61 protein-coding genes and 1 tRNA gene (2 of these 62 cut by a window edge) are annotated in these 57,671 nt (G+C 30.3%); 35 read left to right on the top strand and 27 right to left on the bottom strand.

The genetic code is table 11. The features are described 5' to 3' along the window. From CSUB8523_RS03055 to folD, 5 genes are all read right to left on the bottom strand, one after another. On the bottom strand, positions 1–138 hold the 5' portion of the coding sequence (locus CSUB8523_RS03055; protein ID WP_043019564.1) for a hypothetical protein. Its footprint begins 96 nt before the window's first position; only the first 138 of its 234 coding nucleotides appear in the window; its start codon is at positions 136–138; its stop codon lies beyond the left edge, outside the window. Next, a complete protein-coding gene (gene tgt, locus CSUB8523_RS03050; protein WP_043019563.1) occupies positions 132–1,253 on the bottom strand; it encodes a tRNA guanosine(34) transglycosylase Tgt in 1,122 nt (373 codons plus the stop codon). The genes CSUB8523_RS03055 and tgt overlap by 7 nt, the downstream gene beginning before the upstream one ends. A gap of 89 nt (positions 1,254–1,342) precedes the next feature. After that, positions 1,343–2,509 carry a pyridoxal phosphate-dependent aminotransferase gene (locus tag CSUB8523_RS03045; RefSeq protein WP_043019562.1) on the bottom strand — a complete coding sequence of 389 codons (1,167 nt, stop codon included), beginning with the start codon at positions 2,507–2,509 and terminating at the stop codon, positions 1,343–1,345. Positions 2,510–2,669: 160 nt separating this feature from the next. After that, entirely contained in the window at positions 2,670–3,518 is an 849-nt protein-coding gene (lepB, locus tag CSUB8523_RS03040) for a signal peptidase I (RefSeq protein ID WP_039663291.1), read from the bottom strand. Further along, positions 3,515–4,363 (bottom strand): bifunctional methylenetetrahydrofolate dehydrogenase/methenyltetrahydrofolate cyclohydrolase FolD, encoded by an 849-nt coding sequence (gene folD / locus CSUB8523_RS03035; RefSeq protein ID WP_043019561.1) that lies wholly within the window; start codon positions 4,361–4,363, stop codon positions 3,515–3,517. Before folD ends, lepB begins: the two co-directional genes overlap by 4 nt. An 81-nt stretch (positions 4,364–4,444) precedes the next feature. Here folD and CSUB8523_RS03030 point away from each other — a divergent pair, with 81 nt between their 5' ends. The 7 genes from CSUB8523_RS03030 to CSUB8523_RS03000 are packed head-to-tail and all read left to right on the top strand — an operon-like array spanning position 4,445 to position 10,289. Next, a complete protein-coding gene (locus CSUB8523_RS03030) occupies positions 4,445–4,789 on the top strand; it encodes a c-type cytochrome (RefSeq protein ID WP_039663286.1) in 345 nt (114 codons plus the stop codon). After that, the gene (gene hemL / locus CSUB8523_RS03025) at positions 4,786–6,063 is read left to right on the top strand and encodes a glutamate-1-semialdehyde 2,1-aminomutase (protein ID WP_043019560.1); all 1,278 of its coding nucleotides are present in this window, start codon (positions 4,786–4,788) and stop codon (positions 6,061–6,063) included. The genes CSUB8523_RS03030 and hemL overlap by 4 nt, the downstream gene beginning before the upstream one ends. Then, positions 6,060–6,338 carry an AtpZ/AtpI family protein gene (locus CSUB8523_RS03020; protein WP_043019559.1) on the top strand — a complete coding sequence of 93 codons (279 nt, stop codon included), beginning with the start codon at positions 6,060–6,062 and terminating at the stop codon, positions 6,336–6,338. The genes hemL and CSUB8523_RS03020 overlap by 4 nt, the downstream gene beginning before the upstream one ends. Continuing rightward, positions 6,322–6,807, top strand: coding sequence for a hypothetical protein (locus tag CSUB8523_RS03015; protein ID WP_052243654.1), 486 nt, complete (start codon positions 6,322–6,324; stop codon positions 6,805–6,807). Before CSUB8523_RS03020 ends, CSUB8523_RS03015 begins: the two co-directional genes overlap by 17 nt. Further along, positions 6,801–7,997: an MFS transporter gene (locus CSUB8523_RS03010; protein ID WP_039663280.1), complete on the top strand. Its 1,197-nt coding sequence runs from the start codon at positions 6,801–6,803 to the stop codon at positions 7,995–7,997. The genes CSUB8523_RS03015 and CSUB8523_RS03010 overlap by 7 nt, the downstream gene beginning before the upstream one ends. After that, a complete protein-coding gene (locus CSUB8523_RS03005; RefSeq protein ID WP_043019558.1) occupies positions 7,987–9,996 on the top strand; it encodes a flagellar hook-length control protein FliK in 2,010 nt (669 codons plus the stop codon). Before CSUB8523_RS03010 ends, CSUB8523_RS03005 begins: the two co-directional genes overlap by 11 nt. Positions 9,997–9,998: 2 nt before the next feature. Beyond that, positions 9,999–10,289, top strand: a complete 291-nt coding sequence (locus CSUB8523_RS03000; RefSeq protein WP_043019557.1) for a FlhB-like flagellar biosynthesis protein — start codon at positions 9,999–10,001, stop codon at positions 10,287–10,289. On the opposite strand, the gene CSUB8523_RS02995 is transcribed toward CSUB8523_RS03000, so the two are convergent. Together CSUB8523_RS02995 and CSUB8523_RS02990 are read right to left on the bottom strand one after the other, a co-directional pair. Beyond that, positions 10,264–11,073, bottom strand: a complete 810-nt coding sequence (locus tag CSUB8523_RS02995; RefSeq protein ID WP_043019556.1) for a phosphatidylserine decarboxylase — start codon at positions 11,071–11,073, stop codon at positions 10,264–10,266. The two genes, CSUB8523_RS03000 and CSUB8523_RS02995, sit on opposite strands and share 26 nt — an antisense overlap. Continuing rightward, positions 11,074–12,198, bottom strand: coding sequence for a metallophosphoesterase (locus tag CSUB8523_RS02990; RefSeq protein WP_158336821.1), 1,125 nt, complete (start codon positions 12,196–12,198; stop codon positions 11,074–11,076). 77 nt (positions 12,199–12,275) lie between these two features. Between CSUB8523_RS02990 and abc-f the strand changes: the two genes are divergently transcribed. From abc-f to CSUB8523_RS02945, 9 genes are all read left to right on the top strand, one after another. Next, on the top strand, positions 12,276–14,207 hold the full coding sequence (gene abc-f, locus CSUB8523_RS02985; RefSeq protein ID WP_039663271.1) for a ribosomal protection-like ABC-F family protein: 1,932 nt from the start codon (positions 12,276–12,278) through the stop codon (positions 14,205–14,207). 266 nt (positions 14,208–14,473) lie between these two features. Continuing rightward, on the top strand, positions 14,474–15,535 hold the full coding sequence (locus CSUB8523_RS02980; RefSeq protein WP_043019555.1) for a hypothetical protein: 1,062 nt from the start codon (positions 14,474–14,476) through the stop codon (positions 15,533–15,535). A 122-nt stretch (positions 15,536–15,657) separates the two neighbouring features. Continuing rightward, entirely contained in the window at positions 15,658–16,608 is a 951-nt protein-coding gene (locus CSUB8523_RS02975) for an autotransporter outer membrane beta-barrel domain-containing protein (RefSeq protein ID WP_052242978.1), read from the top strand. Between the two features lie 98 nt (positions 16,609–16,706). Then, complete coding sequence (locus tag CSUB8523_RS02970) at positions 16,707–17,894, top strand: M48 family metallopeptidase (protein ID WP_039663266.1); 1,188 nt, start codon at positions 16,707–16,709, stop codon at positions 17,892–17,894. Beyond that, entirely contained in the window at positions 17,894–18,694 is an 801-nt protein-coding gene (locus CSUB8523_RS02965) for a HemK/PrmC family methyltransferase (protein WP_043020347.1), read from the top strand. The genes CSUB8523_RS02970 and CSUB8523_RS02965 overlap by 1 nt, the downstream gene beginning before the upstream one ends. Positions 18,695–18,724: 30 nt before the next feature. Continuing rightward, positions 18,725–19,192 carry a DUF4149 domain-containing protein gene (locus CSUB8523_RS02960; protein ID WP_043019554.1) on the top strand — a complete coding sequence of 156 codons (468 nt, stop codon included), beginning with the start codon at positions 18,725–18,727 and terminating at the stop codon, positions 19,190–19,192. 32 nt (positions 19,193–19,224) lie between these two features. Continuing rightward, the gene (locus CSUB8523_RS02955) at positions 19,225–19,974 is read left to right on the top strand and encodes a flagellin (RefSeq protein WP_039663262.1); all 750 of its coding nucleotides are present in this window, start codon (positions 19,225–19,227) and stop codon (positions 19,972–19,974) included. A gap of 37 nt (positions 19,975–20,011) precedes the next feature. Further along, complete coding sequence (cmoB, locus tag CSUB8523_RS02950) at positions 20,012–20,887, top strand: tRNA 5-methoxyuridine(34)/uridine 5-oxyacetic acid(34) synthase CmoB (RefSeq protein ID WP_039663259.1); 876 nt, start codon at positions 20,012–20,014, stop codon at positions 20,885–20,887. 2 nt (positions 20,888–20,889) lie between these two features. Continuing rightward, positions 20,890–21,453, top strand: a complete 564-nt coding sequence (locus tag CSUB8523_RS02945; protein ID WP_039663257.1) for a hypothetical protein — start codon at positions 20,890–20,892, stop codon at positions 21,451–21,453. On the opposite strand, the gene CSUB8523_RS02940 is transcribed toward CSUB8523_RS02945, so the two are convergent. Together CSUB8523_RS02940 and CSUB8523_RS02935 are read right to left on the bottom strand one after the other, a co-directional pair. Further along, positions 21,433–21,618, bottom strand: a complete 186-nt coding sequence (locus CSUB8523_RS02940; protein ID WP_039663254.1) for a hypothetical protein — start codon at positions 21,616–21,618, stop codon at positions 21,433–21,435. The two genes, CSUB8523_RS02945 and CSUB8523_RS02940, sit on opposite strands and share 21 nt — an antisense overlap. Positions 21,619–21,626: 8 nt before the next feature. Then, positions 21,627–22,151: a thermonuclease family protein gene (locus CSUB8523_RS02935; RefSeq protein ID WP_039663252.1), complete on the bottom strand. Its 525-nt coding sequence runs from the start codon at positions 22,149–22,151 to the stop codon at positions 21,627–21,629. 52 nt (positions 22,152–22,203) lie between these two features. On the opposite strand from CSUB8523_RS02935, the gene CSUB8523_RS02930 reads away from it, so the two are divergent. After that, positions 22,204–23,472 (top strand): M20/M25/M40 family metallo-hydrolase, encoded by a 1,269-nt coding sequence (locus tag CSUB8523_RS02930; RefSeq protein ID WP_039663250.1) that lies wholly within the window; start codon positions 22,204–22,206, stop codon positions 23,470–23,472. Between the two features lie 133 nt (positions 23,473–23,605). Further along, positions 23,606–25,000: an anaerobic C4-dicarboxylate transporter gene (locus CSUB8523_RS02925; RefSeq protein WP_039663248.1), complete on the top strand. Its 1,395-nt coding sequence runs from the start codon at positions 23,606–23,608 to the stop codon at positions 24,998–25,000. A gap of 29 nt (positions 25,001–25,029) precedes the next feature. Here CSUB8523_RS02925 and CSUB8523_RS02920 read toward each other — a convergent pair whose 3' ends face one another. The 4 genes from CSUB8523_RS02920 to CSUB8523_RS02905 all read right to left on the bottom strand — a co-directional run bounded on the left by CSUB8523_RS02920 (position 25,030) and on the right by CSUB8523_RS02905 (position 29,169). Beyond that, entirely contained in the window at positions 25,030–26,886 is a 1,857-nt protein-coding gene (locus CSUB8523_RS02920; RefSeq protein WP_039663245.1) for an aryl-sulfate sulfotransferase, read from the bottom strand. Between the two features lie 22 nt (positions 26,887–26,908). Next, complete coding sequence (gene dsbI, locus CSUB8523_RS02915) at positions 26,909–27,646, bottom strand: protein-disulfide oxidoreductase DsbI (RefSeq protein WP_052242977.1); 738 nt, start codon at positions 27,644–27,646, stop codon at positions 26,909–26,911. A gap of 13 nt (positions 27,647–27,659) precedes the next feature. Then, positions 27,660–28,322 (bottom strand): thiol:disulfide interchange protein DsbA/DsbL, encoded by a 663-nt coding sequence (locus tag CSUB8523_RS02910; RefSeq protein ID WP_039663243.1) that lies wholly within the window; start codon positions 28,320–28,322, stop codon positions 27,660–27,662. A 196-nt stretch (positions 28,323–28,518) separates the two neighbouring features. Next, on the bottom strand, positions 28,519–29,169 hold the full coding sequence (locus CSUB8523_RS02905) for a thiol:disulfide interchange protein DsbA/DsbL (protein ID WP_043019553.1): 651 nt from the start codon (positions 29,167–29,169) through the stop codon (positions 28,519–28,521). A 169-nt stretch (positions 29,170–29,338) separates the two neighbouring features. On the opposite strand from CSUB8523_RS02905, the gene CSUB8523_RS02900 reads away from it, so the two are divergent. Beyond that, positions 29,339–29,719 (top strand): YbgC/FadM family acyl-CoA thioesterase, encoded by a 381-nt coding sequence (locus CSUB8523_RS02900; protein WP_039663239.1) that lies wholly within the window; start codon positions 29,339–29,341, stop codon positions 29,717–29,719. Here the strand turns inward: CSUB8523_RS02900 and CSUB8523_RS02895 are convergent. The 3 genes from CSUB8523_RS02895 to CSUB8523_RS02885 are packed head-to-tail and all read right to left on the bottom strand — an operon-like array spanning position 29,697 to position 31,992. Then, entirely contained in the window at positions 29,697–30,914 is a 1,218-nt protein-coding gene (locus CSUB8523_RS02895) for a hypothetical protein (protein WP_043019552.1), read from the bottom strand. The genes CSUB8523_RS02900 and CSUB8523_RS02895 overlap by 23 nt on opposite strands. After that, on the bottom strand, positions 30,911–31,522 hold the full coding sequence (locus CSUB8523_RS02890) for a uracil-DNA glycosylase family protein (RefSeq protein ID WP_039663235.1): 612 nt from the start codon (positions 31,520–31,522) through the stop codon (positions 30,911–30,913). The genes CSUB8523_RS02895 and CSUB8523_RS02890 overlap by 4 nt, the downstream gene beginning before the upstream one ends. After that, a complete protein-coding gene (locus tag CSUB8523_RS02885) occupies positions 31,522–31,992 on the bottom strand; it encodes a GNAT family N-acetyltransferase (protein ID WP_043019551.1) in 471 nt (156 codons plus the stop codon). The genes CSUB8523_RS02890 and CSUB8523_RS02885 overlap by 1 nt, the downstream gene beginning before the upstream one ends. A gap of 141 nt (positions 31,993–32,133) precedes the next feature. Here CSUB8523_RS02885 and rpmH point away from each other — a divergent pair, with 141 nt between their 5' ends. Genes rpmH through CSUB8523_RS02830 form a run of 11 tightly spaced genes read left to right on the top strand, consistent with a single transcriptional unit; the run spans position 32,134 to position 43,189 of the window. Further along, on the top strand, positions 32,134–32,268 hold the full coding sequence (gene rpmH / locus CSUB8523_RS02880) for a 50S ribosomal protein L34 (RefSeq protein WP_012661270.1): 135 nt from the start codon (positions 32,134–32,136) through the stop codon (positions 32,266–32,268). Next, complete coding sequence (gene rnpA / locus CSUB8523_RS02875; protein ID WP_043019550.1) at positions 32,265–32,591, top strand: ribonuclease P protein component; 327 nt, start codon at positions 32,265–32,267, stop codon at positions 32,589–32,591. The genes rpmH and rnpA overlap by 4 nt, the downstream gene beginning before the upstream one ends. Further along, the gene (gene yidD, locus CSUB8523_RS02870) at positions 32,579–32,962 is read left to right on the top strand and encodes a membrane protein insertion efficiency factor YidD (protein ID WP_039628166.1); all 384 of its coding nucleotides are present in this window, start codon (positions 32,579–32,581) and stop codon (positions 32,960–32,962) included. Before rnpA ends, yidD begins: the two co-directional genes overlap by 13 nt. Then, positions 32,926–34,506 carry a membrane protein insertase YidC gene (gene yidC / locus CSUB8523_RS02865; RefSeq protein WP_043019549.1) on the top strand — a complete coding sequence of 527 codons (1,581 nt, stop codon included), beginning with the start codon at positions 32,926–32,928 and terminating at the stop codon, positions 34,504–34,506. Before yidD ends, yidC begins: the two co-directional genes overlap by 37 nt. Continuing rightward, positions 34,490–35,335, top strand: coding sequence for a Jag N-terminal domain-containing protein (locus CSUB8523_RS02860; protein ID WP_043019548.1), 846 nt, complete (start codon positions 34,490–34,492; stop codon positions 35,333–35,335). Before yidC ends, CSUB8523_RS02860 begins: the two co-directional genes overlap by 17 nt. Then, complete coding sequence (gene mnmE, locus CSUB8523_RS02855; protein WP_043019547.1) at positions 35,332–36,660, top strand: tRNA uridine-5-carboxymethylaminomethyl(34) synthesis GTPase MnmE; 1,329 nt, start codon at positions 35,332–35,334, stop codon at positions 36,658–36,660. Before CSUB8523_RS02860 ends, mnmE begins: the two co-directional genes overlap by 4 nt. 12 nt (positions 36,661–36,672) lie before the next feature. Continuing rightward, positions 36,673–38,850 carry a phosphoribosylformylglycinamidine synthase subunit PurL gene (gene purL / locus CSUB8523_RS02850; RefSeq protein ID WP_043019546.1) on the top strand — a complete coding sequence of 726 codons (2,178 nt, stop codon included), beginning with the start codon at positions 36,673–36,675 and terminating at the stop codon, positions 38,848–38,850. Between the two features lie 2 nt (positions 38,851–38,852). Beyond that, complete coding sequence (locus CSUB8523_RS02845; protein ID WP_043019545.1) at positions 38,853–39,620, top strand: Dna-J like membrane chaperone protein; 768 nt, start codon at positions 38,853–38,855, stop codon at positions 39,618–39,620. Continuing rightward, positions 39,621–41,153 (top strand): bifunctional phosphoribosylaminoimidazolecarboxamide formyltransferase/IMP cyclohydrolase, encoded by a 1,533-nt coding sequence (purH, locus tag CSUB8523_RS02840; RefSeq protein WP_039663219.1) that lies wholly within the window; start codon positions 39,621–39,623, stop codon positions 41,151–41,153. 15 nt (positions 41,154–41,168) lie between these two features. Beyond that, positions 41,169–42,761, top strand: a complete 1,593-nt coding sequence (locus CSUB8523_RS02835) for an MCP-domain signal transduction protein (RefSeq protein ID WP_043019544.1) — start codon at positions 41,169–41,171, stop codon at positions 42,759–42,761. Positions 42,762–42,778: 17 nt separating this feature from the next. Continuing rightward, positions 42,779–43,189 carry an META domain-containing protein gene (locus tag CSUB8523_RS02830; RefSeq protein WP_043019543.1) on the top strand — a complete coding sequence of 137 codons (411 nt, stop codon included), beginning with the start codon at positions 42,779–42,781 and terminating at the stop codon, positions 43,187–43,189. Between the two features lie 12 nt (positions 43,190–43,201). Here CSUB8523_RS02830 and pyrF read toward each other — a convergent pair whose 3' ends face one another. The 6 genes from pyrF to CSUB8523_RS02800 are packed head-to-tail and all read right to left on the bottom strand — an operon-like array spanning position 43,202 to position 47,869. Continuing rightward, positions 43,202–43,885: an orotidine-5'-phosphate decarboxylase gene (pyrF, locus tag CSUB8523_RS02825; RefSeq protein ID WP_043019542.1), complete on the bottom strand. Its 684-nt coding sequence runs from the start codon at positions 43,883–43,885 to the stop codon at positions 43,202–43,204. After that, entirely contained in the window at positions 43,882–44,280 is a 399-nt protein-coding gene (nusB, locus tag CSUB8523_RS02820; protein ID WP_043019541.1) for a transcription antitermination factor NusB, read from the bottom strand. Before nusB ends, pyrF begins: the two co-directional genes overlap by 4 nt. Position 44,281: 1 nt before the next feature. Continuing rightward, on the bottom strand, positions 44,282–44,752 hold the full coding sequence (gene ribH, locus CSUB8523_RS02815) for a 6,7-dimethyl-8-ribityllumazine synthase (RefSeq protein WP_043019540.1): 471 nt from the start codon (positions 44,750–44,752) through the stop codon (positions 44,282–44,284). A gap of 11 nt (positions 44,753–44,763) precedes the next feature. Continuing rightward, on the bottom strand, positions 44,764–45,567 hold the full coding sequence (gene kdsA / locus CSUB8523_RS02810) for a 3-deoxy-8-phosphooctulonate synthase (protein ID WP_043019539.1): 804 nt from the start codon (positions 45,565–45,567) through the stop codon (positions 44,764–44,766). 18 nt (positions 45,568–45,585) lie between these two features. Further along, positions 45,586–46,947, bottom strand: coding sequence for a uracil-xanthine permease family protein (locus tag CSUB8523_RS02805; RefSeq protein WP_043019538.1), 1,362 nt, complete (start codon positions 46,945–46,947; stop codon positions 45,586–45,588). Further along, a complete protein-coding gene (locus CSUB8523_RS02800) occupies positions 46,937–47,869 on the bottom strand; it encodes a DMT family transporter (RefSeq protein WP_043019537.1) in 933 nt (310 codons plus the stop codon). Before CSUB8523_RS02800 ends, CSUB8523_RS02805 begins: the two co-directional genes overlap by 11 nt. Before the next feature lie 99 nt (positions 47,870–47,968). On the opposite strand from CSUB8523_RS02800, the gene der reads away from it, so the two are divergent. The 5 genes from der to CSUB8523_RS02775 are packed head-to-tail and all read left to right on the top strand — an operon-like array spanning position 47,969 to position 54,447. Continuing rightward, a complete protein-coding gene (der, locus tag CSUB8523_RS02795) occupies positions 47,969–49,354 on the top strand; it encodes a ribosome biogenesis GTPase Der (RefSeq protein ID WP_043019536.1) in 1,386 nt (461 codons plus the stop codon). Continuing rightward, on the top strand, positions 49,338–49,835 hold the full coding sequence (locus tag CSUB8523_RS02790) for a shikimate kinase (RefSeq protein ID WP_043019535.1): 498 nt from the start codon (positions 49,338–49,340) through the stop codon (positions 49,833–49,835). The genes der and CSUB8523_RS02790 overlap by 17 nt, the downstream gene beginning before the upstream one ends. Next, the gene (gene trpS, locus CSUB8523_RS02785; protein WP_043019534.1) at positions 49,832–50,791 is read left to right on the top strand and encodes a tryptophan--tRNA ligase; all 960 of its coding nucleotides are present in this window, start codon (positions 49,832–49,834) and stop codon (positions 50,789–50,791) included. The genes CSUB8523_RS02790 and trpS overlap by 4 nt, the downstream gene beginning before the upstream one ends. A 12-nt stretch (positions 50,792–50,803) precedes the next feature. Beyond that, positions 50,804–52,039 (top strand): serine--tRNA ligase, encoded by a 1,236-nt coding sequence (gene serS, locus CSUB8523_RS02780; RefSeq protein ID WP_043019533.1) that lies wholly within the window; start codon positions 50,804–50,806, stop codon positions 52,037–52,039. 8 nt (positions 52,040–52,047) lie between these two features. Then, positions 52,048–54,447: a tetratricopeptide repeat protein gene (locus CSUB8523_RS02775; protein WP_043019532.1), complete on the top strand. Its 2,400-nt coding sequence runs from the start codon at positions 52,048–52,050 to the stop codon at positions 54,445–54,447. Between the two features lie 87 nt (positions 54,448–54,534). Here CSUB8523_RS02775 and CSUB8523_RS02770 read toward each other — a convergent pair. From CSUB8523_RS02770 to CSUB8523_RS02750, 5 genes are all read right to left on the bottom strand, one after another. After that, positions 54,535–54,609 (bottom strand) — tRNA-Asn (locus CSUB8523_RS02770). Between the two features lie 68 nt (positions 54,610–54,677). Further along, on the bottom strand, positions 54,678–55,586 hold the full coding sequence (locus CSUB8523_RS02765) for a radical SAM protein (RefSeq protein ID WP_082018421.1): 909 nt from the start codon (positions 55,584–55,586) through the stop codon (positions 54,678–54,680). Further along, positions 55,583–56,605 (bottom strand): uroporphyrinogen decarboxylase, encoded by a 1,023-nt coding sequence (hemE, locus tag CSUB8523_RS02760; RefSeq protein ID WP_043019531.1) that lies wholly within the window; start codon positions 56,603–56,605, stop codon positions 55,583–55,585. The genes CSUB8523_RS02765 and hemE overlap by 4 nt, the downstream gene beginning before the upstream one ends. A 14-nt stretch (positions 56,606–56,619) precedes the next feature. Further along, entirely contained in the window at positions 56,620–57,126 is a 507-nt protein-coding gene (locus CSUB8523_RS02755; protein WP_039663187.1) for a YqhA family protein, read from the bottom strand. 12 nt (positions 57,127–57,138) lie between these two features. Then, positions 57,139–57,671 carry the 3' portion of an aspartate-semialdehyde dehydrogenase gene (locus tag CSUB8523_RS02750; RefSeq protein WP_039663185.1) on the bottom strand. Its footprint extends 487 nt past the window's final position, so only the last 533 of its 1,020 coding nucleotides appear in the window; its start codon lies beyond the right edge, outside the window — the gene reads right to left on this strand; the stop codon is at positions 57,139–57,141.

The raw sequence follows: 57,671 nt of genomic DNA, 5'->3' as shown, positions 1-57,671 counted from the left end.
TTGATTGTCTTTAAATACAAAAATATTTCTAGAAATTTTAGCAATATCTAACATAAATATATCAAATTCATCTAATTCATAGTAAGCATTTGAAATATTAATATTGTTTGTTATTTGCTCTAAAGTGCTACTTAGCATGTTCTTAGTCTATAAAATTCTTTTCTAAAATTTTCAAATTCATCTTTAATGATGGCCTCACGCATTTGTTTTACTAAATCCAAATAATAATGTAAATTATGAATACTCGCAAGTCTAAAAAAAGTTAATTCTTTAGCTTTAAACAGATGGTTTAAATACGCTCTTGAAAAATTCCTACATGTATAGCAAGAACATTTGCTGTCTATAGGAGCATGATCGGTGATAAATTCTGCTTTTTTTATATTAAATTTACCAAAACTTGTAAATAAAGTTCCATTTCTTGCATTTCTTGTTGGCATCACACAATCAAACATATCCACGCCCCTTGCAACATTTTCAACCAAATCTTCAGGTGTACCAACTCCCATTAAGTATCTAGGGCGGTTGCTATCAACATAAGGCATCATAGCTTCAACCGTATCATACATAGCCTGATTCTCTTCTCCTACGCTTAAACCGCCTATAGCCAAACCATCAAAATCCATCTCACAAAGCGCTTGAGAACAAATTTTTCTAGCTTCAAAATCAGTTCCACCTTGGATAATACCAAAAATATTCTGCCCTACTCCCACACCTTGACTTTGCTTTAGCTTGTGATAATCAATAGCTTCTTTTGCCCATTTTATAGTGCGCTTTAAAGAAAGTTCTATCCTTTCTTTGCTTGCAGGCAATGCCACTAAATCATCTAAGATCATCATAATATCTGAATTAAAATCATATTGTGCATCTAAAACACTTTGCGGAGTAAAATAATGCAAACTTCCATCAATATGGCTTTTAAATTGAATTCCTTTTTCATCAGGCTTTGAGTTTTTACTTAAAGAAAAAGCCTGAAACCCTCCACTATCTGTCAAAAAAGATCCGCCAAATTGACTAAAACCGTGCAAACCACCCATTTGCTTAATCACTTTAGAACCAGGCTTTAAATACAAATGATAAGTATTTGCTAAAATAATTCTTGCATCTAAAATTTCACTCATATCAATAGCATCTAAACTTTTAATCGCAGCCAAAGTTCCAATGGGCATAAAAATAGGTGTTAAAATTTCACTATGTGTAGTTTTTATACGACAAGCTCTAGCATTTGCACTTTTATATTGAACTTCAAATTCCATTGATTTTCCTATATTTTTTGTATAATCATACCAAAGTCTTGCTTATAAGTTTTTTTTGAAAGAAAGCCTGTTTTTAACAGGCTTAAAAATTAATAGTTTTTTACAAATTCAACGATTTTTTCACAACCTTCAATAATATCTTTTTCATTAGTTGCATAAGAGAGCCTAAAATACCCTTCCATGCCAAAACCAATACCTGGCACCAAAGCTACTTTTTGCTCTTCTAGCAATCTTTTACAAAATCTCATAGAATCATTATCAACTTCTTTGCAAGATATAAATAAATAAAAAGCTCCTTGTGGAATTTGTTCTAATTTCAATTTATCGCTTTTGGCTAAAATTTCACAAGCTAATTCTCTACGCTTTAAAAAGGCTTGTCTCATCATTTCAATATCTTCATTTGCTTTTCCAAGTAAGGCTGGCAAAGCTGCATGCTGAATGATTGAACAAATATTTGAAGTGCTTTGCCCTTGTAGTTTTTTAACAGCATTGTTAAACTCATTCATTTTGCTTGCCATATAGCCAAAACGCCACCCTGGCATAGCACCACATTTACTAAGACCATTAATACTTACAGTTCTATTTAAAGCATCCTCACTAACTTGTGCAAAAGCACAAAATTCTCCATCATAAACTAATTTTTCGTAAATTTCATCACTTAAAACTACTATTTTAGTTCCTTCTAAAACCTTAGCTAAAGCAGTAATTTCTTCTTTAGAATAAATAGCACCCGTAGGATTTGATGGAGAATTAAACATCAAAACCTTTGTTTTTGGAGTAATAGCTTGTTTTAATTGCTCAGGAGTAATTTTAAAGCCATTTTTTGCTTCACCTTCTATAAATACAGGAGTTGCGCCTGCAAATTTTACCATTTCAGGATAACTCACCCAATAAGGACTTGGAATGATAACCTCATCACCTTCTTCAACTAAACACTCAATCGCCATAAACAAAGAATGTTTAGCACCAACATTGGTAATGATTTCACTTGTTTTATAATCTAAATTATTATCATTTTTAAATTTATATTGTATAGCCTCTATAACTTCTTTTATACCCACAACTGGCGTATAAGCTCCACAACCTTTTTCAATAACTTCAATTGCCGCTTTTTTAATGATTTCTGGAGTATCAAAATCAGGCTCACCTGCCGAAAAACTAATAACTTTCTCACCATTTGCTTTTAAAGTTTTGGCTATATCAGTCATTACTAAAGTTAAGGATTCTCCTAAATTTTGAGATCTCTGGCTTAGCATTTTCTATCCTTTTATCTTATACTAATTTTAATTTTTGTAATTGTTACAACTTGGAGCTTAAAAAAATCTACGAATAAAATTAAGAGTGTATATTTTTACAAATTTGTGTAGAAACTACACATTTTCTACACAAACTATTTTTATTTGTTTCTTTGGGTAATTATTCTAAAGCTTCTATGTCGCTTTCATTATGATGAATAAAGCGTTCATCTTTTTCTATAGTTTCAACTAAACGCCCTACTCTTTCCCATCTAACTTTTTTATTTTCATCCCATGAAAAATAAATAAACCAAGGTTGTCCAACTATATATTTATAATCTACACTTCCCCAAAATCGACTATCGCTAGAATGATCACGGTTATCGCCCATCATAAAATATTCATTTTCAGGTACTTTATAATAATAAGCATTAAAACCATAAATATTATTAGCACCTAATTCATCAAAAGAAGCAGGCTTCATAGCAAATTGTCCCAAATTTAAATAGCGAAAAAACACACTGTCTATATCCACTCTAGAATCATAATGTATTCCTTTTTCCACAAAAGGCTCTTTTACAAAAAGTCTTCCGCCTATGATTTTTGTTTTATTAGGGTAATAATCTTTCATATATTCATCACCCTCAACCATACGCACATACAAGGTTTTATTTGCAAAAACTATTTCATCACCACCTTTAGCTACACACCTTTTAACGTAGTGAATTTTTGGCTCATGAGGATATCTAAATACCACAATATCCCCTCTTTTAGGACCTTCACCACTGATTAAATGTCCATTTTTATTAAAATCAGGCAAAACAGGAATTTCCACCCAAGGAATATGCGGGGTTGGAATACCATAAGAAAATTTTTTTACAAATAAAAAATCCCCTACTAATAAAGTATTTTTCATAGAACCACTCGGTATAGTAAAAGCTTGTATAAAGAAAAATATAATCAATAAAACAACTACTAAAGTTCCCGTCCAAGACTGAGTGAATTTATAAATTTTCTTCAAAAATTTCATTTTTTTATCCTATTTTTCGCTGATTTTATAGTATTTTCTAAAAGCATAGCAATAGTCATAGGTCCTACTCCACCTGGTACAGGAGTGATATAGCTAGCTTTTTTACTAACATTTTCAAAATCGACATCGCCTACTATTCTTCCATCAACTCTATTAATCCCCACATCAATTACCACCACACCTTCTTTGATCATATCTTCTTTTAAAAGATTTGGACAACCAGCAGCTACGATGATAATATCAGCATTTTTTGTATAAGCTTTTAAATCTTTCGTATAAATATGACAAATACTCACACTAGCATTAGCATTTAATAAAAGCGTCGCCATAGGACGGCCTACTATATTTGAAGCTCCTATTACAACTACACTAGCTCCTTGTAATTTTATATCATAATGTTCTAAAATTTTCATAACACCTAAAGGTGTACATGGCAAAAAACCACCTTTTAAATTAAGATTTAAATTCCCGACATTAAAGGGGTGAAAGCCGTCTACATCTTTATAAAAATTAATACTTTCTAAGATTATATCTTTATTAATGTGTATTGGCAATGGAAGTTGAACTAAAATTCCATCTATACTATCATCATGATTTAAAGTGTTAATCAAAGCCAAAAGCTCATTTTGAGTTGTATTTACATCAAGTTTATAAACTAAAGACTTAATTTCACATTGCTCACAAGCTTTTGCTTTAGAACCCACATAAGTAGCACTAGCAGAATCTTCACCCACCAAAATCACCGCTAAACAAGGTTCTACACTTTGAGCTTTAAGTTCTAATACTTCTTGTTTTAAATTTTCTTTTATTTTATCACTTAGCTTTTTACCCTCTAAAAGTATCATTTCTTTCCTTAAATTTTATAGCTTTTTTTAACTTAAAAAATTGTATCATAACAAAACTTCTTTTTTTGTTAAAGGCAATGAATGAAAATTATATTATTTTTATTTTTTATAATTTATGGTGCTTGGGCTGAAGATTTTATCTCCCCTAAAGAATACCAAGAATCCCTTTACAAAAACCCAAGAGGCATAAGTTGTGCAAAATGCCATGGCGATGGAGGTCAACAAATACTAGGTTATTACACTAAAAATGGAGAAAAAATTCCTTTTATTGTTCCTAGTATTAAAAATACTCCTTATGCGCGTTTTAGAGAAATTTTAGTCCAACCTCAAGAGGCTAAAAGTATTATGCCAACTTATTCTCTCACTGATGATGAGATCAAATCACTTTATAGATATATTACTAACAACAAAAGGAGTAAACAATGAAAAACAATAAAAAAGCTTTTGAAGAAGCTTGTGAGTATATAGCAGGTGGGGTAGATTCCCCAGTGCGTGCCTTTGCAAGCGTAGGCAGCAATCCTTTGTTTATCAAACAAGGAAAAGGTGCTTATATTAGCGATATAGAAGAAAATATTTATATAGATTATGTACAAAGCTGGGGACCTTTGCTTTTTGGTCATTGTGATGAAGATATTGAAAAAGCTTGCAAAAAAGCATTGGAGCATGGATCAAGCTTTGGCGCACCAACTTTAGCAGAAACCAAACTAGCTAAATTGATTTTAAAAGATTGGCCTCATTTAGACAAAATTCGCTTTGTAAGCAGCGGCACTGAAGCTACTATGAGTGCTATTCGTCTTGCAAGAGGATTTACTAAAAAAGATAAAATCATCAAATTTGAAGGGTGTTATCATGGACACTCTGATTCTTTATTAGTAAGTGCAGGAAGTGGCGCAGCTACTTTTAATACCCCAAGCTCACTAGGAGTTTTAACTGATGTAGCTAAAAATACTCTAGTAGCTATTTATAATGATATTGATAGTGTTAAAAACTTAATCAATAATGATGATAATATAGCTTGCATCATCATAGAGCCAATTGCAGGAAATATGGGCTTAGTACCCGCTAAAACAGAATTTTTACAAGAATTGAGAAAACTATGCAATGAGCATCAAATTCTTTTAATCTTTGATGAAGTTATGAGTGGCTTTAGAGCTTCTTATTTAGGTTCTTTTGGAATCAACCACATACAAGCTGATATAGTAACTTTTGGTAAAGTTATAGGCGGTGGCATGCCTGCGGCTGCTTTTGCTGCAAGAGCTGAGATCATGGACTTACTAAGTCCTTTAGGCGGAGTATATCAAGCAGGAACACTAAGTGGCAATCCGCTTGCAATGGCTGCAGGCTATGCTAGCTTAAAAAAAGCAAGAAACTATGAAGGTTTATACGAAAAATTAGAAAAACTAGGCAAAAGACTTACCCAAGGTTTTCAAGAAGCGGCAAATGAATGCAATATCCCTTTACAAGTAAACTGCGTTGGCTCTATGTTTGGATTTTTCTTTTGTGAAAATCCTGTTAATAATTATCAAGATGCCTTAAAATCTGATACAAAATTATTTGCTAAATTTCACGCGCAAATGCTTAGCAAGGGCATATATTTAGCACCTTCTCAATTTGAAACAGGTTTTATTTGCGAATGCATGGATAAAAAAATCATCGATAAAACTATACAAGCAGCACAAGAAAGTTTTAAAGCCCTATGAATAAAAGACAAAAAATCATTCGTAAAAGCATAGAAGCTGCAGATGGACTAAGCCTTGGTATATCCATGGTGGTAGCTGTTTTAATCGGGGTTGGTATAGGATATTTTTTAAAAAATTTAACCGGCATAAACTGGCTTTTTTGGCTTGGAGTTTTTATAGGGGTTGCAGCAGCAATTTTAAATGTTTATAAAGCTTATAAGGCACAAGTGCAAAGCTATGAAGAATTTAAAGATGAAAATCGCTACAAAGATTTAAAAAATGATCCTAAAACCTAAAATCTTAATCAAACTCTTGCTAGGACTTAATCTACTTTTCTTAGCAGGAATTTTTTTTTACAAAGAATTAAGCTTTAAAACCTTTATAAGCTTTGAATTTGGCTTTTTAGCTCAAAATTTAATCATTCTAATATCTTTTTTAAATTATAAAAATTTTATTTTTAAAGCAGCTAAAAATTATGATTTTACGCAAAGACCTTTGCAAATTTTTGCTAAAAAACAATATTCTTTGCCAAAAATTATAAAATTTATCCATACAGATGACGATTTAAAACCAAAATTTAAAAGTATTTTTAAAAACGCGTTAGCTTTTTTTTCTTTGTTTAAAATTTTTGCTTATGTGTTTTTAATAGCAGGATTTTTATTTTTAGAGTTTCAAGGTTTAATGAGTATTTTTGCCTTGTTTTGTGCAATGTTTGTCACACCCATAACGGTATTAATATATAATTTTTTAATAAGAAAATGTTAAGCTCAAAAAGAACGATTAGATCACTAACAGCATTATTTCTTGGTATGATTTTTGTTTTCATAGGAAGTGCTTTAACAGTAAATTCCATAGCTATTATTTTAAAGTATAATAATGTTAGCAATTTTTATATAGGAGTAATAGGAAGTTGTTATTTTCTTGGTGCTATGGTAAGTACAATTAGTGCCCATAGAATAGTTTCTAAAGTAGGACATATAAGATCATTTGGAATTTTTGCCATCATTTTTGGTATAGCCACCATGCTTCATAGTTTAAATTCTAATCTTTATTTTTGGATGTTTTTAAGATTTTTGCTAGGTTTTTGCTATTATGCGCTTTTAATGGTAATAGAATCATGGCTTAATGAAAAAGCAAAAAATACTATTCGCTCAAGAGTGATAGCCTTTTATGAGGTTGTATTTTACTCATCATCAGGCTTTGGAATTTTGCTTATGTCATTTGAATTCCCAAGCAATACAGTGTTTATTTTAAGTGCTAGTTTTATTATGTTTGCTTCCATTCCTTTATTTTTAATCCGCATTAAAGAACCTATTTTGCCACAAAAAACAAAAATTTCCATTCCTAAGGTTTTTGATATAGTGCCTTTAGCCTTAGTAACAAGTTTTATAGCAGGTATGCTTTTGAATGGCTTTTTTTCCATGGCTTCTTTATTTGTACTTATACAAGGATTTGGTGCAAAAGAAGCTTCGATTTTTATTTTCTCTACTATGGTAGGTGGCTTTATTTCGCAACTTTATATTGGAACTCTTTCTGATAAAATTAGCAGGAAATTTGCTATTATATTGTGTGCTTTTATTGCTTTAAGTGCTATGCTTTGCATACTAATTTTAGAATATAATATTTATCTAAAATACTTTTTTGGATTTTTGCTAGGCATGGGTATGTGTTGTTTATATGCTCTTTCTTTAGCGAGAGCAAATGATATGCTTGATAATCCTAGCAAAAGAGTTGAACTTGGCAGAGCAGTTCTTTTTACCTATTCTTTTGGTGCTTTATTTGCACCTGCAGTTTTGGGAACTTTGATGTATTATTTTCAAGCTTATGGTTTTATGTATTTTTATATAGTTTTATTAAGTATTTTGATACTATTTGCCATAGATAAACCAAAATTTAAAAAACTTACCAAATTTAAAAGAAAACCTGGTAATATGGTAATGCTAGATGATAACTAATATCTCTAATAATCAAAATCAGTTTGCAAAAAATGAAACAAATAAAGAAAATAAAAGTGAAAAGTCAGACAAAAAAACCTCACTCAATGAAGCGTTAAAAAATCCTTTATTTTCCAAAAGCGATTCTGAAGTTAAATTACCCAAAGATTATGTTAACAAAATTGATCAAAGACTACAAGAATTGCTTAATAAACTTTTAGATCAAGTCAAAACTAACAAAGATCCTGATTTAGCCATTTTTAAAAATCACAAAGATTTAAATTTTGCACCTAATTTTGTCAATGAAGTAAAAAAACTCCAAACAGAGCTTTCAAAAAATCCTGAATTTGAAAAACTGCTTAAAATTTTAGAAGATTTAGTCAAGCCTGCTAAAGATATTAATAATAAAAATCTTTCATCTTTAGTGAAAAATTCAGGCATATTTTTAGAAGCAAAACTCAATCATTCTTTAAAAGAACAAAATTTACCACAGAGTTTTTTTAATCTTTTAAGCACTATAAAAGGTGCTACTAGTGAAAATTTAAAACGCGATATAAGTAATTTAGATCTTAAAAATCTTGATACTACAAGCACCTTAAAAGAACTTATTTACATCTTACAAAACCATAAAAAAGATAATAAAATTTCTTTAGAAAATACAAACTACAAAACACTTTTTAAGCTATTTGATAAAATAGAAAATTTTAAAAATTATATCAATAAAAATCCAAGTTCTATTAGTCAAGAAAAACTCCAAAATATTGCGGATAATTTTATCAAAAATCTTAATAAAAATTTAGCACTTATCAACAAAGAACTAGCTAAACCCGAAAACATAAAAATTCAAAACACTCATATACTAAAAGAGCTTAGTCAAAACATCAAAGATCTTATAACACTTTTAAAAGATATAAAAAATCACAAAAACAAATCTGAAGCAATACAAGAAAATTTAAACGAAACTCCAAAAACTAAAGACATCAAAGAAGAGTTAAAAGGGGAAATAAAAACTCCACAAAAAAACACAGAGGATAAAAAAGAAACTCAAAACAAACAAGAAAACTTAGTAAGAGATAAAGAAATTCAAAACACAAAAGAAGAAAAAATACCACAAAGTAAAGATATCAAAGAAAATCCCAAAGAAGAGCCAAAAACACCGCAAAAAAATACTGAAGATTTAAACAAAAATGATAGTAAAAGTCAAAATTTACAAACAAATAATACTAAATTAGAAGATATATTTAAAATCACCTCGGGTAAAATTTTACTAGAAGATATATTTAAACAAAATGTAAGCAAAAATCTTAATTTTAGCCAAAATTTACAAGAAGAGCTTTTCAATAATCTAAACAAAGAACTAGGCTTAATAGGAAGAAAACTCAATGAAGTTTTAAAGACTTTAGATCCTAAAAATTATGAGGCAAAAAATTCTTTAGATGATATAAAAAATATAGAAAAAAAACTAGAACATTCTATAAAAGATCTTGGAAAAATCACCCAAAAAGACTCTACAGAAATTTTTTCGGAATTACAAAAGGATATCAAATCAACTCTTTTACAAGTTTCTAATCTAGCTAAAAATTTAGACAATGAAAATATATTAAATCAAGCAAATCGCCTCATAGCTCAAATTGAATTTAACCAGCTTTTATCTTTAGCTAATAATAGTATTCATACTTTTTTGCCTTTCTTTTGGGATGATTTAGAAAAATCTAATGTAGTTTTTAAACGTGGCAAGAAAGATAAATTTTATGCGCAAATTAATCTTGAATTTGAAAAACTAGGAAAAATAAATGTATTTTTATCGCTCAGTAATGACAAATACATTGATATAAATATGATGGTAGAAAATATCGATTTTAGAAAAAAACTCTATGAAAGAGCGCATGAACTAAAAAAAGCCTTAGTAAAAGTAGGACTTCTAAGCTCTAATTTTTTCATCAGTGATATAGTTAAAAGTAAATTTAACAATCAAGAAGAATACAATGACTTTAATATGGGTTTTGATACAAGGGCTTAAAAATGGCTAAAAAAACAAAAAAAGCCGTTGCGCTAGGTTATAATAAAAAAGATCAAAATGCTCCAAAAATTCTAGCTAATGCTAAAGGAGAAAACGCTGCTAAAATCATCTCTTTGGCCAAAGAAAATGGCATCCCTATAAAAGAAAACAAAGACTTAGTAGAAGTACTTAGCAAGCTTGATCTAGGCGATGAAATCCCACCTAATATGTATAAAGCAGTAGCTGAAATTTTTGCCTTTTTGTATAAAGTTGCCAATGAGGATAAGACTAAACAAGATCCGCGATCTTCTTAGAAAATTCAACCTGCTCATAAGCATGTTTACTAAATTTCAAAAGTCCTTTTTGAGCGATTAAAACTATAGTTGAACCTAGCTCAAAATTTCCAAGCCTTTGACCTTTTTTTACAAAAAAATCCTCATAAGTATGAGTAAAATCAAAATTTGCAGCATTAGTTTGTATACTAGTGTCAAATGTAAAATGCATTTTACCTACATTTAGCGCACCCACAAATACCATCCAAAGTATAAATTTTCCATCTACCAAACACTTTAAAACTACTCTTTCATTTTTGGTATAAAGATTTATAATCTTTGCTAACTTTGCCTCACTCACACTAAATAAAGCCCCACTCATATAAGTAGCACTTAAAATTTGCATATTACAAGGTGCATGATAATGATGATAATCTTTTGGAGATAAATAAATATTTGTATAATCTATGCCATTTTTTAATTCTTCTTTGCTGGCTGAATTTTTCAAAAGTTCTTCTATGCTATAACTTGAACCTTTAATACTCAAAGCTAAATTTTCTTTTAAATCATTTTGAAAACTACTTCCAAGTTCTAAAATTTTACCATCACTTGGACTTATAAATCCATCTTCTAACTCTCGCTCGTTTAACAAAGTTCTTGTAAATAAAGCATTTAAACTCTCATATTCTTCTAAAGGTTTAAATTCACTCATATTAATATTAAAAGCATTTACATAAGCTTTATTAATATTTTTTTGTATAATTTTTGGAAATTTATATTTTGCTATGATTCCAAACATTTTTGAAGCACCATTACTAAATCCCACTCATTCTCCTTTTAATCTAATCAAAGCTATCTCACTAGGAGCTAAAAATCTCACAGCAGGCCCCCAAAATCCAGCTCCACTACTTACATAAAGCAAGCTATCTTTGCTTAATTTATAAAGCCCGTACACAAAGCCTTGCTCTAAATATACTAGTAAAGAAAAAGGGAAAATTTGTCCTGCATGAGTATGTCCTGATAAAATCAAATCAAACCCATTCACATCATAAGTTTTTACATATTTTGGTTGATGCGTAATTAAAATATTAATTTTATCTTGATTGATTTGTGTTTTGATTTTTTCTATATCGCTTTCTTTAAAGCCCAATCGTTTAGCGCTTAAATCCAAAGTACCACTTAAGGTAAATTCTCCAAAATCAATACTTTCATCTTCTAAAACTTTAAAATTTTTAAGCATTTTAAGCCTTTTGCTTATTGCATTTATATCATTATAATACTCATGATTTCCATAGACATAGTAAGTGCCATATTTAGATTTAAAATTTTCTAACAAATTTACATAAGATATACTAGCAATATCTGCATCGATTAAATCTCCAGCTATGACAACCATATCCACATTTAAAGCATTAACCTTATCAATCAATGCTTTTAGAAAATCTTCACCTAAATTTTTACCCAAATGCACATCTGTCAATAAAGCTATATTTAAATCCTCGTTTAAATTTTTAATCTTAATATCTATTTCTTTTATTTTTGGGATACCAATAGCATTTACAAAACCCTTAAATACCATGCTAACACTAAGTATAATAAGCCAAGAATCAAAAATTAATTTTAAAAATTTTCTTCTTTGTGCACTAAAAATTTGCTCTTTTTTATTTTCATTCAAAAAAATCCAAGAGCCAAATTCAAAAACCATTCCAAAAAGCAAGAAAAAACAAGTAATAGTGGGAAAAACAGCCAAAATATAATAAAGCTTTTCATGCAAAAAATCCCCACGCATATTTACAAAAAAGATCAATTCGCATACAAAAACTATTAAAACAAAAGCTAATACAAATTTCTTATAAGGCTTTAAAAAATCAACTCCACTTAAAAATCTTTTGTAAATATACCAATTTGCCAATGTAAAAAATAAAATCAATAAAGTAAAAAAAATAAACACTCTCATCTTGTAATTGTATTTAAGCAAAATTAATACTTTTTAAAGTAAAATCGCAAAAAAACATTTGGGAAAGAAATTTGGCTTTAATAGATTTAATCGATGCAAATAAAAAATTTAATACAAAAATAGTTTTAGAAAATGCAAGTTTTAGTGCAAATTTAGGAGAAAAAATCGCCATTATAGGTAAAAACGGTGAAGGAAAATCAAGCTTTTTAAAAGCCCTTATGGGAAGTTTAAAACTAGATAGTGGTAGAGTGATTAAGCAAAACAATATTAGCATAGGCATGCTAAATCAACAAGTAAGTTTTCAAAGCTCATTAAGTGTAAATGAAGCCATAAAAAAAGAGCTTGAAGAAATTTATAAAGCCTTACAAGAGTATGAAAACTATAATGAAAAATTAGCCCTTGATCCAGAAAATAAAGAACATCTAAAAAAAGTAGATGAGTTAAGTTTATTTATAGACTCAAAAGATGCTTGGAATTTAGACCAAAAAATTCAAAGAATATTAGAAGAGTTTAAACTACTAGAGTATAAAGACAGAACACTTTGCTCTTTAAGCGGGGGTGAGATAAGACGTGTAGGGCTTTGCACACTTTTGCTCAAAAATCCTGATATTTTATTGCTTGATGAACCAACCAACCATCTAGATGTCTATATGAGTAGCTTTTTGGAAGAAAGATTAAAAGCTTCTAAAATGTGTGTTATTTTCATCTCTCATGATAGGTATTTTATCGATGCTATAGCACAAAAATGCGTGGAAATAGAAGCAGGAAAACTAAGCGTTTTTGAAGGCGGATACACACAGTATTTAGAAAAAAAAGCAGCTATTTTAGCTTCCTTAGCAAAAAGTCATGAAACTCTACTAAAACAACTAAAAAGCGAAGAAGAATGGCTAAGAAGAGGAGTTAAGGCTAGACTTAAACGTAACGAGGGGCGTAAAGAGCGAATTTTTAAAATGCGTGAAGAAGCCAAGAAAAATCCAGGAGCTATCAAACGCTTACAGCTTGAAATCAAAAGAGCAAGTAAAAACTTCAACCAAACCCAAAGTCAAAACCGCAAAAAAATGCTTTTTGAACTTAAAAATATCTCAAAATCTATAGCAGATAAAACACTTTTTAAAGACTTTAATGCACGAATTTTACAAGGTGAGCGTATAGCCATAGTAGGTAAAAATGGCTGTGGAAAATCTACTTTTTTAAAAATTTTACTTGATCAAATTCCACTAGATAGCGGAGAGATTAAAAGAGGTGAAGTTAAAATAGGCTATTTTGATCAAAGTAGAAGCTTACTCAATACCGATAAAAAGCTTTTAGAAATTTTTTGCCCAAATGGTGGCGATCATATTCAAGTGCGTGGTAAAAATATGCATGTTTATGGATACTTAAAACAATTTTTATTTCCAAAAGAATTTTTAGAACAAAGTGTGAGTGTATTAAGTGGAGGTGAAAAAAACAGAGTTGCTCTAGCTTTGCTTTTTACTAAAGAATACGATGTATTAATTTTAGATGAACCAACAAATGATTTAGACATAGCTACGATAAATATCTTAGAAGAATATTTACTTTCTTTTGAAGGTGCGATTTTGCTTGTCTCACATGATAGATATTTTGTGGATAAAATCGCAACCAAACTTTATGCCTTTGAAGATAATGCAAATATTAATATAGAAGTTCTTTCTTATAGTGAATATTTAGAAAATGAAAAAGAATACAAAGATTTTGAAGAATTTTCTAAAAACCTAGAAACAAACACTACTACAAATACAAAAATAAAGGAAAAATCCACTAAAAAGTTAAGTTATAAAGAAAATGAAATTTTAAACTCATATCCTGATAAAATTCACAAATTAGAAGAAGAAATTAAAACACTTAAAAATTCATTATCAAAACCTGAAATTTATCAAAAAATAGGTATCAACACACTCTATGATGAATTAAAAGAAAAACAAGAACTATTAGCTATTTTAGAAGAAAAGTATTTTAATACTCTTGAAAAAATTGAAGAATAGAAAATATTTACAATATTGGTTAATCTTAACTTAATAAAAATTTATTGATTATGTTTTTTTATATAATAATTTTCCAACTAAAAACAAAAATATATTTAATATTTTAAAACACCTATACAACATCACTTTAATAATCTTGAATATATATTTTTTCACATTAAAGAAATCGTTTTTTTTGATTTTTTTGCTAATTTTTATTGACTTTTAAATTATCTTAATGATAAAATCACAATTCAATTTTAAATATTTTGTAAATGAGTTAGAAAATGAAAAATTCGAGAAAATTTTTTTTATCAGCTTGCGTTGCTACCATGGTAGCTAGTTCAGCTCATGCTGTTACAAAAAAAAAAGGGGGGGGGGGATCGTTCTCTGACACTAATTTAAAAGATATAAATAAAAACGGAAACTACAGTTTTGTAGTAGAAAAAGATACAGGTTCTATCTACAATATCTCTTCTGTCATTGGAGAAAGCTTCGATGGTGAAAATAACAAACATATCAAACACTTAAATATAGATGCAGCTAAAAGCACACTTAAGGTTGGCGCTAATGATCAAGATGCAAAAATCGGTCATTATCACGATGGAAAAAAAGATAAATTTTACTCTTTTGATATAAAAGCAAAAGAAATAATTTTTGATGGTATAAATAGTGCTTTAGAAGTAGGCAACACAGGTGTTATAGAAGGAAATCTACACATTATAAACGGTGCGAATCTTTCCGTTAGTAATGGAACCTTAGGAAGTCAAAGTGCATATGGCTCTTTGCTTGTAAAAGGTGATTTTGCAGCTGAAGATGCAAAATTTGATTTCTATGGAAATCACAACTTTCATGTAACAGGAAAAGCAAATATAATAAATTCAACATTTAAAACTAGCAACGCACCAGTAAGTGAAAATGGTATCTTTTTACTAAGCGCTAATGGTGGTTTTAATAAAAATATTACAACCTCAAATACAGCGGGTGTTTACAAAGAATTTTATCTAGATAAAGATGAAAATATATTTATTAGCATATTAACAGGAAAAACTCCAGGTTACATTGCAGCAGAGGGTTTAGTTCCTTCTGAAGGCACAATCGAGATTGAAATCGAAGGTCTTAACTATAAACTAGCAACTATTGGAAATTCTTTATATCTTCAAGCAGATACATCAGCTTGGAAAGACTACAAACCAAGTGAAATCAGTAAAAATTTAATTATTGCAAAAAAAGAGGTGTTGACACAACTAAATAATTATTTAAGAACAGAAGCTAGATTACCAATACCACTAAATCAAAATCAACAAGAAGATCCTAATGCCGAACTTAAAAAAATCATAAAAAAATAGATGCTGAAATAGATAGATTAAACAAATCAAACACAGCATTTAATAGTCAAATTGATGCTGTTTTAGCTTCTTTATTAAGATCAAACAGAGAGCAAGCAGCAGGTAGCGCTCTAACTGATGCTATGGTAGGTAATGCTCAACAGGCCAAAAACGTAGTAAATTCAGCTAGAGAAAGTGCAAACAACTCTAATCGCCAGGGTGCTATCCAAGTTATCAACCTAGCTAATGAAATGGCTATTTCAACTAGAATGCTACAAGATAGAAACCAATGTGAAAACAGCGTTTGGTCTAATGCATTTGGTGGGGCAAATATGATAGGTAGTGAAAATGATTTTGTATATGGTATCACACTAGGTATCGATAGACAATTCACTGATGCTGTTTTCTTTGGTGCATATTTAACTTATGCTGACTCTAAATTAAATTACAATTCTATCAGTCAAGATGCAGATAATTTACAATTTGGTGCATATTCAAGAATAGCCAATGGGCAACATGAATTTGATATCAAAACATATGCACAATTTAGCTGGACTGATCAAGAAAGATTTTTAAATGGAACTAGCAATAAATCTGATTACACTCAAACTTTCTTAGGTGCAAGCGGTGCATATGGTTATGTATTTGACTTTAGTGATAACTTCTCGATTAAACCACTAATTGGATTAAATCTTTACTATGGAAAAACTCCAGATTATACAGAAAGTGGTGTTTGGGCTCAAAAAGTTTATTCAATGGATAGTTTTGCAGCAAGTGCAGAACTTGGTGCAGAATTTAGAAAATTCTTTAACGATGGTAGCTATTTCTATATCACTCCAAAAATCGAACAATTCTTTGCTATGAGTGGAAACAACTTTAAAGCTCGCTTTACAGGAAGTGATATGAATTATCATGTAGCTGGAGCCGAAAAAGATAAAACTTTTGGTAAAATTCTTATTGGAAGTAATATTGGTATAACAGATAAATTCACTATTGATCTAAGTGTAGGTGCTAAACAAATCTTAGGCAATAAAGATGACAATACCGATGAAACTTATCTAACTGGTAACATTGGTCTTAAATACTCATTTTAATTAATCTAAATAGAATTCTTCTTATACAGCATAGGTAGTTTTACCTATGCTTATTTACTTTCTTATTGCATACTTTCAAAAAAAATATGGAAAAAACTATGATTTTAATAATGATTTTATGTATTTATACAGCTTTTTTAATTTTTATATCTTATATGCAAATTGCATTTTTAAAAAAAGAAAGAGAAAAACAAGCGATCATTTTAAACGAACACGATTATAAAAATGCTGCAGATATTGCCATAGAAAATGAAAAATATAAAATCTTTTCTAATCTTTATAATTTAATGATTAATATTTCTTGGATTACTTTTGGTTTTTTGTATTTGAAAGAATTTTTCATAAAAGAAAACTCTACCTTGGAAAATACTTTATTTTTACTTGCATTTTTATTAATTATTAGTATTTTAAATTTACCACTTAGTTATTATGAAAGCTTTATAAAAGACAAAAAACACGGCTTTTCAAATATGACTTTGACGCTTTTTATTAAAGATAGCATCAAGTCCCTTGTGCTTATGCTTATTTTTGGCTTTTTAATCATCTATACCTTGGTGTTTTGTTTTGAATTTTTTAGCATATATTGGTGGGTAGTAGCTTTTGCACTAAGCTTTATAATCATACTTATTATAAACCTCATCTACCCTACTCTTATTGCACCAATATTTAATAAAATGAAAAAACTTGAAGATGAAAATTTACTTGAAAAAATCACTAATTTAATGCAAAAATGTGGTTTTAGCACAAATGGAATTTATGTGATTGATGCAAGCAAAAGAGATAAAAGATTGAATGCTTATTTTGGTGGTTTATTTAAAAGCAAAAGAGTGGTGTTATTTGATACACTTTTAAATGCTTTAAAAGAAAAAGAACTTATTGCTGTTTTAGGACATGAGCTAGGACATTTTGTACATAAAGATTTGTTAAAAATATTATTTGCTAGTGCTTTGATGCTTTTTGCTTTATTTTTTATCTTTGCTCATTTACCAAGCTTTTTTTACACTGAAAGTCATTTAGATGGAGTAAGTGCTGGAGTTTTTGCACTTTTATTGATTTTTGGGAATATTTTTACTTTTATTATTTCCCCTGTGCTTAATAAAATGAGTCAAAAAAACGAATTTAATGCCGATTTACATGGAGCAAAACTAAGCTCTAAAGAAGATATGAAAGATGCTCTCATAGCTTTAGCAAAAGAAAATAAAGCCTTTATTAAAACAAGTAAAATTTATACTTTCTTTCATCTAAGTCACCCTTGCATTTACGATAGGATTAAAGCTTTGCAATGATTTCAATCAAACAAGCTTTAAAGCAAGCTTATGCAAAAGATTCTACTTACAAAGAATATATACTTTTTATTCTTTGTGAGTTTTTACAAAAAGATAGAGCTTGGATTTTTTTAAATCCTGAATTTCAAATTGATGAAAAAGTTTTTTTAGAATATGTAGATAAATTTTTAAATGGCGAGCCTTTTGAATATTTATTTAAAAAAACACAATTTTATGGTTTAGATTTTTTTATAGAAAAAGGAGTTTTAATACCACGTTTTGATAGTGAAATATTACTTGAAAAATGCTTAGAAAATTTAACTCAACATTCTTTTAAAAATATACTTGAAATTGGTTTTGGAAGTGGAATTTTAAGCATTTGTCTAGTAAAGTTGAAACAAATTTTTATACAAGCTTGCGATATAAATCCAAAAGCACTAGAACTTGCTAAAAAAAATGCAGATTTCCACAAAGTTTCAAATTTGATTAACTTTCAACTTTGTGATTTTAAAAATATACAAGGAAATTTTGATTTTATTTTTTCTAATCCTCCTTACATTAAAAATGATTATCCTTTAGATAAATGGGTGCAAAATGAACCACATAATGCTTTATTTGGCGGGGATAAAGGCTGGGAAATTTTATACGAAATTATCCTTTTTGCCAAAAATCAAAACACAAAAGTTTTAGCATGTGAGTTTGGATATGATCAAAAAGCAATTTTAAATGAAATTTTAGAAGAAAATGGCTTTAAAGCTACTTTTTATCAAGATTATAATGGTTTTGATAGAGCTTTTGTTGCATGGAATTTAAAAAATTAGACTATAATTATCTTTATTATAGGAGAAAATATGAAATCAATATATTTATTTTTATTAGCAAGTTTAATTGGAATTGAAATTAGCATAGGTGTGTTTTTAGCTCCGACTATATTTTATCCTGCTAAATTTATAGGTGAAGGGGTTTTAAACCATTTTCAAAGTGGGCTTTTAATGACACATATTTTTGTGCAATTTGGCTATGTTTTACTAGGTGTGAGTGCTTTGTCTATCTTAATGGAAATTTTTTCATTTAAAGATAAAAATTTAACTTTTAAAATAAATTTTTCAAAATTTATGATTTCTTTGATCAATTTGGCACTAAGTTTGCTTTTTGTATTTTACTTCACTGCTTATGTTTTAGAAGCACAAAACCTAGGAGAAGAAGCAACTAAAACTCAAGAATTTATAAAAATTCATAGTGCAAGTGAAGTTGTGATGAAAATTATCATGTTATCACAAGTAATTTTGTTTTTCTTAAATTTTAGAACAAAAAAATGATATAATAAAATAAGTCTTTAAAAGGAGCAAAGATGAAAATAGGTGATATAGGAATAACACAACAAAATCACTACTTAAACCAAGCTCAAAAAAGCCAAGAAAAGGCTTTAGAAAACATAGCTGCAATGCGTGCTATAAATGGAACTGATGGATCTAATCTAGCCATAGCTGATTCTCTAAGAAGTCAATATAGCACCATAGATCAAGGTATTTTAAATGCTTATGATTCAGTGGGTATTTTACAAATTGCTGATTCAACACTAAATAATATCTCAACCACTGCAGATAAACTCAATGAGCTTTCAGTACGCTCAAACAATGCTGCCTTGAATGATAGACAAAAAAATATACTAAATACTGAAGCAAACAAGCTTGTAAGTTCAATTAATAGTGCATTTTCAAATGCGACTTTTAATGGTAAAAATGTATTTCAAAGCATGGATTTTGTTGTTGGCATTGGAGTTGAAAGTATCAATTTAAATCAGCCAAGTACAGCAAATTTAAGTCTTGAAAATCAAGATGGAATTCGTGATTTTCAAGATCAAGTAAGTTCTTTACGTGCAGATATTGGTGTTGGAATTAACGCTATCCATTCTAATATCAACTCATCTTTGCAAACTAGCATTAACACTAAAGAAGCTGAAAGCAAATTACAAAATAATGACTTAGCTCAAAATATCAATGATTTTAATACAAATTACCTAAAAGAAAATGCATTTTTATTTGCAAATGCTCATTCAAATGTAATGTTACAAACTAAACTAGCAGGCTTACTTCAATAAACAAAAACTCCTAAATAGGAGTTTTTCAAGGAAAAATATGCAAAATAATGCTTTAAATAAGCAAGTTTTAAAACATCCATTATATGAAAAAATTCAAAAACTTAGCACAAAAGTTCAAAATTCAAATTACCTTATCAATGAAAGTTTTGATATTTTTTGTGATAAAAGCTTAGATGATGAGATTCAAAGCATTGCATTAGAGTTAAAACCTTGGCGTAAAGGACCTTTTAAAATTAATGATTTATTTATAGATACAGAATGGCGAAGTTTTATTAAATTTAATATTTTAAAACCTTATATGCAAGAAATAAAAGGCAAAATAGTAGCAGATATTGGCTGTAATAATGGTTATTATATGTTTAAAATGCTTGAATTTAACCCTTTGAAACTCATAGGTTTTGATCCTTCTATTAAGTATTATTTACAATTTTTACTTTTAAACTCTATTGCAAAAACTCAAATACAATATGAGCTTTTAGGCGTGGCTGATGTGCCAAATTATAGTATAAAATTTGATGTGATTTTTTGTCTTGGAGTGATCTATCATCGTAGTGATCCTATAGCCATGCTAAAACAACTCAAGCAATCTTTAAATAAAGATGGTATAGTCTTTTTAGACACTATGTATATAGAAGATGAAAGAGAAATAGCACTTATTCCTCAAAAAACTTACTCAAAAATACCAAATATTTTTTTCATTCCGTCGATATTAGGTTTAAGAAATTGGTGTTATAGAGCTGGATTTAGTGAATTTGAAATTATAACAACTAAACAAACCGATCTTTTAGAACAAAGAAAAACACAATGGATTGACTCTTATTCTTTAGATCAATTTTTAGATAAAAATGATTCAAATTTAACTTACGAAGGCTATGAAGCACCAAAAAGAGTTTATGTTAAATTAAAGGTGTAAAAATGGCAAGAACAGTAAGTGCTGTTACTATAGAAGAATTAATAGACCCAGAAGAGTTAAATCGTATCAAATCAGAACTTATCACTTGTCCAGGGATAAACAATGCTTTAGCAGGAAGTATTTCTCATATAGAAAGAAATTTCGCCAAAGGTATTTTAATCACAACTCATGATATGGCAGTAGATGAACTAGGATTGGTACATAGTGGTTTTGTTTTTAATGCAGCAAATTACATAGCACAAGCTGCAATCAATAAAGAATTTAGTGTCTTAATAGGCTCAAGAAGCTTTTTCTATGCTCCTTTAAAAGTAGGAGATATTTTAAATCTTGAAGCAAGCGCTTTGTTTAGCGATGACTCAAGAAAAAGAGAGGTTAAAGTAGCTGGTTTTGTAAATGGGATCAAAATTTTTGACGCATCTTTTCAGGTTATTACTACGGATGATCATATATTCAAACTTAAACAAAATCAAGCTGCTACAAATAACAATCAAAACCAACAAGAATCAACCAAGCAAGATGCTACTCCAGAGGAACTAAATGCTGTTTTAAAAGGAATCGGGGGTTAAAGGTAAATCTACCCAATTCTTTGGACATTCTTTATGGTAAGTTCCGCTTGCATCATAGTATTCTTTACAATCATCATAAAATCGATTTGAAATTCCTCTTTCATTTACAAAACAACCACCAAAAAATAATGCTAAAAACCCAACGAAAAATATTTTTTTAAACATCTCTTTTCCTATTTTAATCTTATTTGTTTACGCCATTTATAAGGTTCTATAGGATTTTCATCTACCCACAACCCTTTTTTATTTTCTTTGGCATAATTTTGCTCATTTACATACAAATCACTATAATATTCATAAGCCCAAGCAAAGCCATTTTTAACCATAACTTGATTAATATCTTTATCATTTAAATACATAATAGCTAAAATTCTACCATATTTATCCTCATCTTTTATATTCAAAACCACTTCTTTATTCAACACAATTGCATTTAAAAATTGCGTAGCCATCTTCCCATAAGCTTGATCACTCTCAGGTGCATCTATACCAAAAAGTCTAATTTTAAGCTTTTCATTTTCAAATTTAGCCTCAATAGTATCTCCATCTACTACATGACTTACTTTAGCGTTAATATAAGAATTATCATCATAGTTTAAAACATAAGCAAAAGCAAACAAAAAAAGAATAATTAACAATTTCTTTGGATCTTTTATTAAGTTTATCAATATTTTAATTTGTTTTATAGAAATTTTCATTTAAACCTTACCTATATAATAATATGCCATAATTACAAAAAAAGGAGATTTTATGCAAGAAATTATACAAAATTTTAAACAAATTACTCAAATACCTCATTGTAGTTTCCATACTGAAGAATTAAAAAATTTTCTTATTAATTTTGCTAAAAGTCAAAGTTGCCAAGTAAATGTTGATGAAGCAGGTAATATCCACGCATATAAAGGAAAACCAAAAATTTGTTTACAAAGTCATTATGATATGGTTTGCATGGGAAAGGCTCCAAATATACAAATGTATGAAGAAAATGGATATTTAAAGGCCAAGAACTCGAGTTTGGGTGCAGATAATGGCATAGGAGTATCATTAATGATGCAAGCTTTAAAAGAATTTGAAAATATCGAATGTCTTTTTACTAATGATGAAGAAGTTGGACTTTGCGGAGCAAATAATCTTGCTCACACTTTAATTTCAAACAAACTTTTAAATTTAGATCATGAAAGTGATAATGAAGTTGTTATAGGTTGTGCTGGCGGAGTGGATATTTTTGCTAGTTTAAATTTGGAAATAGATGAAAAAAAAGAAGACTGTTATGAGTTAGAAGCGATTAATTTTAAAGGTGGTCACTCAGGAATTGATATTATAAAAAATATCAAATCATCTATAAAAGAAGCAAGTTACTTTATCACTCAAAATCAAGGAGAGCTTTGTGAATTTAAAGCAGGTGAAAGAATAAATTCTATACCAAAACATGCTAAAATCATGGTATTTTTTAAAAATCCTCCAAAAGAAAATGATCATTTTAAAATAAATTATCTAGGTAAAATCAAAAGAACATATTATAAAAATTCTCAAGCTATTTTAAATCTCATCAATGCCTTTGCACAAGGAGTTAGAACTTTTAATCATCAATTAAATTTAGTTCAAACAAGTATCAATCTTTCATTAGCTTATGAAAAAGATAGTAAATTTTATTTTGAACTTTTTGCAAGATCTAATGATTTGCAAGAGCTTAAAACTATAGAATTTGAAACCTTAACTTATTTTAAGATGCAAAATTGTGAAGTTTCAAGTGCAAATTTTTACCCACCTTGGGCTAATAAAGATACTAATTTTGGAGAAGAAATTCTAAGTTATTTTAAAAAAGAAAATCCAAATGCCAAGCTTTACACTATACATGCTGGTTTAGAATGTGGTATTATAAGTGAAAAACAACCTCTAGAATGTTGTTCTATAGGACCAAATATATATAGTCCTCACTCAACAGATGAAAAATGCGAAATAGCTTCTATTGATAAAATCAGTAAAATTCTTTATACAATCTTAAAATATTATCAATAAATGTACAATAACCAATATTTTGATAAACAAATTCAAAATATTGGTAAATATTTATTTAAATAATAATAAATTTTATTTACTATTAATAAAACTTACATTATACTCTCGCATATTTTAAAAACAAGGAGAGAGTATGGAAATACTAACTAGTCTTAGTGAAGGCACTCAATTTAGTATCCAACTAGCCGTAGTTCTCATTTGTCTTTTTTATGGGGCAAAAAAAGGCGGTATCGCCCTAGGTTTATTAGGTGGTATAGGTTTATTAGTTTTAAGTTTTGGTTTTGCAGTAGCACCTGGAAAACCTTCTATTGATGTTATGCTTACTATCTTAGCAGTTGTTGTTGCTAGTGCAACTTTACAAGCTAGTGGCGGTTTAGATGTGATGTTGCAAATTGCAGAAAGAGTTTTAAGAAAAAATCCTAAATTCTTAACTATTTTAGCTCCATTTGTAACTTGTATTCTTACTATGCTTTGTGGAACTGGACATGTTGTTTATACCATGATGCCTATTATTTATGACATTGCTATTAAAAATGGCATTCGCCCGGAAAGACCAATGGCTGCTTCTAGTATTTCTTCTCAACTTGGAATTATAGCAAGTCCTGTTTCGGTTGCTGTTGTAAGCTTGACAGCCTTACTTTTAAATCCAGAAATCAACAAACATCCTTTAGCAGGATTTGATGGCTATGTAGATTTACTTGCCATTACTATACCTTCTACTTTAGTAGGTGTTTTGGCTATAGGAATTTTTTCTTGGTTTAGAGGAAAAGATCTTGACAAAGATGAAGATTTTCAAGCTAGAATTAAAAATCCAGAGCAAAGAGAATATATTTATGGCGATAGTAAAACCCTTCTTGAACAAAAACTTCCAACTATCCAATGGGTAGCGATGTGGATTTTTCTAGGTGCTATTGCTATAGTAGCTATACTTGGAGCCTTCCCAGAGCTTAGACCACAATTTACCCAAAAAGGCACTACTAAGCCTATGAATATGGTAGCAACTATTCAAATATTTATGCTTTTAGCAGGTGCAGCACTAATCATCTTTACTAAACTTGACGCAAGCAAAATTGCAAAAAATGAAATTTTCAAATCCGGCATGATAGCCTTGGTGGCTGTTTTTGGAATTTCTTGGATGGCAGATACTATGTTTGCAGTGCATACCCCTATGATGAAAGAATCTTTAGGAAATATCGTTATAGAACATCCTTGGACTTATGCTATTATGCTTTTATTAATTTCTAAATTTGTTAATTCTCAAGCAGCAGCAATCGCGGCTTTTGTGCCACTTGCATTAGGAATTGGTGTTGAACCAGGAATTATTATTGCTTTTGCAGCAGCTTGCTATGGATATTATATTTTACCAACTTATCCAAGTGATCTTGCAACTATACAATTTGACAGATCAGGTACTACAAAAATAGGTAAATTTGTTATCAATCATAGCTTTATTTTACCAGGATTAATTGGTGTGATTGTTTCTTGTATAGTAGGTTATTTCTTAGCTTTAGGTGCAGGATATTTATAAAAAAGGGCTTTTTTTAAAGCCCTTTTTTCTTATTTAAATGCTTTTTCTAAATCAATAGGCATAGCTTGATAACCTATACTTGTTCCACTAAAGCGAATTTGCACTGAAGGTTCTTCAGCTCCCCATTTAAACTCATCTATTTCAGGTCTTGGCTCACCTACAGCAGCGCCTTTACTTAAGTCAAATGACATTCCAGCAGTAGCACTATAAACCATAATAGAATTTTTATCTTTATGGTACTCAGTTAAAGAAGTAACAGGTGAAAACCACTCACTACCTCTTTGCTTGCCATACTCCCAAATTTGTTCTACAGTTTTATTTTTTTGATCTATTTTATACACAACTGCTCTTGAATATTTCATCGAAGCAAAAGCAGGTTGTTCTATACCCCTTGCATCACCATTATCAAAAGCTGTAATGTAAATATATCTTTTATCAGATTTTTCATCTACTCTAAAAGCAGTATGCTGTGTCCATGTGAAGTCAAACCCACCTTCTTCATTTTCATAACCAGGGCATTTGCTATATTCATCTTCACAAACTATCTTTTTGCCATTTTTATCAACAGGTTGCAAAAGTGCTTTTTTATATTTTTCTCCCCATCCCTTATGTGCTCCTAATATCCATTTTACTTTTTTATCACGCCCTATTTTTATAATTGCACTTTGATGACGACTTGAAATAATAATACTATCATCACTTGGATCATAATCTACACTATTTACATGTGCCCAATTACGCCCTACTCCAGTACCTGCTATATCACCAAAAGAATCACTTGTATCCATTTTAGCTAAGTCCTCATCACTCAAGGTAACTCCCGCTTTACTAGTATCTATATTTAAACAAACCGCACCTTGATCTAATGTTTTAATTATATTTGCTCTATATGGATCTAAAATTTCAAAAAGTCTCCACTCATCTACTACATTACCATTCTTATCAACCTCTACTATTACATCACGCACTGAACGCACATTTTTGTCATCAGGACGTTTGACATTAGCAGAAGCTACTCTTAAAAGATAGTTTCCATTTTGCATATTATCCATAGAATGAGAAAAATCTATATAAGAAGAAGGCAAAAGACGATTAAAAATTTCTCTACCCATTAAATCATACTTAACATATTTTTGCCCAAAACCCCAAGTTAAAGTTCCATCAGTATTTTGCCTAAATCCCATCATAATACCACGGTTATAAATGTTATCCCAATCCATTAATTTATCACTGTCTAAATACCAACGAATTTCACCTTTAGTATCAACAATAAATACATTTGAATTCTCATCCCACTCCATTGCACCTCCAGCAGGGTTATTCCATACAGCTTGAGAACCTTTTCCACTTTGTTTTCCCGGGACATTATTAACTAAATACAACCTATCTTCAAAACCTTTATCTACTTTAATTACTTCTACTTTTTCAAAAGGCACACCTCTTTGCATAATACTTCCACTTGGCTCTATATTTACTCCACCAGTTGCTATTTTATATACCTCATCTACTACTTTTTCACTTTTTCCAAAAGCAGTTTTAGTATAGCTTACTTTTACTGTGTTTAAATACGATGGATAAAGTCCAAAAATAGGAATTCCACCATATGTTTTAATTTTACTAGGGTTTACCTTATAAGATATAATTTGTCCATTCGGTTTTGGAACTATAGTTACACTCACATCTTTTAGTTTGTGTCCACCATCCATAATTACAGCACTAAGCGGGGATAAACCATAAGGATTTATCTTTATAGCGCCAATTTTACCTTGAATCTCCCAATTAATACTAGCACCACTAGGTCCACCTATAGCCAAAGAAACACTTGGTATCATCACAACAACACCACTAGCAAGTAAAACATTACTTACAATTTTACTAATTTTCATTTTTTCTCCTTTTTCAATACTACTAAGCCATTTGCACACTTGGCTCACCTAAAATTTTAAGAATAATCACAAACACCAAAACAATTAAAGCATAAATTTTAGCCTTAGAATGTAAAAATACATAAGAAATAAACATACTTCCTAAAATCACCAAACAAATAATGAAGATTAACAAACAACAAATCGCCATATTTATAAATTCCATACTAGGAATCAGGTACCAACCATTACTATACAACCCGTCTTCAAAATTTGGAGGAGTTCCAACAAAAAATTTCTGAAAAGCATTTAAACTACCATAAATATCTTCAGGTATTATAGGTGTATCCATACCACACTCACCTGTTGGTAAAAACCATCCTGGTGCCCATTCATGCAATGGTAAATTAAAAGGATATATAGGAATTTCTCTACATCCATCAACACCAGCAAAAGGATTTTCTGAATGCACTACCTCGTGGATATGATTAAGAGTAATACAATACTCTATACCAAGCCATATACCCCAAAAAACAAAAATATAAGCAAAAATTTTTAGATAATCATTTTTAGGATCTATCAAGGCTAAAATACCACCAAAAGCCATAGTTAACATAGCAAATCTTATATAAACACACTGCTCACAAGGTTCCATATAAAGATATTCTTGAAATAAAAAGTGCGCTATGAAAGTTAAGCTTACCATAGCTATAACCATTATTAACCAAGGCAACCTAGTATTTTGCCAAGTGGTGATTTTACTAATAGGACAAGAACTCATAAAATACCTCAAATCACATCTTGCTTAATTCTTCTGTTATTTCTATTAAAGCTTGTGGAGATGTGATAGCTTGTGGTATGATTTGGTATTTACCATTTACCACAAATGCAGGTGTACCATAGTTTTTAGAGATATCATTAGCATTTTCATAAGATTTTAAAATTTCACTAGCCTCAGGAGTTTTTAAAAAGTTATCTAAATCTTCTTTGCTTGCTGAAATTGCTTTTAATCCTACTTCATAAAACGCTTCAGGATTGGCTCCATTTCCCCATCTTTGTTTTTTCTTAAAATAAGCATTAAAATATGCTTCAGAAGCTTTATGAGTTAAACTATTTTTATCGCTTTGACTTACTTTATTTTGCTCATCTTTAAAAGCAGCAAAAGCAAAAATTTCATTAGCTTGCTTACCATAATCACCCATAGAGCTAACAGGATAAAATTTATAAGTTAATTGTGGTAATTTTTCTTTGACTTTTGACATGGTATTAAACTTATGATGATCATAACAATGTGTGCAACGATAAGAAAATACTTCTATTAAAGAATTTTGTGCATTTGGGATAGGTGTTTTTAAAACCACATACTCTTTACCCTCACTAAGTGCATTTGCACTCACACCAAGAACAAAAGCAGCTGCCGCCATTGCTTTTGACAAATTATTTAAGTTGAATTTCATTTTATTTCTCCTATTTGTATTTTATATATAATAAATATTTGCAATTTATTATAAACATGCTAAAGTTATATTAATATAACTTAAATATTAATTAAACAATAAGAAAAAATTTCAAAATGAAAATATAATTATTAAAAAAATAAAAAATAATAATACTTTATCACAAAAATTACAAAAAGTAATGCTTAAAAAAGCATTACTTGGTAGAAAGTTCTTTAACTATACGGATTAGTTCCTCTAAAGAAGTGATATACTCAGGATTGATTTGATATTTGCCATTTACTACAAAAGCAGGCGTGCCATAATTTCTTGAAATTTCATTAGCTACATCATAAGCAACTAAAAGCTCTTTGGCTTCTTTAGTTTGTAAAAATTTTTGCAATTCTTCTTTACTAGCACCAATAGCATTTAAACCTATTTTATAAAATAAATCAAGATTATTTAAATTTATTTTTTTTTCAAAATGACTTACAAAATACACGTCAGCAAGCTTATAAGTAAGACTTTTTTCACTAGTAACATCTAAACCTAAAGCTTTTTCTTTAAAAGAAGCTAAAGCAAACATCTCATTTAAAGCACCACCGTACTCGAGCATAGAACTTACCGAGAAAAGATCATATTTTAAATTTGGTAAAGCTTGTTTAACTTTTGCTAGAGTGTGAAATTGATGATGATTATAGCAATGAATACAATGATAAGAAAATACCTCTATTAGAGAATTTTGTGCATTTGGGATAGGTATTTTTAAAGTAATATACTCTTTACCCTCACTAAGTGCATTTGCACTCACACTAAAAACAAAAGCCATAATAGCTAGCAATTTAAACATTTTTTGCAAAACTTGCATGATTTTCCTTTTTTCAATGATATAAAATACAATTTTAACATAAGATATAAAATCAAGGATATTTTATGCTTTTCTTATGACATTTTAAGTAGAATTTCAACAAATTTATCAATAAAAAAAGTTGATTGTAAGCGATATTTTCCGATCAATATAAAATAAAAGGTCTAAAATGCAAATACGAATTTATTATGAAGATACCGATGCAGGTGGAGTGGTATACCATAGCAACTACTTAAAATTTTGCGAAAGAGCAAGAAGTGAGATATTTTTTCAAAAAAATGCAAAAATTTTTGATAAAAATACAGGACATTTTCTACTTACAAAAGCAAATTGTAACTTTTTAAAACCCGCTAAACTTGGAGATCTTATAGAAGTAAAAACATTTATCACAAAGCTTAAAAAAGCCTCAGTTTGTATAAAACAAGAGATTTATAAAGAAAATACCAAGCTTTTTGAAGCTGAATTTACCCTAGCTTTTTTAAAAAATGAAAAAGTAGCCCCTATAGATGAGACTATAACTAAGGTTTTTACTGATTTTGCAAAGGAGTAAAACCTAAGCCTTGCGAGCGAATGATCTTAACCTTATAGTCAAACTGATTATTATTTAAACTCTCATCGAAAATTCTTTGAGAGTCTTTATCTAAAAACTGCGTATAAAAATAATCAAGACCCACGCTAGTTGCATACGCTATCCAGTTGTAATTAATATTTTGCGAAAAAAGCTCATTAAGATAGCTTAGAGTTTGATCCTCATTAGAAATGGAATTTGCTAGTAAAAGTTTTTTTCTATCATTAATTTGTGTTAAGCTTAGTAAAATAGGATTATAATTAATCTGAGTTGATAATAACACAAAAGGCTCTATATCATAAGTTCTTATTTGCGAGCTTATAAGCGCTGTTTTAATCAAAGAGGTATTTAAAACAATACTAGAATCTTGAAAACTTCTATTTTGATTTAAAATACTTCTAAAATCAAATTTAGAACTATTGATAGTGTAAATTTTCTCACTACCATTACCTGCGTTTAAAACATTCTCATCTAAGCGATTTGCCAAAGGTGTTCCATCTGAAAAAATGATATTTTTGCCATTGGAGTATTCTAAAAGCTTTTGGATTTGTTTTTGATAATCTATACTTCCAAAATATACATTTTCATTTTGCGTATCAAAATTTCTTTTGTGTGCAGTTGGTATGAAAACTTTTACATTAGAATCAAGATTTTCTTTTAATAAATTTTTCACACCCTTATCTGTAAAACCTGCGATGATATAATTAAATTTCTCATCTTGAGCTTGTTTAAAAGCTTTAGCTATCTTGCTCTCATCTTCAGTGCCTATTAAAAACACCTTTACTTTTATCTGCGCTCTTTGTCTTAACAAATACGCTATACTTGAGTTTATAATAGTATTAGAATAGCTTTTAATCGTTTGCTCAGGCAAAATAATAGCTAATTTTACACTAGCATTTTTTTGAATTCTTTTTTCAAAATCTATAATGGAGTTTAAAAGTTTAGTATAGATATTAACCAAAAGTTCATTTGCATTATCACTGTTAAATCTTGATAAAAAATTAAAATAAAGTCCTGTTTCTAGCAAAGTAAATAAACAATCATTATCGCAATTTTGAAATTCTAAATTAGGATAAAAAGACTCACTAGGTTCTATGGGTGATGGTTTTTGCTCTTTTGCAAAAGCACTTAAAGTTAAAACAAAACTCATCATCAAACAAACTAAACTTTTTCTCATAAATAACCTTTTATTTTTTTAATATCTTCTATAAATTCAGTATAAAAGCTAGGATTTTTACTCAAAAAATTCAAATCATAACTTGGCAAAAGCAAAGCATTATTAAAACGCATACATTGCCCTTTGTATTTTTGAAAGTTCTCAAAACCCAAACTTACAAAAGCTTCTTGACCAAGACATAAAATAATCTTTGCTTTTACAAAATCAAGCTCGTTATAAAAATATGGTAAGCATAATTTTAGTGCTTGATCATCTATTTTAAAATTACTAAAACATTTAAACATATAAGAAAAATATATCTCATCTTCTTTTAAATTTAAAAGCTCTTTGCATAATCTTAAAAACTCTTGCTTATTTTTAGAAGCAAAAAACTTTCCACTTTCATTTTCTTCTTTATCGATAAAAGCTTGATAAATCAAAATTTTAGCATTTTTGGCTTCTTTTTCCATTAAACTATGCTTTCTTAATTTAGAAAAATGACAAAGATTGCAAGTTTTCACTCTTTCGTTTAATTCTTTAAAGCTTAAGTTAAAATGTCTAATTTGTTTTTGCTCGTTAAAATATTCATAACCAAAAGCTTTTAAATAACACAAATTACGCTTATTCATTACATCAATGCTTCTAAATTTTCACCCTCTAAACGATAAGTTCTCCACTCATTCATATGCTTTGCATTTAATTTAGTATAAAACTCAATCCCTAAATCATTATCGTTCAAACATACCCACTCTAAGCGTTTGAGATTTTTTTCTTTACAAATTTGCGCTAAATATTTAAAAACAGCTCTAGCATAACCTTTTTTTCTATGCTTTGGCTGTATGTAAATATCTTCTAGGTATAAACCACCCAAGCCCCAAAAAGATGAAAAAGTAAAATAATACATCACATAGCCTATTATCTCACCATCAACCTTTAAACTCAAAGCCTTAGCATACTCATGTTTAAAAAATGATTCTTCAAGTTCTTTACTTGTGCATCTTACATCATCAAGCATATTCTCATGAATAGCAAGCTCTTTGAGTAATTCTAAAATTTTTCCCAAATCTTCTTTTTTGCTCTCACAAATTTCAAAAGCCATTGTTTTTCCTTAGTTTACAAAATAAAATCAAAATTTAGCAAAAAGTTTTAAAATAACTCTTAATTAAAAGCAGATTTAAGTAAGATTTTGCTAACATACTCGCTTATTATTTTGTTTTTTATTTTAAGTTAAGGAAAAAATATGAAAAGAACATACCAACCACATAAAACTCCTAAAAAAAGAACTCACGGCTTTCGTGTGCGTATGAAAAGCAAAAATGGTCGTAAAGTGATCAATGCTAGACGCGCTAAAGGTAGAAAAAGATTAGCGGTATAAAAGATTTTCTAAGTATTAATGACTTAGGGGAGTTTGCAACAATTTACAAAGAAGGTAAAAAATGGCACTGCAAAGGTGTGATCATCTTTTACTCTTTAAGCGAAGAAAAAAAATTCGCCGTTGTTGCTAGTAAAAAAGTTGGAAAAGCTGTTATAAGAAATAGAGCCAAAAGGCTCTTAAGATCAGCTTTTTTTCAGGTTAAAAATCAAGTTGAAAACGGAAAATACATACTTGTAGCTAAAACAAGTATTAGTGAAATTCCTTTTTTAAAATTAGAAAAAAACTTGAAATGGGGTTTGAAAAAAATAGGATGTATAAAATAGCTTGTCTAAAACTTATCAGATTTTATCAACTCTTTATCAGTCCTTTTAAACCACAATGCTGTAGGTATTACCCAAGTTGCTCTGAATATGCCTTGTGGCAATTTAAAAAAAATAATATTTTTAAAGCATTTAGTGCAGTTTTTTTAAGAATTTTAAAATGCAATCCGTTTTTTAAAGGTGGTATTGATTATCCTAAAATACGCAAGAATAATCTAAACTCAGGTATATGTTTTAAACCTAGTTTTAATGCTTTAAAACAACTCAATTATCTTTACATCCCTTGCAACGATAATCAATTTTTTTTAATTAAGATTATATTTCCAAAGGACAATCCGTGTCAGAAAATTTATCTCAACAAAAACGCATATTAATTGCCGTTGTATTATCATTTTTATTTTTTGTAGTTTATGATTATTTTTTTATCCCCAAAACTTCACAAACTGAGCAAAATATCACCCAAATAGAGCAAAACAACTCAGCTCCGCAAAGCACCACAAATACAAATACTCAAGCTCCAAAAACAGAACTTGGTGTTAATCAAAAAGAGAAAATAGCAATTGTTAAAAGTGAGCATTTTGAAGCACATATTGACTCTTTAGGTAGAATAGTTAAATTTTATCTAAGTGATGAAAAATATAAAGATGAAAATGGTAAAAGTGTTAATTTAGTAGATACTTCTTTATCACCTTTACCATTAGAAATAAGATTTAGTGATACAAAAATCAATCAAGAAGCATTTAATACACCATACACCACAAGTCAAAAAACTATCAATGTAGGCGATGAAAATACAACCTTGATACTTACTCAAAATTTAAATGATTTAGTAGTAACTAAAAAGATCACTTTCCATAAATATGGAAACTATGATTTAGAAGTTAATCTAAGCAAAGACGCAGCTTATTTTATCACTCCAGGTTATCGTCCAAATATAGCAGTTGATAGCTATACAGTGCATGGAGTTTTAATCTTAGATAAAGATGATAAAATCACAATGTTAGAAGATGGCGATGTAGAAAATGATGAAAGTTTTTCTAATGTAACCCTTATGGCAGCTTCAGATCGCTATTATAGTGCTTTCTTTTATAATTTTGAAAAACCACTCAATGCCGTAGTTACTAAAGATAATCATGAAAATTCTATCGTTTTTGCAAGTGCAACAAATACTTTTAAAGCAAGTGGTTATATTGGCTCAAAAGAGCATGAAATTTTAAGAAGTATTCATGCAGATTTAGATGATGTTGTAGAATATGGTTGGTTTACTTTTATAGCTAAGCCTATGTTTGAATTTTTAAATTTCTTACATGGCTACATGGACAATTGGGGTTGGGCTATTGTAGTGATGACTTTAATTGTACGTATTATTCTTTTCCCACTTACTTATAAATCAATGATTTCTATGAATAAACTCAAAGATTTAGCACCTAAAATGAAAGAAATCAGAGAGCGCTATAAAGGTGATCCGCAAAAAATGAATTTACACATGATGGAACTTTATAAAAAACATGGTGCAAATCCTATGAGCGGATGTTTGCCAATACTTATTCAAATTCCAATTTTCTTTGCAATTTATAGAGTTTTACTAAATGCTATAGAGCTAAAAGCTGCACCTTGGGCTTTTTGGATTACAGATTTATCTGTAATGGATCCATGGTTTATTTTACCTATATTTATGGGTCTAACTATGTTTATCCAACAACTTATCACACCAATGGCCATACAAGATCCTATGCAAGAAAAGATTATGAAATTTTTACCATTAATTTTCACTTTCTTCTTCTTAACCTTCCCAGCAGGTTTAACTTTATATTGGTGTGTAAATAATATATGCTCACTTATTCAACAAGTGATTGTGAATAAACTTTTCAAAAACCACAAAAAAGAGGAAATAGCTAAACATGAACATAGAAGCTAAAGACTTACAAACCGCACTCATAGAAGCCTCAAAACAACTTGAGTGCTCTGTGATCGATCTGGAATATGAAGTTATTCAACATGCAAAAGCAGGATTTTTTGGCTTGTTTAGAAAAAATGCTATTATTTGCATTAAAGGGTATAAAAAAATCCAAAAAGCCCATCAAGAAAGATCTAAAAAATTCCAAAATGAGAAATTTAACAAGCATTCGCAAAAAAACCTTGATAAAAATGAATCAAAGAGAGAATACAAAGAAAATTTTCAAAAATCAATTGAAGATATTACTCAACCTAAAGAGCACTATAAAGTAAAAAATGATGCCATTTTTGATTCATTTCATAAAGAATCCTCAGAAGAAAGAAATATCGCTTCCTATATTGATGAGATAAAAATTTCACTAGAAAAGCTACTAGCAACTTTTGATTTTGACATCAAAGTTATACAAGTTAGCATTTGGGATGAAAATTGCGTACTAATAAAACTTGATGGTGAAGATGCGGCTTTACTTATAGGCAAAGAAGCTCATAGATATAAGGCTTTTTCTTATTTGCTTTATAACTGGCTTAGCGCTAAATACAAAATTCAACCAAGACTAGAAATTGCTCAATTTTTAGAAAATCAAACCCAAGCTATAGAAAATTATTTAAAAATTCTTATAGAAAAAGTAGAAAGTACAGGAAGAGTTCAAACAAAGCCTTTAGATGGAATTTGGCTAAAACTTGCTTTAGAAAAATTAAGAGAACGCTTTCCAGATAAATATGTCGCCATCAAGCAAAACGATGATCAAAGATACATCGTTGTAAATAATTTTTTGAAGAAAAATGAATGAATGATGCTATAGCTGCTATTGCTACAGCCCATGGAGTGGGCTCTATAAGTATTATTAGAGTAAGTGGAGATAAAGCTTTAGAGCTTGCATTAAAAATTACTCGTAAAAAAGAACTAAAACCTCGCTATGCGCACTTATGCAAATTATACAAAAACAACAATGATTTTTTAGATGAAGCTTTGGTGATTTATTTCAAAGCACCTTTTTCTTTTACGGGAGAAGATATAGTAGAATTTCAACTCCATGGAGGCTTTTCTTTGAGTGAAATTTTACTTGATGAGCTTATTTTAGCAGGTGCACGCCTTGCTAACCCTGGTGAATTTAGTAAAAGAGCTTGTTTAAATGGCAAGATGGATCTTTTAAAAGCTTTAAGCATACAAGATGCCATCATGTCAAAATCAGCAAGCGCTGCAAATATCATAGCAAAAAACATTAAAGGTGATTTAAGTAAATTTTTAAATACCATTAGAATGGATCTTGTTCAAACCCTTGCTTTTGTAGAAACAAGCATTGATTATGCAGATGATGATTTACCACAAGATTTACTTGATCAAATCATTGTCATGTGTGAAAAAAACTCAAAACTTTTACGTGATACAGTAGATATTTCTTTAAGTAAAAAAGGACTTATAGAAGGCTTTAAAGTTGCTATTATCGGTAAGCCAAATGCGGGAAAAAGCTCCTTGTTAAATTCACTTTTAGCATTTGATAGAGCCATTGTTTCTAATATTGCAGGCACCACAAGAGATCGTATTGAGGAAAGTTTAAAAATAGGCTCACATTTAATCAAAATCATCGACACAGCAGGTATAAGAAATGCAGATGATGAGATAGAAAAAATCGGAGTTAACTTAAGCTATGAAAGTATTAAAGAAGCAGATATTATCATAGCTGTTTTTGATGGATCTAAAGAATTTGAAGAAGAAGATGAGCGTATTTTACAAGCTTTAAAAGATTGTGATAAAAAAATCATTTATGTTTTAAACAAAAGTGATCTAGCCACCAAATTTAAACATGAAATTAGCACTTCTTGTATACGCATTTGCGCCCAAGAAAACACCCAAGCTATTAAGGAAAGTTTAAATGAATACTTAAATACTTTAGATGGCGATGGAATGCTAATTAGTAATACTTTAATACTCAATGCTTGTAAAAATGCCAGCGAAGCCATTTTACGTGCAAGAGATTTATTAAAAGAAAGTTCGTTGGAGCTTTTTGCCTTTGAATTAAATTTAGCCATAGGAGAGATAGCCCAATTTACAAAAGATTTTGAAAGAGATGAAATTTTAGATGCTATGTTTAGTAATTTTTGTTTAGGAAAATAAAAAGGAGAGAAAATGGATAAAGAAATTATAAAACAACACAAAATTAGCGACGAGGAATATCAAGAAATTTTAAATATATTAGGTAGAGAGCCTAATTTGCTAGAGCTTGGAGTAATTTCTGCTATGTGGAGCGAGCATTGCTCATACAAATCAAGTAAAAAATACCTCAATGGCTTTCCGACCAAAGCTCCTTGGGTTATCCAAGGACCTGGTGAAAATGCTGGAGTAATCGATATAGGCAAAGGAATGGCTGCTGTATTTAAAGTAGAAAGCCACAATCACCCAAGTTTTATAGAACCATTTGCAGGTGCTGCAACCGGTGTAGGTGGAATTTTACGTGATGTTTTTACTATGGGCGCAAGAGTAGTTGCTGGCATGAATTCTTTAAAATTTGGCAACATTCATGATGAAAAAATAGGTAAACACCAAAAATACCTAGTTAAAGGTGTTGTAAGTGGAATTTCGCACTATGGTAATTGCATGGGTGTGCCTACCATAGGTGGAGAGTGTGCTTTTGATGAATGTTTCAATGGAAACATCTTAGTAAATGCTTTTGCACTTGGAACTTGTAAAATTGAAGATATTTTTTATGCAAAAGCTGAAGGTATAGGAAATCCTGTTATTTACGTAGGCTCAAAAACCGGTCGCGATGGACTTGGTGGAGCTGTAATGGCAAGTGATAGCTTTAATGAATCTAGCAAAAGCTTAAGACCAACTGTGCAAATTGGAGATCCATTTGCTGAAAAACTACTAATGGAAGCTTGCTTAGAGCTTTTTAAAACAGATTATATTGTAGGTATTCAAGATATGGGTGCAGCCGGACTTACCTCGAGTTCTTTTGAAATGGCAGGACGTAGTGGTAGCGGAATGAAGCTTTATCTTGATAAAACCCCTATGAGAGAAGAAGGCATGACTCCTTATGAGTTAATGTTAAGTGAATCACAAGAAAGAATGCTAATTTGCGCTAAAAAAGGCTATGAAGAAAAAGTAATCAAAATTTTCAATAAATGGGGGCTTAATGCAGCCATTATAGGTGAAGTTACCGATACTGGTAAAATGGAACTATTTTGGCATGATGAATTAGTTGGTTTAATCCCTATTGAGCCACTAAGCGAAAAAGCACCTATGCTTGATAGACCTGTAGCTAAGCCAGCATATTTAGATGAAATAAAAAACTATCAATTTAAACTCAATATTTCCACCCAAGAAGCATTCGAAAAACTCCTTGCAAATGAAAATGTAAACAACAAAGCTTATATTTACGAACAATTTGATTCAAGCGTGCAAACCAATACTTTAAAAAGCGATGGAGCTTTAGGAGCAAACAGTATTCGAATCAAAGAAAACAATTGCTTACTTTCTATGGCAATTGAATGCAACTCAAGATTAAACTATGTTGATCCAAAAATAGGCGCAGCAGCAGCTGTTGCAAGTGCAGGTAGAAAAATAGCATGCTCGGGTGCTAGACCATTAGCGATTAGTGACTGTTTAAACTATGGTAATCCACAAAATCCTGAGGTAATGTGGCAGTTTGCTCAAGGCTGCGAAGGTATCAAGCTAGCTTGCAAAGAACTCAACACTCCTGTGGTAAGTGGTAATGTTTCCTTATACAATGAAACCGATGGAGTGAGTATTTTTCCAAGTCCAACCATCACATGCGTTGGGGTCAATGAAAGCGCAGAAAATGTTTTAAAATCATATTTTAGCAAAAATACGCAAGCCATTTATTTACTTGGAGAAAGCAAAGGTGCTTTTGGTGGATCTTTAGTTGCTAAAGTTTTAGATCAAAAAGTTGCAGGAGAACTTGAAAATATAGATTTTAACGCGGAATTAAAACTATGGGATTTGATACTAAAAGCCAATGAAGCAAAATTACTTGACTGTGCGAATAGTATAGGTATCGGTGGTCTTGCCATCACTCTAGCAAAAATGAGCGCAAAGGCAAATTTAGGCATTGAAGCAAAAACTAATTTTGAAGATAAAAGTTTTATTTTTGAAGAAAGCCCAACAAGAGTTATAGTAGGTGTTAAAGATGAAGAAAAATTTATTAAATTTGTAAATGAAATGGGAATTAAATTTACAAAACTTGGAAATTTAAATGAAAAAGATTTCATTTTAGATGAAATTAAGATATCTTTAGTAAAACTACAAGCAATTTATTTTGATAAATTTAATGAATATTTAGGGTAAAAATGCTTTTTGTTTTATTAATATTAGCAATTTTGGCATTTTATTGGTATTATAAAACATGGGGAAAAGATGATCTTTTGGGTTCTTTTAAAAAAGGAGCCAAAAGCTTTTCTCAAGGCTTTAAGCAAGGCTACCATGAAGAAAGAATTGACGGTTTTAAAAGAAGACTAAACTACTATGTTATAGCACTTTTAGCAAAAATCGCAAAAAGCGATGGTAGGGTGAGTGAAAACGAAGCTAATATGATTTCACAAATTCTTGATTATAATGCTAAAGATTCAAAAGAAAGAGAATTTTTAAAACAGTGCTTCAACGAACACAAAAACACCTTAAATAATACTTACGAAGTAGCCAAAGAACTTATCAAAGAAGTGCCTTTACCACAGCAAGAACGAATTAATATTTTTAATGTTTTAGTTGCAATGGCTTTAATAGATGGAGAAGTCAATCATGCAAAAAAAGAAGTTTTAATGTCTATCATACGAGCTTTTGGACTAGATGCAAATTTACTCGATAAATTCTTAAATTCCATGAAAACTCAAAATTCAAACATGAATTTACAAAAAGCATGTAAAATTTTAGGAGTAAATGAAAATATAACATTACAAGAACTAAAAAAACGTTATAGAGAACTTGCTAAAAAATACCATCCTGATATTTTAAATGCTAATCACAGCGATGAAGCTAAAATAAAAGAAGGTGTAAAAAAATTTCAAGAAGTTAACGAATCTTATGAATTTTTAAAACAATACATAGAAAGGAAAAACTAAATGAAAGCACTCATTAGTGTAAGCGACAAAGAAGATGTTGTAGAATTTGCAAGCGAACTTGCAAAGCTAGGTTTTGAACTTTTATCTACTGGTGGCACATATAAACTTTTAAAAGAAAATAACCTACAAGTGCAAGAAGTAAGTGATTTTACTCAAAGTCCAGAAATGTTTGAAGGGCGTGTAAAAACCTTACATCCAAAAATTCATGGTGGGATTTTATATAAAAGAGAAGATGAAAATCATCAAAAACAAGCCAAAGAACATCACATCGAAAGCATTGATTTACTGTGCGTAAATTTATATCCTTTTAAAAAAACAACCATTATGACACAAGATTTTGATGAGATTGTTGAAAATATTGACATTGGTGGCCCAGCAATGATACGCAGTGGTGCAAAAAACTTTAAAAATGTCATTGTTGTTTGTGATATTTTAGATTATGATAAAATCATTCAAGCTTTAAAAGAAAATACCTTAGATCTTGATTTTAGAAGATCTTTAATGATCAAAGCATACGAGCATACTGCAAATTATGATGCGTATATAGCAAACTACATGAATGAGTGCTTCAATGGCGGCTTTGGGGCAAGTAAATTTATCGTAGGACAGAAAGTTTTTGATACAAAATACGGAGAAAATCCTCATCAAAAAGGTGCTTTATATGAATTTGATGACTTTTTCACACATAATTTTACAACCTTAAAAGGCGAAGCAAGCTTTAATAACCTAACTGATATCAATGCAGCTTTAAACTTAGCAAGTGCTTTTGATAAAGCCCCTGCGGTGGCGATTGTAAAACACGCCAATGCCTGCGGTTTTGCTATAAAAGAAAATCTACTTCAAAGTTACATCCACGCATTAAAATGTGACACTCTAAGTGCTTATGGTGGAGTTGTTGCGATCAATGGAACCTTAGATAAAGAATTAGCACAAAAAATTAATGAAATTTATATCGAAGTAATCATTGCTGCAAATGTAGATGATGAAGCATTGGAAGTATTTAAAGACAAAAAACGCATTAAAATTTTCACACAAAAAGCACCATTTTTAACCAGAGCTTACGACAAATACGACTTCAAACATATTGATGGTGGCTTCGTATATCAAGATAGTGATGAAGTTAAAGAAGATGAGCTAAAAAATGCCGTTTTAAAAAGCGAAAGAAAAGCGAGCGAAGAAGAATTAAAAGACCTTGAAATAGCTATGAAAATTGCCGCATTCACCAAGTCAAACAATGTAGTATATGTAAAAAATGGCGCTATGATAGCTATTGGCATGGGTATGACAAGTCGTATTGATGCGGCTAAAGCAGCTATTAGCAAGGCAAAAGAAATGGGGCTTGATTTACAAGGTTGTGTTTTAGCAAGTGAAGCATTTTTTCCTTTTAGAGATAGCATTGATGAGGCTAGCAAAATCGGAGTAAAAGCCATTATCGAGCCAGGTGGAAGCATAAGAGATGAGGATATTATCCAAGCAGCTAATGAATATGGTATTGCATTATATTTTAGCGGTGTAAGACACTTTTTACATTAAAAAAGGGAGATTAAAATGTTTAAAAGCATCGGCGCAAAGATATCTTTAGCAATGATTTCTACATTGCTTATTAGTTTTATTATTATGCAAATTATTTTGCAAAATGACTCTCAGCAAACAACCGATAGAATCAGTCGCGCTAATTTAGATACTCTAAGTGCTTCTGTTTTTCAAACATTAAGAATGGCGATGAACCTAGGCGATCCTACCATCATAGAACAAGCTATTAAAGAAGCTGGAGAGATTGAAGGTATTAAAGACATCAAAATTTATCCCTCACAAAGCACCATTGAACTTTTTGAAATGCAAAAATTTACAAAAAGCGATGATAAACTCATCAACGAACAATTTAGCAAACCTCAAGTTAGAGCAGTTGAAATCAACAATGAACAAGGGCATTATTTAAGATTAATACGTCCATTAATTGCTAATGAAAACTGCTTAGCTTGTCATGCTAATGCTAAAGAAGGTGATGTTTTGGGTGTTATGGATATGTACAATGACTTAAAACATATTGATGATGATCTAACAGACTCTGCAAGAACTTATATTGTAATCTTTAGTGTAGCTTTACTTTTTACTGTTTTTGCTGTGCTTTATATTTTAAAAATTGTTGTGGGCAACCCTGTTTTAGACCTTTTAAAACATGCTAAAGAACTAGCTGGTGGAGATGGGGATTTACGTGCAAGAATTAGCGTAAAAAGCACTGATGAGATAGGCAAAGCTTGTGTTTATATTAATCAATTTATCGAAAAAATTCAAAATACCGTTATTTCTACCAATGAAAGCTCTCAAATGGTAGATAAGCAATCAAAACTTCTAAATACCAACGCACTTGATCTAGCCAATAGAACTAAAGAAGGTCACACTAAAACAGATGAATCTTACCAATTAAGTGAACAAATTCACACAGAATTACAAGATTTAGCTGTGCTTTCAAATAATGCAAACAAAGCAAATACAAAATCATTCGAAGTATTAAATGCTATGCTTGATTCACTAGGTCAGGTAGTGGATAAAGTGAGAGTTGTTGCAGAAAATGAAGATGTTTTATCCCAAAAAGTAGAAATTATGGAAAAACAAGCAGAGGAAATCAAAAAAGCCTCTGAAATGATGGGAGAAATTGCTGATAAAACCAATCTTTTATCTCTAAATGCAGGCATTGAAGCAGCACGCGCGGGAGAGTTTGGGCGTGGATTTTCAGTAATTGCTGAAGATGTGCGAAATCTTGCTCAAAACTCGGAAGAATTTTTGAAAAATATTGCTATAGTAACCAAGCAACTAGTAGATAGCATCAATGAAGTTTCTAAAGAATTAAAACATAATGCAAAAGAAATTAATTCACTAAATCAAGATGCAAAAGATCTAGTAGAAGGAACCAATGAAGTAAAAGTTTGCAATGAGAATGCAAGAGATTTAGCTAATGCGTGTATGCAAAAAATTTCAAGTACACAAGAGACTTTGCAATCTTTACTAGATAAAATGCAAGAAACCGTCAAACTCAGTGATAAAAACGAAGAAATTTCAAAAATTTTACTTGATGTTGCACATGAGTTAAATATAGTCTGTCAAAATTTAGAAGATGAATTAAAACATTTCAATGTATAAAATAAAGGAGTATAAAAATGAAAAAATTACTAGCATTTGGCGCTGCAAGCGTAGCTATTTTTAGTGGGTGCTCGGTGGCGAATTTAAGTGTTGATGATTTACAAAATAAAGAATTTACTATCAGTTCTTATGAAGCTAATGGAAAAACTTTTGAATCCAATACAATAAAAACTAGCATTAGCTTTGATAATAAAGACAAAAGAGTATTTGGAGTGTCAGGGTGTAATAGATTTTTTGGAAACTATAAAGATCAAGGAGATAGCATTAAAATAGAAGACAATCTTGCCTCTACTAAAATGCTTTGTGATCAAGAATCTATGAAATTTGAAGATAATTTCTTGAGATATTTTAATGGAGATTTTCAAATCACTAGCGATGATAATGGTATCATACTAGAAAATAAGAAAATGAAAGTATATTTAAAATAAGCCTTTTTGGGCTTATTTTAAATGCTCTAATATATCCTCACAAACCTTTCTAGGTTCTTTTGCTTTATAAATAGGTCTTCCTACTACAATAAAATCTGAAAGATTTTCTTTCGCACATTGGATATCAGCCACTCTTTTTTGATCATCTGAATTTTCTTTAAAAGGGCGAATTCCAGGCGTCAAGGTGATAAATTTTGAATCTGTGTTTTCTTTTATTAGCAAGCTTTCATACACCGAACACACCATACCATCAAGACCACTTTCATAGCTTATTTTAGAAAATTCTTTCACCGCTTGTTTAATATCTTGGCGATATAAGCTAAAAAATTCTTGCTCATCAAAGCTAGTTAAAGCAGATACAGCAAGCACTAAAGGTCTTTTGCTTAAAGCATTTAAACGCTCCATAATCATACACATAACACTTTTACCTGCGCTTGCATGGATATTAAACATATCCACATCAAACCTAGCAAGCTCTTCACAAGCATCGGCCATAGTATTTGGAATATCATAAAGCTTTAAGTCTAAAAAAATTTTAAAATCATCTATTTTTTTAATCGCCTCTAAAAGCTTTACACCATCTCTTAAATAAGACCTAAGCCCTACTTTTATCCATATATCTAAACCCTTTAATTCTTTAGCCAAATGAAGGCAATCATCATAACTTGCCACATCAAAAGCCACACAAAGCTTCATTGTTTTTCCTTGTTGATTTTATCTAATACTCCATTGATAAATTTAGGAGCATTATCACCTGCCATTTCCTTAGCAAGCTCTATAGCTTCGTTAATGATAATCGCTTTTTGAGTAGAAGTAAATAAAATCTCATAAGCACCTAAACGCAAAATAGCTTTTTCTATATTAGCCACCCCATCTAATTTATGCTCTTTTAAACATTCATTGATTTTTTCATCAAGAAAAGCAAGCTGCTCATTGATACCGTTGTATAAATCTAATGTAAATTTTCTTTGATCGTTGCGAATTTTTTTCTCATCTAAAAATTCATTGATAAAGTCTTTATTTTCCTGATTAAGCTGTGCTGCATAAAGCAAGGAAACGATACTTTGTCTTACTTGATGTCTAGTAGCCATTTTAAGCCTTAATTTTTTGAATTAAATTAAGCATTTCAACTACGGTAAGCATAGCTTCAAAGCCCTTATTTCCTGCCTTACTACCTGCTCTTTCTATAGCTTGTTCTAAAGTATCAGTTGTTAAAACTCCAAAACTTACAGGCACATTCGCCCCAAGTCCTACACTTGCGATCCCTTTAGTTGTTTCAGCTGCAACATAATCAAAATGCGGAGTGCTGCCACGTATTACCGCTCCAACACAACAAATTCCATCAAATTTTTTACTCTCTATAGCTTGTTTTAATGCAAAAGGAATTTCAAAAGCACCGGGCACTAAAATAAGATTTAAATTTTCTTCTTTACCCCCATGTCTTAAAAAAGCATCTTTAGCACCTTCAACCAAACGATCGGTAATGATGTGGTTAAATCTTGCATTAATGATTGCGATTTTCTCATCACCTTTTAAACTTAAGTTTCCTTCTATTATCTTCATATGTTTCCTTTTTAAATGATTTCTTGAATTTTTAAAAGCGTATCAACGCAATTTTTAAGTCTTGAAAGATCAAGCATATTTGGACCATCACACAAAGCCTCACAAGGATTAATATGCGTTTCAAAGAAAAATCCATCTACACCAACACTAGCAGCGGCTCTTGCTAAAGGTTCAACAAATTCACTCTTGCCACCACTGCTTCCTCCATTTGCCCCTGGCATTTGGACACTATGGGTAGCATCAAAAATAACTGGAGCGTATTTTCTCATAATAACCAAACTTCGCATATCTACCACTAAATTCCCATAACCAAAACTCGAACCTCTTTCAGCTACAAAAACTCCATTTTCTTTAGCTATTTCAAAACCTTCTTCGTTAATACCTCTAGTTTGTAAAATTTTAGCTACACTGTATTTAATATCATCAGGATTTAAAAATTGTCCTTTTTTTACATTAACTTTTGCTTTTGTTTTAGCAGCTGCCACTAAAAGGTCGGTTTGTCTGCACAAAAACGCAGGGATTTGCAAAACATCTACAACCTCAGCCGCAATGCTTGCTTGAGAACTTTCATGAATATCGGTGAGAATTTGCATACCAAATTTATCTTTTACTTTTTGCAAAACCTCCAGACCCTTTTCAATGCCTGGTCCTCTGAAGCTATTAATACTTGTGCGATTTGCCTTGTCAAAGCTTGATTTAAAATAAAAATCAATTCTATCATCTTTTAAAAAGCATTCTAGTTCTTGTGCAACCTTAAAAACAAGCTCTTCGCTTTCTATCACACAAGGACCTGCAATTAATATCATTTTTTTCATCTATTTTTCCTTGTTTTATTATTTTACTTTATTTTTTGTATTTTCTTCAAGTGGAAAAACAAAATTTAAAATAATCGCTGTAATTCCTCCTGCTGCAATCCCTGAAGAAAATAAAGTCTTAAACCATAAAGGCATAAAATTTAAAATATCAGGATTATTTGAAACACCAAGTCCTATACCCAAACTCATCGCAATGATAATAATAGAACGACGGTTTAAATTTTCTTTTGAAATAATCCTAACCCCCGTTGCAGCTATCGTACCAAACATCACTAAAGTTGCTCCACCCAAAACAGGCTCTGGAATTTGCAATGTAATATCTGCTACAATAGGAAATAATCCTAAAATCATCAGCATAAAAGCAACTATAAAGCCCACATAGCGACTTGCAACACCCGTTAAAGCTATAACGCCATTGTTTTGACCAAAACACGAATTAGGGAAGGTATTGAAAAAAGCCGAAACAAAAGAGTTAAGACCATTAGCCAAAACCCCTCCTTTTAACCTTTTAGCATAAAGCTCACCTTTAACAGGTTGGTTTGAAACTTCACTTGTTGCACTAATATCACCAATAGTCTCTAAAGAAGTTACCATAAAAACCAAAATCAAAGGTAAAATCAAATTATAATCAATACTTAAGCCATAATGCAAAGGATCGGGTAAAAAGATCAAAGGTAAATTTTCATTAAAGCTAAAGCTAAAGTTTTCAAAAGTCATAGCCACCAAAAGCCCTATAATCATAGCGATAAATAAAGATGAAATTCTTATATATACATTATCAAAACGATTTAAAATAACAATACTTAAAATCACCACTGCAGCAAGCAATAAATTTTGCAATGAACCAAATTCCCCGCTTGCTTTAGCAGCAAAACCACCTCCAGCACTTATCAAACCTACATTGATCAAACTAAGACCTATAATCATCACAACAATGCCTGAAACCAAAGGTGAAATAATTCTCCTAACAAAAGGAAGAATTTGAGAAATAATCATCTCTGTGGTAGAACAAAGCATTAAAGTCCCAAAAATCGCTCCAAGCATCGCTTCTTGACCCAAACCATTATCTTTTAAAACTAGTCCACCCAAAATAATAGGCGTAACAAAATTAAAACTTGTTCCTTGAATAGACAAAAGACCACTTCCCACAGGACCCCAAGTCTTAATTTGCAAAAGCGAAGCTACGCCTGAAGCAAAAAGCGACATACAAATGATTCTAGCCGTATTGCCATCATCTACCCCAAGTCCTTTACAAATCAACAAAGCAGGCGTAATAACAGCCACAAACATTGCCATCAAATGCACTAACGCAGCAAAAAAAGCCTTAGCAAATGGTGGCTTGTCTTCTAAGCCATAAATTAAGTCTGTTTTATTTTCCATCTTTCTTTCCTTTTGTTTGTTTACTTACCAAAATAATTCCTCCTATAACAATGCTGAAAATTCCTATAAAAACCATCAAACTAGGAAAATCATCTCCTAGTAATATACCCAAAAATAAAGTAAAAACTACATCTATATAACTAACCCCTGCAACCACTCCTGCTTTTTTTGCTACACCATAAGCTTTGGTAACATGAATTTGATACATAGCACCAAAAATACCCATTAAAATAATAAAAATCCAAGCTTTAAAACTAGGCATAACAAAAGGTGCGATTAAAAAGTCCAATTCTTTTGCCTCGTAAAATGAACCTATGATCATAGAAACCAAAGGCATTAAAGTACCAATCAAAACAAAAGATAAGGCTATAAAAGGCGCTGGGTATGATTTTCTAAGTTCTCTTACGCTAGTTAGCGCCAAAGCTGCGAAAAAACCACTTAAAATTCCCAAAATGCTATTTTTTAAATCAAAACCCGAATGCGTGCTACTATCTGCAAAAGGCTGACAAACCAATAACACCCCAATAAAAGCGATCAAAATTCCAAAACACGCTTTTAACCCTAACTTCTCTTTAAAAAACAAAAAGGCAATTAAAGCTATAAAAATAGGTGCTGTTTTTTGAAAAGCAAAAGCTCCTCCTAGGGAAATATTAGAAACATTATAAAAGAACAGATATAAAGCAACTGTTCCTATAACACCTCTAAAAATAAGCAGTCCAAGATGTCCACCACTTTTATGAAAATTTAATTTTGAAAGTGCATAGAGCATGAAAGCGGTGCCTATGATATTTCTAAAAAACATAATTTCAATTGATGATAATTCTTCGCTTAAAATTTTTGCACAAGCACCCACAAGTGCAAACTCTATCGAAGCAATAATCATAAAATATATACCTAAATTTTTTTTGACAATTCTTAGCATATTAATTCCACATAAAAATTCCCGTTATTTTAATCTTTTTTGCTTAATTTTAAGGCAATTTTTATATAATCACGAATAAAAATTTAAAAATGAGTATTAATGCAAAGTATTATTTTAATAGGAAAACCAAATGTTGGCAAATCAAGTCTTTTTAATAGACTTGCAAGAAAGCGCATAGCTATCACTAGTGATATTAGTGGAACCACAAGAGATACAAACAAAATCGAAGTAGAGATTGATGGTAAAAAAGCTTTGCTAATAGACAGCGGTGGGCTTGATGAGAGCAACGAGCTTTTTAAAAACGTCAAAGCAAATTCACTAAAAGCCGCTAAAAATAGCGATATTATCTTTTATATGGTTGATGGCAAATTCCTACCTGATGATGAAGATAAAGCATTTTTTTATGAAATGAAAAAACTCAACAAACCCATAGCTTTAGTAATCAATAAAGTCGATAATAAAAAAGACGAAGAAAGATCTTGGGAATTTTCAAATTTTGGTGTTAAAGAAGTTTTTAACATCTCGGTTACGCATAATATAGGCATCGATGAACTTTGCATGTGGGCTGGTAAATTTTTAAATGAAAGTTTTTTAAATGCAGATGAAGAAGAAGACTTTGAAAGTTATTTAGAAAATTTTGATGAAAATAGCGGAGATTTTAAACTAAAAACCATCAATGAAAACCACATTAAAGTGGGGATTATTGGTAGAGTGAATGTAGGAAAATCAAGTCTTTTAAATGCCTTAGTAAAAGAAGAACGTAGCGTGGTAAGCGATATAGCAGGCACCACCATTGATCCTGTTAATGAAAGCATTATGCATAAAGATAAAATCATCGAATTTGTAGACACTGCAGGGATTAGAAAACGTGGAAAAATACAAGGCTTAGAGCGCTATGCACTCAATAGAACCGAATATGCTCTAGCTAATGCTCAAATTGCACTTTTAGTTCTAGATGCAGCTGAGGGTTTTAATGAGCTTGATGAGCGTATCGCAGGACTTGCTGCCAAACATTGTTTAGGCGTGATTATTGTTTTAAACAAATGGGATAAAAGCGAGCTTGATTTTGATAAAACTTTAAAAGAATTAAAATTAGATCGTTTTAAATTTCTAGCTTATGCACCTGTTGTAAGCGTATCAGCTTTAAGCGGAAAAAGAGTGCACGTGCTTTTAGATAAAATCTTAGAAGTTTTTGCAAATTTCACGCAAAAAATTCCAACAGCAAAATTAAATGCTTTAGTAGAAGAGGCCACAAGAGCACATCCATTGCCTCATGATTATGGAAAACTAGTTAAGATATACTATGCTGTGCAGTATGACTTAGCACCTCCAAAAATAGCTCTAATCATGAATCGACCTAAAGCCTTGCATTTTAGTTATAAACGCTATTTACAAAATCAAATCAGAAAACATTTTAATTTTGAGGGCGTGCCTTTGATTTTAGCTTCAAGAAAAAAAGGTAGTAAAGATGAGCAAGAAGGATAATCTCCTTTTTGTAGGTTTTATGGGTTGTGGTAAAACGACTATTGCAAGAGCTTATGCAGAAAAATATGATAAATTTTTTTTAGACACAGACTGTTTGATTAAAGATAAATTTAATCTTAAAATTAGTGAATTTTTCAAAATATACGGGGAGAAAAAATTTCGTAAAGAAGAAAAAAAATTGCTTACTTTTCTTGCTAACACTCAAAATTGTTCCATTGCAAGTGGTGGCGGTTTTATACAACAAAAAGGGTTAAAAAATATCGGTAAAATTGTTTATCTACAAGCAAGTTTTGAATACATCTTACAAAGATTAAACCAAGAGGAATTATCCACAAGACCTTTACTGACTAATCTAAACAACGCTAAAATGCTTTTTAAGCAAAGAATAAAAAAATATAAAAAAAAAGCAGATATTATAATTAACATTGAAAACAAAAGCATTAAAAAAATTATCAAAGAGATTAAAAAAGAGGTAAAATGAGAGTTATTACAGGTTTACAACCAAGCGGAGATTTACATATAGGAAATTATTTTGGATCAATCAAACAAATGCTAAACATGCAAGAAGAAAGTCAAATGTATATGTTTATAGCAAACTACCACGCTATGACTTCAAGTTTTGATGGGGAAAAACTTAGACAAAACTCACTTAAAGCTGCAGCAGCTTTTTTGAGTTTAGGGATTGATCCACAAAAAAGTGTTTTTTGGTTACAAAGCGATGTCAAAGAAGTAATGGAGCTTTACTGGATCCTTTCTCAATTTACTCCTATGGGGCTTTTAGAAAGAGCACATAGCTACAAAGATAAAATCGCCAAAGGCTTAAACGCCAACCATGGGCTTTTTTCCTATCCTGTTTTAATGGCTGCAGATATTTTACTTTTTAATGCTCAAATAGTTCCAGTCGGCAAAGATCAAATTCAACACGTTGAAATTGCAAGAGATATTGCCCTAAAAGTCAACAACGAATGGGGAGAAATTTTCACCTTGCCTCAAGCAAAAACTAATGATGAAGTTGCGGTAGTGCCAGGTACTGATGGATCCAAAATGAGCAAATCTTATCAAAACACCATTGATATTTTCAATACTCCTAAAGCCATCAAAAAGCAAATTTCTTCTATCGTTACAGACAGTACAGCTTTAGAAGATCCAAAAGATCACATCCAATGTAATGTCTTTAACATTGCAAAACTATTCTTAAACACTCAAGAACAAGAAGCCTTAATCGCGAGATATCAAAAAGGCGGTGAAGGATATGGGCATTTTAAAATGTATTTAAATGAAATTATTAGTGAGTATTTTGCTCCAGCCAAAGAAGAGTATGAGAAACTACTAGCTAATCCTTCTAAAATCGAAGAGATTTTAGAATTTGGAGCAAGCAAAGCAAAAAAACAAGCTCAAGAAACAATGGAAAAAATTTATGCTAAAATAGGACTGTAATAAGGAGTTATAATGTTAGATCTAAAACTTTTACAAAATAATTTTGATGAAATCACACAAAAATTAAAAGCTAAAAAAGTCGATGAAAATTTACTTAAAGAACTCAGTGAATTATTTGTCAACTTAAAAAAAGAAAAAGCACTTTTGGAAGAATTTCAAGCTTTTCAAAATAAATTTAGCAAAGAACTTGCAACTGCACAAGATAAAGAAAGTTTAAAAACACAGCTAAGCCAAAATAAAGAAAAAATCAACACTCAATCAAAAATCGTTAGCACACTAGAAGAAAAACTAGAACAAATTGCTCTTGCAGTGCCAAATATACCAGATGATTGTGTACCTTTAGGGGAAGATGAAGATGAAAACGTCGAACTTAAAAAAATACTTACTCCGCCTAGTTTTGATTTTGAGATCAAAGAACACCATGATTTAGGTGAAAAATTAAACTGGCTTGACTTTACAAGAGGGGTTAAAATCTCACAAAGTCGTTTTTGTGTACTCAAAAATGAAGGGGCTTTGCTAAGTAGAGCTTTAGTAAATTATATGATAGATTTTAATAGAAGTAGAGGTTTTGAACTAGTTAATGTGCCATTTTTAGTCAATAGCGCAACCATGTATGGCACCGGACAGCTTCCAAAATTTAAAGATGATATGTATAAGGTAGAAAATGATGATTTATACCTCATCTCAACTTCTGAAATTCCTGTGACCAATCTTTATTCTAATGAAATTTTAACCCAAGAAGAATTGCCTTTAAAAATGACTTGTTACAGTGCTTGCTTTAGGCAAGAAGCAGGAAGCGCGGGAAGAGACACTAGAGGCATTATCAGACAACATCAATTTGAAAAAGTAGAGCTTGTTAGCATATGTAAACCTGAACAAAGCGAAATGATGTTTGAAGAAATGCTAACTTGTGCAAGCGATTTGCTTAGTTCTTTAGGATTGGCTCATAGACATTTAATGCTTTGCACCGGAGATTTAGGCTTTTCAGCTGCTAAAACAGTAGATTTAGAAGTATGGCTTCCATCTCAAAATAAATACCGTGAAATTAGCTCTGTATCTAATTGTAAAGATTTTCAAGCAAGACGTGCAAAAATTCGCTTTAAAAATGATAAAGGCAAAAACGAATTAGCACATACACTTAATGGCTCTTCGCTAGCTGTTGGAAGAACCTTGGTAGCTATTATGGAAAATTATCAAGAAAAAGATGGAAATATAAGAATTCCTGACATATTAAGAAAATATTTTTAAGAGAAAACATGGCTGAAGAAGTAACACTTAAAGAACAAGACAACCAAGAAAAAGCTTTCTCTGAGATAGATGAAAATCCAGGAGAAGAACAAGCTATCCCTCCTGGTATGATACCTCCTGAATTAGAGGAGGAAGAAAGCACCTTTCAAAGAGTAAAAGAAGAACCTCAAACACCACAACCTGAGGAGAAAAAAAAGCTTTTTGATAAAAAATTTACTATTTTAATTTCTGCACTTGGAGGTCTTGCCTTAATATTGCTTGTCATTTTGATTTTACTTCTTGTATTTAAAAATGATAAAAAAGTCATTGCAAATAGTCCAATTTTAGAAGATAATGTTAGTGCAAGCATCACTAAAGTAAAACAATCAGCTTTAGATCTTGTAGTACAAAAAGCAAATTTATTATATGAAAAAGGTGATATAGAAAGTGCTTTAGAACTTTATAATAATATTAATATTTTCAATCAATCCTTATCTAGTTATAATCTTGGCGTAGCCCAAATGAAACAAAAAGATTATGCTAGCGCAATTGAAAATTTCAAGCAATCTTTAGAATTAGAAGAACACAAAGTAGCTGCTGCTATAAACACTGCTGTGTGTTATTTTAATCTTGGCAATAAAGAAAAATTTAATTACTATCTTGACTTAGCAAGAGTGCATTTGCCACAAGACTCCAAGTCATCCTTGTATGATTATTACCTGGGTTTAATTAATTATTATCAAGGATTTTACCCTGAAGCTTTACAAATGTTTATACGTTCAAACAACATCAATGGTTATCAAGGTGAATCTTATTATCTTGGAGCAAAAGTTTATACCTTATTAAAATCAGAAAAAAATGCCATTGATTTTTTACAAAAACAAGAAGATTATGAAGCAAGTTTACCCTTAGGCTTATTATATGCAAAATCAGGAGAATACCAAAAAGCTAAAGAATATCTTGAAAAAGCTTCAAAGATAGAAAAGCATGAAGCAAGAAGTAAGGTTGCTTTAGCTTTAGTTGAATTAAAAACTGGTCAATTTGAAAGTGGTGCACAAATTTTAAAATCTCTTTACATCAAAGATAAAGATATAGGTTCAAAATACTATAATATCAAAACAAGATTAAAAAGAAATTTTTCGAACATTGATATAGCTCAACAAAATTTTGCCAAGAGATTAATTACCGGAAAACAACAAATATATGATTTACTGTTTTACTTCTCACCATATCATGTTTTTGATGTTAAACAAAGCATGGAGCTTATCACAAAGGCCGATTTGGGAAATTTTATACAAGGATATAAATATGAAAACGAATTGCTTGTTAAAAGCAAGACTTTATCGGGGGTTAATATAGAATTATCCCATGCTATTAATTTAGCTTTTAATTTTCACTTAAGAGAGGCTAATCAAGAATTTAAAAACTTAAGTGAAATTTATCATGCTCATGACGTAATTCATTATAATCTTGCCCTAACTTATGCACAGTTACAAGATTATAATAATGCTTACAAGCACTTTTCAACCGCATATCATTTAAATCCTAAAAATTATATTGCAGGAATTTTTGGCATATATTGCATGGATCTAGCAAAGAAAGATTATACAAAACTTGCTAATGAACTTTTAGAAAATCTCCAAGCAGATAATACCATTGATCAAAACAACAATATATACAAATATTTGCTATATTTGGCCAAAAATGACTTTACTGCTACTATTCCTTACTTAGATAATCTTTCAAATACCAATAACACACCTTTGGAGCTAATATTTGCTATTATAGCTGCAAATGGCAATAATCTTGAAACTCTAAGAAATCAAAAAATAAAAGAATTAAAAGATTTATTGAGTGAAGATATTATTAGCAATATTTTATATTTTAACTCCAAAAATATGAACTTAAATATCAAAGAATACGCCAAACAAGCGCAAATGTATTTTTTAAATACCAAACTTGATTATAATTCTTTGTCTGGTGGGGCTGGAATAGTTAAAGATAGCTATGTAACACTTATGCAAATAACAGGTTTACTTAATCATGTTAGAAATGATATTAAAAAAAGACTTGCTATGAGTAATAAAAATTCCATTGGATTAATCTTTGCTCTAGCTTATGTAGATATATTTGCAAAAGAATATCAAGAAGCATATACACTTTATAATATTTTAATAGATAATTATAAAATTAAAGATGCTCAAACTTTATTCTTAGCTGCAGTTGCAGCAATAGGTTCAAATAATCCAAATTCAGCTATAGCTTTACTTGAACTTGCAAGATTAGAAAATGAAGAGACCTTAGAAGCAAGGCTTGCTTTAGGACTTTTATATCATGAAGTGCAAAACCTAGAACCTGCCATATTTCAATATGAAAAAGTAGGTAATAATTTTGAAAGCAAATTCTTTACTTTTGATATAAAAAACTAGTATTTTCAAAATGAAAATACTAGTTATATAAAAATCATATAATTTATTTAATACTTATAAAAATCAGAATTATAACTTAAAAAGAAGTGGCTCCGGATGTAGGATTCGAACCTACGACCAATCGGTTAACAGCCGACTACTCTACCGCTGAGCTAATCCGGAAAATCAATAAATAAGAAATGGTATTATATAAGAAAAAAATACTTTTGTCAAGAGTTTTTTACAAAAAATTATATTTTTTTGTAAAAATTTACTCCTGCTAAATTTTTTACAGCGACTTTTTGCTCTTTAATTAATTTTTCTAATACATTTTTGCTATATTGACTAAATTTATTTTCAACATCAAATTCACTTTGAGCTCTAAGTTGCAACATTTTCAAAAGCTCTTGAGCATTAAAATCAATTTTTTCACCTTTATAATAATGCTTAGCAAGCACAATAGGCACACTAGTAATATACATACTTAATTCTTCTAATTTTTCCATAGATATACCTTTAACAGGATAAGCCGGAGGTCTATCAATAGTGCTAAAATCTACTCTTAATGGCTTTATTTTGCCAAATATTTCATTTAAAGCTAACATTTCTTCTTTATTATCATTTAAGCCTTGTACAACCAAAACTTCCATGATAAGCTCACCTATAAATTTTTCCCTAAAGGTAATCATTTTATCTATCATTGTTTCAAGTTTAATTTGTTTTAAAGCTTTATCTATTCTATAAAATGTTTTTTCTTTAGCACTATCAAGACTAAATTTAACCACATCAATATCCAATAAAGCATTGAGTATATTTGGATTTAATACACCACTACCATTACTTAAAATCAAAAGTTTTTTATCTAGTTTTATTTTATTTAACTCACAAACTAATTCTTTTAAATAAGGGTACAAACTGGGTTCACCATTTGCGGTTAATGTAAGAAAATCAAATTTCACATCACTAGCTAAAGCTTGCTTTACTTGTTCTAAGATATCTTGAATTTTTGGATATACTAAAGATTTTTCCATGGGTTTTGCAGCTTGTAATTCACAATATACACAATCAAAATTACATTGTTTTTGATTTGGACTTAAGTCAATCCCTAAAGAAAGCCCAAATCTTCTTGAACTTATAGGACCAAAGGTAATTTTATTCACTTTTGTGATTTCTCTTGAACTAACTTGATAAAATATTTAACATTTTCAACAGGAATATCAGGCAAAATACCATGTCCAAGGTTAAAAATATGTGCACTATCTTGCATGATATTTAAAATTTTATCCACTCCTGCTGCGATCGTCTTTTTATTATACAATCTGCAAGGCTCCATATTGCCCTGCAAAGTATATCTAACACCTAGTTTTTCTTTAGCTAATTCTAAAGGAGTACTCCAATCTACACCAAAAACATCAAAATTTCCATTTATATCATCTAAAAATCCACTAACACCTTTAGGAAATAAAATCACGGGAATATGCGGATATTTTTCCTTTATAAAATCAGCAACTTCAAGCATGTATTTAAAAGAAAACTCAAAAAACATCTCTTTTTCTAAAGCACTCGCCCAACTATCAAATATCTGTATAGCATTAGCACCTGCTCTAATTTGCTCTTGAATGTAGTATTTCAATGCTAAAGTAAGTTTAGATAAAATCTGATGTAAAAATTCAGGGTTTTGATAAACTAATTTTTTACATTTTGCATAATTTTTACTACCACCACCTTCTATCATATAAGTAGCAATAGTCCAAGGACTTCCACAAAAACCAATCAAAGCTTTATCTTGTGCAAGTTTTTCTCTAGTAAGCGCTAAGGTATCATAAACATAAGAAAGATTTTTAATACTTTTTTCAACATCTAATCTTTCTAAATCTTCCTTAATTTTAATGGGATTTGAAAATACTGGCCCTTCGCCTTTTTCAAATTTTAAATCCATGCCCATTTCTAAAGGCACCATTAAAATATCTGAAAAAATAATAGCCGCATCAACACCCAAAATATCCACAGGTTGCAAAGTAACTTCACTTGCTTTTTTATAGTCTTTACAAAGAGATAAAAAATCCCCAGCGCTTGCTCTAACTTCCATGTACTCAGGCAGATATCTTCCTGCTTGACGCATCATCCAAACAGGAGTGTAAGGAGTTGGTTTTTTTAAGCACGCATCAATAAAAATCATTTTTATTCCTTATATTAGTGATCGCTTTTATGTAAAAAATAAAGACCTATACAAAGAGCTAAAATAGAACCTGCCAAATAAGTCATATCCAAAACTGTATTAAGTTGCATTTGCAAAATTCTCTGAAAAAAATTTACAACTAAAACCATGATGATTACTTTTGCAAGCTTATCTTTTAACTGATCCAAACTATGCACTTCTAACACTTTAGATTGTTTTGTTTTTTTAAACTCTTGTATTTCACTAATAAAAAGTTCATAAATTCCAAAAGAAAAGATAAATAAAACCAAAGCCATTAAGTATAAATCCACAGCACCTATAATTAAACCTACAATATCCTCATGTAAATCTACTGTTGAATTAGAAACCATGAAGTATTCAAAAACATATTTTAAAACTTTAATTACATCATAACTAGCTATAAAAAACAAAACAAAAGCACCAACAAGACCAAAAATAACCGGTAAAATAGTAACCAAACGACTTTTAACTAATAAATTTTCAAAAAATTTTCCTAGCATTTTTCCCCTTTATCAAACCAATTCTAACCATTTTTTTGCAATACGCACTGCATTTGTAGCCGCCCCAACACGAATTTGATCAGCCACACACCATAAATGTAAAATGTTTTTATGATTAATATCGCGTCTAATTCTTCCTACATAAGTTTCATTAGTATCACTCATAAAAAGTGGCATAGGATATTTTTTATTTTCTACATCATCAATCACAACAACACTTGGTGCTTTAGAAAGTATCTCTCTAACCTTAGCAACATCAACATCTTTTTCAAAATGCATAGTAATGGCTTCACTATGACTTCTAAGCACAGGGACTCTTACGCAAGTTGCTGAAATTTCAAGTTTTTTATGCAATATTTTTTGCGTTTCATTTACCATTTTTAATTCTTCTTTAGTGTAGCCATTTTCACTAAAAACATCAATTTGAGGAATTAAATTTAAAGCTAAGGTATATGGAAAAGTTTTTGCCTCAAATTCATCTAATTTAAAAGCAAAAAAACTTTGCATTCCTTGAACTAATTCTTCCATACCTTCTTTACCTGCAC

It is taken from the genome of Campylobacter subantarcticus LMG 24377 (assembly GCF_000816305.1).
In the GTDB taxonomy this organism is placed as follows: Bacteria; Campylobacterota; Campylobacteria; order Campylobacterales; family Campylobacteraceae; genus Campylobacter_D; species Campylobacter_D subantarcticus.
This window is presented reverse-complemented; position numbering and strand designations above follow the sequence as displayed.

Coding starts and splice junctions, on each gene's coding strand:
- purH (WP_039663219.1), top strand. CDS start 39,621: ATGAAAGCACTCATTAGTGTAAGCGACAAAGAAGATGTTGTAGAATTT.
- CSUB8523_RS02755 (WP_039663187.1), bottom strand. CDS start 57,126: ATGCTAGGAAAATTTTTTGAAAATTTATTAGTTAAAAGTCGTTTGGTT.
- trpS (WP_043019534.1), top strand. CDS start 49,832: ATGAGAGTTATTACAGGTTTACAACCAAGCGGAGATTTACATATAGGA.
- CSUB8523_RS02800 (WP_043019537.1), bottom strand. CDS start 47,869: ATGCTAAGAATTGTCAAAAAAAATTTAGGTATATATTTTATGATTATT.
- CSUB8523_RS02895 (WP_043019552.1), bottom strand. CDS start 30,914: ATGAGAAAAAGTTTAGTTTGTTTGATGATGAGTTTTGTTTTAACTTTA.
- CSUB8523_RS02905 (WP_043019553.1), bottom strand. CDS start 29,169: ATGCAAGTTTTGCAAAAAATGTTTAAATTGCTAGCTATTATGGCTTTT.
- CSUB8523_RS03000 (WP_043019557.1), top strand. CDS start 9,999: ATGGCTAAAAAAACAAAAAAAGCCGTTGCGCTAGGTTATAATAAAAAA.
- CSUB8523_RS02775 (WP_043019532.1), top strand. CDS start 52,048: ATGGCTGAAGAAGTAACACTTAAAGAACAAGACAACCAAGAAAAAGCT.
- CSUB8523_RS03015 (WP_052243654.1), top strand. CDS start 6,322: ATGATCCTAAAACCTAAAATCTTAATCAAACTCTTGCTAGGACTTAAT.
- purL (WP_043019546.1), top strand. CDS start 36,673: ATGGATAAAGAAATTATAAAACAACACAAAATTAGCGACGAGGAATAT.
- pyrF (WP_043019542.1), bottom strand. CDS start 43,885: ATGAAGCTTTGTGTGGCTTTTGATGTGGCAAGTTATGATGATTGCCTT.
- serS (WP_043019533.1), top strand. CDS start 50,804: ATGTTAGATCTAAAACTTTTACAAAATAATTTTGATGAAATCACACAA.
- CSUB8523_RS03010 (WP_039663280.1), top strand. CDS start 6,801: ATGTTAAGCTCAAAAAGAACGATTAGATCACTAACAGCATTATTTCTT.
- CSUB8523_RS02940 (WP_039663254.1), bottom strand. CDS start 21,618: ATGTTTAAAAAAATATTTTTCGTTGGGTTTTTAGCATTATTTTTTGGT.
- CSUB8523_RS02920 (WP_039663245.1), bottom strand. CDS start 26,886: ATGAAAATTAGTAAAATTGTAAGTAATGTTTTACTTGCTAGTGGTGTT.
- CSUB8523_RS02960 (WP_043019554.1), top strand. CDS start 18,725: ATGAAATCAATATATTTATTTTTATTAGCAAGTTTAATTGGAATTGAA.
- CSUB8523_RS03030 (WP_039663286.1), top strand. CDS start 4,445: ATGAAAATTATATTATTTTTATTTTTTATAATTTATGGTGCTTGGGCT.
- CSUB8523_RS02845 (WP_043019545.1), top strand. CDS start 38,853: ATGCTTTTTGTTTTATTAATATTAGCAATTTTGGCATTTTATTGGTAT.
- folD (WP_043019561.1), bottom strand. CDS start 4,363: ATGATACTTTTAGAGGGTAAAAAGCTAAGTGATAAAATAAAAGAAAAT.
- CSUB8523_RS02860 (WP_043019548.1), top strand. CDS start 34,490: ATGAACATAGAAGCTAAAGACTTACAAACCGCACTCATAGAAGCCTCA.
- CSUB8523_RS02970 (WP_039663266.1), top strand. CDS start 16,707: ATGATTTTAATAATGATTTTATGTATTTATACAGCTTTTTTAATTTTT.
- kdsA (WP_043019539.1), bottom strand. CDS start 45,567: ATGAAAAAAATGATATTAATTGCAGGTCCTTGTGTGATAGAAAGCGAA.
- CSUB8523_RS02975 (WP_052242978.1), top strand. CDS start 15,658: ATGGTAGGTAATGCTCAACAGGCCAAAAACGTAGTAAATTCAGCTAGA.
- CSUB8523_RS02935 (WP_039663252.1), bottom strand. CDS start 22,151: ATGAAAATTTCTATAAAACAAATTAAAATATTGATAAACTTAATAAAA.
- lepB (WP_039663291.1), bottom strand. CDS start 3,518: ATGAAATTTTTGAAGAAAATTTATAAATTCACTCAGTCTTGGACGGGA.
- cmoB (WP_039663259.1), top strand. CDS start 20,012: ATGCAAAATAATGCTTTAAATAAGCAAGTTTTAAAACATCCATTATAT.
- rpmH (WP_012661270.1), top strand. CDS start 32,134: ATGAAAAGAACATACCAACCACATAAAACTCCTAAAAAAAGAACTCAC.
- hemL (WP_043019560.1), top strand. CDS start 4,786: ATGAAAAACAATAAAAAAGCTTTTGAAGAAGCTTGTGAGTATATAGCA.
- CSUB8523_RS02790 (WP_043019535.1), top strand. CDS start 49,338: ATGAGCAAGAAGGATAATCTCCTTTTTGTAGGTTTTATGGGTTGTGGT.
- CSUB8523_RS02890 (WP_039663235.1), bottom strand. CDS start 31,522: ATGAATAAGCGTAATTTGTGTTATTTAAAAGCTTTTGGTTATGAATAT.
- CSUB8523_RS02980 (WP_043019555.1), top strand. CDS start 14,474: ATGAAAAATTCGAGAAAATTTTTTTTATCAGCTTGCGTTGCTACCATG.
- CSUB8523_RS02835 (WP_043019544.1), top strand. CDS start 41,169: ATGTTTAAAAGCATCGGCGCAAAGATATCTTTAGCAATGATTTCTACA.
- CSUB8523_RS02925 (WP_039663248.1), top strand. CDS start 23,606: ATGGAAATACTAACTAGTCTTAGTGAAGGCACTCAATTTAGTATCCAA.
- dsbI (WP_052242977.1), bottom strand. CDS start 27,646: ATGAGTTCTTGTCCTATTAGTAAAATCACCACTTGGCAAAATACTAGG.
- nusB (WP_043019541.1), bottom strand. CDS start 44,280: ATGGCTACTAGACATCAAGTAAGACAAAGTATCGTTTCCTTGCTTTAT.
- CSUB8523_RS03005 (WP_043019558.1), top strand. CDS start 7,987: ATGATAACTAATATCTCTAATAATCAAAATCAGTTTGCAAAAAATGAA.
- CSUB8523_RS02910 (WP_039663243.1), bottom strand. CDS start 28,322: ATGAAATTCAACTTAAATAATTTGTCAAAAGCAATGGCGGCAGCTGCT.
- CSUB8523_RS02900 (WP_039663239.1), top strand. CDS start 29,339: ATGCAAATACGAATTTATTATGAAGATACCGATGCAGGTGGAGTGGTA.
- CSUB8523_RS02805 (WP_043019538.1), bottom strand. CDS start 46,947: ATGGAAAATAAAACAGACTTAATTTATGGCTTAGAAGACAAGCCACCA.
- yidD (WP_039628166.1), top strand. CDS start 32,579: ATGTATAAAATAGCTTGTCTAAAACTTATCAGATTTTATCAACTCTTT.
- CSUB8523_RS02830 (WP_043019543.1), top strand. CDS start 42,779: ATGAAAAAATTACTAGCATTTGGCGCTGCAAGCGTAGCTATTTTTAGT.
- der (WP_043019536.1), top strand. CDS start 47,969: ATGCAAAGTATTATTTTAATAGGAAAACCAAATGTTGGCAAATCAAGT.
- hemE (WP_043019531.1), bottom strand. CDS start 56,605: ATGATTTTTATTGATGCGTGCTTAAAAAAACCAACTCCTTACACTCCT.
- ribH (WP_043019540.1), bottom strand. CDS start 44,752: ATGAAGATAATAGAAGGAAACTTAAGTTTAAAAGGTGATGAGAAAATC.
- CSUB8523_RS03020 (WP_043019559.1), top strand. CDS start 6,060: ATGAATAAAAGACAAAAAATCATTCGTAAAAGCATAGAAGCTGCAGAT.
- tgt (WP_043019563.1), bottom strand. CDS start 1,253: ATGGAATTTGAAGTTCAATATAAAAGTGCAAATGCTAGAGCTTGTCGT.
- CSUB8523_RS03045 (WP_043019562.1), bottom strand. CDS start 2,509: ATGCTAAGCCAGAGATCTCAAAATTTAGGAGAATCCTTAACTTTAGTA.
- mnmE (WP_043019547.1), top strand. CDS start 35,332: ATGAATGATGCTATAGCTGCTATTGCTACAGCCCATGGAGTGGGCTCT.
- CSUB8523_RS02955 (WP_039663262.1), top strand. CDS start 19,225: ATGAAAATAGGTGATATAGGAATAACACAACAAAATCACTACTTAAAC.
- CSUB8523_RS02945 (WP_039663257.1), top strand. CDS start 20,890: ATGGCAAGAACAGTAAGTGCTGTTACTATAGAAGAATTAATAGACCCA.
- CSUB8523_RS02885 (WP_043019551.1), bottom strand. CDS start 31,992: ATGGCTTTTGAAATTTGTGAGAGCAAAAAAGAAGATTTGGGAAAAATT.
- CSUB8523_RS02930 (WP_039663250.1), top strand. CDS start 22,204: ATGCAAGAAATTATACAAAATTTTAAACAAATTACTCAAATACCTCAT.